The organism is Nonomuraea sp. NPDC046570, assembly GCF_040645915.1.
Classification (GTDB): Bacteria; Actinomycetota; Actinomycetes; order Streptosporangiales; family Streptosporangiaceae; genus Nonomuraea.
This window is the reverse complement of the sequence record NZ_JBEYZF010000031.1, coordinates 1-55,230: the sequence shown is the minus strand read 5'-3', so window position 1 is coordinate 55,230 and position 55,230 is coordinate 1. Positions and strand designations below refer to the sequence as shown.

Sequence of the window (55,230 nt, the reverse complement as noted above, 5' to 3'; positions counted from 1 at the left end):
ACCCGCTGCTCGCCCTCTCCAAGGCGACGATCTTCGCCTACAACACCGTTCTCTCGCCCGGCGGGTGCCCGGTCAAGAACATCTGGGACCTCACCGAGCCGGAGTGGAAGGGCAAGCTGGTCATGCAGGACCCGCTGGGCAAGCCCACGGTCCTGTCCTTCCTCACCCAGCTCGACGCGCACGGCAACCCCGGCCTCGAGCAGGCCTACCAGGCCAGGTACGGCAAGCCGCTCGAGACGAAGGAGAAGAGCGCCGCCTACGAGTGGATCAAGCGGCTGGCGGCCAACGAGCCGGTGCTGACCGGCTCGGACGAGGACATCTCCGGCGCCGTCGGCCCGGCCGCCACCAAGGACGTGAAGATCGGCTTCATGTCGATCTCCAAGTTCCGCAACAACGAGGAGAAGGGCTACAAGCAGGCCGCCTGCACCGGCATGCGGCCGTTCACCGGCTTCTCCTACCCGAAGTACGTGGCCCTCGCGACCAAGAGCAAGCACCCCAACGCGGCCAAGCTGTACGCCCACTTCATCATGACCGAGGAGGGCGTCAAGCACGAGATCGCCGAGGGCGGCGTGTCCGGCAACTCCACCGTCAAGCCCCTGGTCACCCCCGAAGGGCTCAACGACTGGGGCGCGGACCTGTTCCACACCGACTCCGCCAAGCTCCTCGGCGACTTCCAGAACCGGCAGGTCGTGTCGGACTTCTGGCGCGTCAACCACGGATGATGGGATGGACGATCGCCTTCGTCTCCGTGGCGGTGCTGTTCGTGCTGGTCTGCGGCGCGAACGACGGAGCGGCGCTGCTCGCGCTCGCGCTGCGCTTCCCCCGGGGCGGCACCGTGAGCGGCCTGCTCAGCATGCTCCTGCCGCCGCTGGCGCTGGTGACCGTCCCGCTCCTGCTCGGGTACGGCGTCGCCGAGGCGTTCACCACCCGCCTGGCGGTGCTGACGGGACCGCGCGGCCAGGCGGCCTTCCTGGCCGGCGTGGTCGTGGCACTGATCGTGGTCGGGGTGCTGAGCGCGCGGGGGCTGCCCACCAGCCTGACCCTCGCGGTGATCGGCGGGATCAGCGGGGCGGGGCTCGGCGCGGGCCTCGCCGTACCGTGGTGGGCGCTCGGGTCGGTGCTGGCCACCGGCCTGGCCGCGCCCGCCGTCGGCCTGGCGCTCGGCTACCTGCTGGGCGCCGGCTCGCGCCGGGTCCCGGGCACCGGCCGGATGCCCGCCCTGGTGTACGGCACGCACCTGCTGGCCTACACCGCCCAGTGCGTCGCCTACGCGGTCAACGACGGCCAGAAGATGTTCGCCGTCGTGAGCATGGCGACCGGCGTGGCGGGCCCGCCGGGCATCCCCGGCGGCTGGCTCGCCGCCGTGGCCGCGCTGTTCGCCCTGGGCGCTCTGACCAGCCTGACCGGCGTCGGCGAGCGGCTCGGCCGCGGCCTGGTCCTGGCCAGGCCGCTGCACATCGCGTCGGCTGAGACGGCCGCGGCGGCCGCGGTGCTGGGCAGCTCGGTGCTCGGCAGCCCGGTGAGCATGACCCAGTCGCTGTCGGCCGGTGTGGTCGGGGCGGCGGCCAGTGAGGGAGCGAGGAGGGTGCGGTGGCAGGGCGTGCTGAACCTGGGGGCGGCCTGGCTGGTGACGCTGCCCTCGGCCGCGTTGCTCGGCTTCGCGGCCGGGCTGGCCGTGCGCGCGCTGCCCGCCCTGTCCGCTCCGGTCGCGGCACCGTGATCGGCCGGATCCGGCGGGCCTGGGACGACCTGCGCGGCGGGTCGGCGCCCCGCATCGTCGGCCTGGTCGCCGCGCAGATCGCCGTCGCCAGGGCGGGCGCCGTCTTGGCGCTGGAGGCCGCGCTGGGGCGGCTGGACCACGCCACCGCCCGCGCCCGCATGGCCGGGGTCGAGCACGAGGGCGACGAGGCCAGGGCCGAACTCGTCCGCGCGCTGCGCAGGGCGCTGGCCACGCCCATCGACCGCGAGGACCTCTACCGGCTCTCCCGCTCCATCGACGACATCCTCGACCAGTTGCGCGACTACGTCCGGGAGAGCGACCTGTTCGGGCCGGGAGACCTGACCTTCGCCGCCGACCCGCTGCGCGCCGTCATCGACGGGCTCGGCGAGCTGGACGGCGCCGTGCGGAAGATGCTGGACGACCCCGGCGGGGTCACCCTGGCCGTGCTCTCCGCCCGCAAGGCGGGCAGCCGGGTCAGGCAGCTCTACCAGACGGGCCTGGCCGAGCTGTTCGGCGGCCCCTTCGAGATGGACCTGATGCGGCGGCGCGAACTGCTCGCCCGCCTGGACGCCGTGGGCCGCAGGCTCGGCGAAGCCGCCGACGCGCTGGCCGACGCGATGCTGAAACGGAGCCACTGAATGTCCCTGACGATCCAACGGCCGCCGGTGAAACCGCCACGGCGGCGCAGGCTGGTGTACCGGTTAAGGGTGCTGCGGCACGAGCCGACGGCGGCGCTCGGCCTGGTCCTCGCGCTGCTGCTGCTCTATCTGGTGGTCGCGCCGCTGGTGTCGGTGATCTCGGACTCCTTCCGCATCCAGTACGGCGACCAGGTGCACTCGGGCCAGCAGCCCGGCGAGTGGACCGGCTACTACCTGTGGCGGGTGTTCCGCTCCCAGATCAGCGAGCTGATCTTCTGGGAGCCGTTGGTCAACACGGTGGTCGTCTCGCTGGGCACGGTGCTGTTCGCGCTCGTCGTGGGCGGCGGCACGGCCCTGCTGGTGACCAGGACCAATGTGCCGGGGCGCAAGTTCCTGGCCGGGGCGCTGGTCGTGCCGTACATGCTGCCGTCCTGGACGTTCTCGCTGGCGTGGCTGACGTTGTTCAAGAACGAGCGGGCCGCCGGGCAGGAGGGGGTGCTGCAGGCCGGGGGCGTCCGCACGCCCGACTGGCTGGCCTACGGGCCGATCCCGATCATCGTGACGCTCGGCCTGCACTACTACCCGTTCGTGTTCCTGCTGGTCGGCAACGCGCTGCGGCGTATCGACGCGCAGTTGGAGGACTCCGCGCGGATCCTCGGCGCGGGCCGGGGGACCGTGCTGCGGCGCATCACCGGGCCGCTGATGATGCCCGCGCTGTCGTCGGCGGTGCTGCTGGTGCTGGGCCGGGTGCTCGGGACGTTCGGCACGCCGTACATCCTCGGCCTGCCCGCCGACTACCGGGTGCTGTCCACCGGCCTCTACCAGTCGATCCGGGACCGCAGCACCGGCGTCGCGTCGGTCATCGCCACCGTCATCGTGATCATCGGCGTGCTGATCGTGCTGGCCGACATGCGGCTGATGCGCGAGCACCGCAGGTTCGTCACCGTGGGCGGCAAAGGCGCGATGGACCGCCTCGGCGACCTGCGCCGCTGGCGCTGGCCCGCCGCCGGGTTGGCCGGGCTGGTGCTGATGGCCGGCGTGGTCGTGCCGGTGATGACGCTGATCCTGTCCACCGTGATGCGCACCCCCGGCGTGTGGCGGCTGGACAACTTCACCCTCGACTTCTGGCTGGCCGAGTCGCTGCCGGGCGCGGTCGGCTTCCCGCACGGGGTGCTGCGCGGCAACGAGCTGTGGGACGCGGCCGTGAACAGCCTCGTCATCGTCGGCAGCGCGGCGCTGATCTGCGGCGTCGTCGGGCTGCTGGTGGGGTACGTGGTGGTGCGCGGCGTCGCGCCCCGGCTGAGCGGCTTCCTGCGCCAGGTCTCCTTCCTGCCCTACCTGATCCCCGGCATCGCCTTCGCGGCCGCCTCACTGTCCCTGTTCGCGGTCGCCCGCGGCCCCATTCCCGCGCTGTACGGCACGACGCTGCTGCTGATCGTCGTCATGGCCGTGACACACCTGCCGTACTCCTCCCGCTCGGGCATCTCGGCGATGATGCAACTGGGCAGGGAACCCGAGGAGGCCGCGCAGATCTGCGGGGCCACCTGGTGGACCCGGATGCGCCTGATCATCTTCCCGATCCAGAAGGGGGCGCTGGTCACCGGAGTGGTGCTGCCGTTCATCTCGGGGTTGAAGGAGCTCAGCATCGTCATCATGCTCACCACGACGGGCACCCAGTTGCTCACCACGCTGTCGATCAACCTGGTCGACTACGGCTACACCCAGCTCGCCAACGCGGTCGTGCTGATGATCGCCCTGGTGTCGTTCACCATGACGTACCTGACCCAGCGGCTCACCAAGAGCAGCCTTGCATCCGGATTGGGAGGATAAATGCCGACGATTACCCTTTCGGGGATCGCCAAGAGCTACGGCTCGGGCGAATATGCGGTGAAAAATCTGGATTTAGTGGTTGAGGATGGGGCGTTCATGTGTCTGCTCGGCCCCTCGGGCTGCGGCAAGACCACGACGCTGCGCATGATCGCCGGACTGGAGCAGCCGACCGCGGGCACCATCGCCGTCGGCGACCGGGTGCTCGACTCCGTCGAACAGGGCCTGTACGTCCCGCCGGAGAAGCGCCAGATGGGGCTGGTCTTCCAGAACTACGCGCTGTGGCCGCACCTGACCGTGCGCGGCAACACCGAGTTCGGCCTGCGCATGCGCAAGGTCCCCGCCGCCGAGCGCCGCTCCCGCGCCGAGGCCGCGCTCGCCATGGTGCACGTCGACGACGCCATGGACCGCTACCCCTCCCAGCTGTCCGGCGGCCAGCAGCAGCGCGTGGCGCTGGCCCGCATGCTCGCGGTCAGCCCGTCGGTGCTGCTGCTGGACGAGCCGCTGTCCAACCTGGACGCGCGGCTGCGCCTGGAGATGCGCGCCGAGCTGAAGCGCATCCACGAGGAGACCGGGGCGACGATCGTGTTCGTCACCCACGACCAGATGGAGGCCATGACCATGGCCACCGACGTCGCGGTCATGGACCAGGGCCTGCTGCAGCAGATGGCCTCCCCGATGGAGATGTACCGCCGCCCGGCCAACAGGTTCGTCGCCGAGTTCGTCGGCAGCCCCCCGATGAACCTGGTCCCCGTGCCCGCCCAGGGCACCGCGGGCATGGCGGGCTCGCTGCTGCGGCACATCGGCGACCGGGCGGCCTGCGTGCCCGCCACCGTCGGCATGCGGCCCGAGGCCATCCGCTTCGGCCGCCCGCCCGCCGCGGCCTGGAGCGAGGAGGCGCAGGTCGAGGCCGTGCTGCCGGCCGGCTCGTCATGGACGCTGCGGCTGCGGATCCTCGACACCGAGCTGTTCGCGCTGACCTACACGCCGGTGGAGGTCGCGCCCGGGGGAAGCGTCACCTGCTGGATCGAGCCGGAGAACCTGCACCTGTTCGACGGCTCGGGAGCCAGGATGGCCGCCTGGGACATGGCGAGCGCCCGATGAGGGCCCCCGCCGCGCTGCTGCTCGACTTCGGCGGCGTGCTGGTGGAGACGACCAAGCGGCCCTCGTGGGCGGCCGAGCTGGCCGCCGACGTGCACGGCAGGCTCGTCGTCGCGGGCTGTGCCGTACTGACCCCGCAGGAGGTGGAGCTCGACATCAGGGCCGGGGTGGAGGCCGACCGGTGCTGGAAGGACGCCATGTCCCGGCCGTACGCGCCGGAGGAGATGACGCACCGGCGCTTCTGGGGCGACTTCGTGGCCGCCGACTGGGGCCCGGCCGCGCGCGAGCTGGTGCTGGCCGAGGCGACCGCGCTGTGCAAGCGGATGGGCGAGCTGCGCCAGGACCGCAAGATCCGCCCCGGCATCCCCGCGCTGCTGACCGCCTGCGCGGGCAGGGACGTGCCGGTCGCCGTGGTCAGCAACTCGCTGTCCGGCGCGGTCCACCGCGACTTCGTGGACGCCCACGGCCTGCGCTTCGCGCTGCAGGTCTACAGCGACGAGGTGCGGGTCAGGAAGCCGAACCCGGAGATGATCTGGATCGCCACCCGGGCGTTGGGCGTCGTTCCCGCGGATGTCTGGTACGTAGGGGACAACTACGACAGGGATGTCGTCTGCGGGGCACGCGCCGGGGCGGGCTCGACGATCCTGATGAGGTCGGACAGCACGGACAAGATCCCCTACGAGGTACGGCAGCGCCCGGCGGCTGTCGTGGACGACGCGCACGGGCTGCTGAGACTGCTGGAGGACACATGGACGAGCTGATGGACATCGCCTCGGAGGCCGCGCGCACCGTGGGGGAGCGGCTGCGCAAGGCGTTCCGCTCACGGCCGCAGGTCGACCACAAACGCGACTTCCACGACCCGGTGACCGAGCACGACAGGGCGGCCGAGGCGGCCATCCGCGAGGTCATCGGCGCCCGCTGCCCCGGCAGCGTCATCGTCGGCGAGGAGGGCGGCACCACCGGCGAGGGCTCCGTCCGCTGGTTCGTCGACCCGATCGACGGCACCGCCAACTTCGCCGCCGGGCTGCCGTTCTTCTGCGTCTCCATCGGCGCCGCCGTCGACGGGCGGCTCGTCGCCGGAGTGATCTACGACCCGATCCGCGACGACGAGTTCACCGCCTCCGACACCGGCGCCTGGTGCAACGGCGCGCCGCTGCGCAGCGTGGGCGCGGCCACCGACCGCGAGGCCATGCTGCTGTGCAGCTATCCGACACCGCGCGACTTCGCCACCGACGGCGACCTCGCCCTTCAGCGGTACGGCCGACTGATGTCCTCCTTCGCCGCCGTACGCCGCCCCGGCAGCGCCGCGCTCAAGCTCGCGCACGTCGCGGCGGGCTGGTCCGACGCCGCCTACGGCCGCAACGTCAGCCCGTGGGACGTAGCCGCCGGAGCCCTGCTGGTCGAGCGGGCCGGTGGCGTCTACCTCGGCGACCCGTTCGCCCCCGGCGACTACCTCGCCCATGTGGGCGGCTTCGACCTGGAGTCCTCCGCCCTGCGGGAGCTCCTCTCCGAGGTCGCGCGGTGATCCGGTGGATCGTCACCGACCTGGACGGGACGCTGGTCGGGCGGGACCTGCTCATGGTGGAGTCGAGCAGGAAGGCGCTGCTGCGGTACATGGCGGCGGGCGGGCGGGTCGTGCTGGCCACGGGGCGGAGCGAGCACTCGGCGCGCCGCTTCTACGACGAGCTGGATCTGTCCGGGGGCGCGATCCTGTACAACGGGGCGCGCACGGTGGATCTGCGCGACGACCGGGTGCTGGCCTCCAGCAGGCTGCCCGCCGCCGCGTGGCACGCCGTCACCCGCCTGTTCGGGGAACTGCCGGGCGGGGTCTACCCGGTGGTGTTCTCGGGTGGGCGGGCGCTGGCCTTGCACGAGGTGCCCGAACTGCGGGACTACGCCCGCCGTGACGGCCTCGACCTGCACCGCCCGCCCGGCGGATGGGGCGCGGTGCCCGCGGACGACGTCACCAAGTGCATGCTGATCGGCGCCGTCGACCTGCTGCCCGATCTTGGCATCGAGGGCACGACCACGATGCGCTCCGAGGCCGCCTACCTGGAGGTGCTGCCCGAAGGCGCCACCAAGGGGGCGGCGCTGCGGGCGTTCGCCGCCTCCGAGGGCGTGCCGCTGACGCAGGTGGCCGCCATCGGCGACAACCCCAACGACCTCGACATGATCGCGGCGGCCGGGCTGGGCGTGGCCGTGGGCGACGGCCACCCCGACGTCCGGGCGGGCGCCGACCTGGTCGTGGGCCCCTGCGCGGACGGCGCGGTCGCCGACCTGGTCGAACACGCCCTCAGCGGCTGGAAGGACCACGGTCAGGCGCCGTAGACGAGCTCGGCCTGCTCGCGACGGGTGTACAGGTCCCAGTAGGCGGCGGCGACGGCGTCCGGTTCGGCCTCGGGCGGGCTGGCGTTGATCGCCACGTACGCGGCGTAGACGCCCTTCTCGGTCGTGACCTGGTGCAGGTTGAGCACCCAGTTGCGCAACGCCGCGGCGGCGGCGTCGACGTTGGCCATCGCCGGGTGCGGGGTGATCGAGCCTCCGCCGGTGGTGAACAGCAGCGTGCCGGACCCGGCCGCGAGCATGCCGGGCAGCACCTGCCGGGCGGCGGTGACCGCGCCGTACAGGTAGTACTCGACCTGGGGCTGGAGGTTGTCCACGCTCACCTCCAGCGGCCCGGCCATCACCGGGTCCGGGGTGGGCGGGTGCGGCGCGGGGGAGTACTCGAGCACCTCGACGCCGCCGAAGCGCTCCTTGATCTGGTCGAACGCGGCCACCAGCGAGGGGCGGTCGGTCACGTCGGCGCCGAACCCGGCCGCGGTGATCCCCGCCTCGGCCAGTTCCGCGACGAGCGGGTCGAGCCTGCCGCGGTCGCGGGCGACCAGGGCGACGTCGAAGCCGTGGCCGCCGAAGACCTTGGCGAGCGAACGGCCCAGCCCGGGGCCGGCGCCGACGATGGCGATCGTGGACATGCGCTGCCTCCTCGCTCAGTTCAGGGCGACGGCGACGGCCCCCCACTCCCACCAGGGTAGGTGTAGGAGCTCCTCCACCTGCGTGCGGACCCTGTCCGCTAGGGAGGGCGCGTGCCGATCCGATGGCGGGCGGCGGCGTCGATATGGCCGGACATGAGGCGCTCGGCCGCCGGCCCGTCCCCGGCCTCCAGCGCCCGCAGGATCCCCTCGTGCGCGTCGAGCTGCCCCTGGGCCAGCACCGGATCCAGCCACAGTGAGTGCCCGGCGGGCACCGGAACCCCGGCCCGCACCCCTCTGGCGTGCTGCCCGAGGAACTCCGGCCCGCCGATGTCGGTGATCCGCAGGTGGAACTCCTCGCTCCGCTCGCCCAGCCCCTCGCACCTGCCCTCGGCGTGATCCCGGACCATCGACTCGTGCAGCACCCGCAGCTCCGCGAGCTGGGCGGGCGTGATCCTGGCCGCGGCCAGCCGCGCCCCCAGCCCTTCGAGGGCGGCCCGCACCCCGTAGAACTCCTGGAGCGCGCCGTCGCCCAGGTCCACGACGGTGGCCCCGTGGTGCGGCTCGTAGCTGATCAGCCGGTCGCGCTCCAGGCGGCGCAGCGCCTCGCGGACCGGGGTGATGGAGACGCCGAGCCGCTGCGCGATGGGCGCGGCGCGCAGCGCGGTGCCGCCGGGGAGGCGCGCGGTGCGGATCTCCTCCAGCAGGGCGCGGTAGACGTAGTCGGCCTTGCTCAACGGTGCGGACATTTCTTATAAGTTATACAACTATGAGCAGTCTGGGAAACCTCCGGGTGATCGACATCGCGACGCTGTTCGCCGGCCCCTCGGCCGCGATGATGCTCGGTGACTTCGGCGCCGACGTCATCAAGATCGAGCATCCGCGGCGCGGCGACCCCTCGCGCGGCCACGGCGCCTCCGTCGACGGGGTCGGGCTGTGGTGGAAGACGCTGTCGCGCAACAAGCGGACCGCCGCCGTCGACCTGTCGCACGAGGACGGCCAGCGGATCCTGCGCCGCCTGGTGGCGGAGGCCGACGTGCTCGTGGAGAACTTCCGCCCCGGCACGCTGGAGCGCTGGGGCCTCGCCCCCGAGGACCTGCGGAAGCTCAACCCCCGCCTGATCGTGGCCAGGATGACCGGGTTCGGGCAGCACGGCCCGATGGCCGGGCAGCCCGGCTTCGGCACGCTCGCCGAGGCGATGAGCGGCTTCGCCTCGATGACCGGCCAGCCCGACGGGCCGCCCACGCTGCCGCCGCTGGCCCTGGCCGACGGCATCGCCGGCCTCGCCATGGCCTACGCCCTCATGGTCGCCGTGCACGCCCGCGAGGCCACCGGCCAGGGCCAGGTCATCGACATGGCCATCATCGAGCCCATCCTCGGCCTGCTCGGCCCGCAGATGACCGCCTACAAGGCGCTCGGCGTGGTGGCCCAGCGCACCGGTAACCGCTCCGGCAGCAACGCGCCGCGCAACACCTACCGCACCCGGGACGGCCGCTGGCTGGCCGTCTCCACCAGCGCGCAGACGATCGCCAAGCGCGTCGTCACCCTGGTCGGCCGGGCCGACCTGGCCGAGCAGCCGTGGTTCGCCAGCGGGCGCGGCCGGGTCGAGCACGTCGACGAGCTGGACGCGGCCGTCGGCGGGTGGATCGCCGAGCGGGACGCCGCCGAGGTGGTGGCCCGCTTCGAGGAGGCCCAGGCGGCCATCGCGCCGATCTACGACGTCGCCGACATCGCCGAGGATCCGCAGTACCGGGCGCTCGGCACCTTCGTCGAACTGCCGGATGAGGAGCTGGGGCGGGTGACCGTACAGAACGTGATGTTCCGTCTGTCCGAGACGCCGGGTGAGGTCAGGTGGACCGGACGCGGCCTCGGCCGCGACACCGACGAGATCCTCGCCGAGCTCGGCTGCACCCCTGACGAGATCGCCGCTCTGCGCGCGGACGGGGTGGTCGCGTGACACTCCCGATCACCTGGCTCTACGTCCCCGGCGACCGCCCCGACCGGTACGGCAAGGCCGTCGCCTCGGGCGCCGACGTGGTGATCCTCGACCTCGAGGACGCCGTGGCCCCCGCGCGCAAGGACGACGCCCGGCGCGCCGTCGCCGAGTTCCTGGCCCGGCGCGGCCCCGAGGGCGGCCCCGCCCTGCACGTGCGGATCAACGACCTGGCCACCCGGCGCGGCCTCGACGACCTCGCCGAACTGGCCGCCGCGCCGGGCTTGGACGCGCTGCGGCTGCCGAAGGTGGAGTCGCCGCAGACCCTCGACCTGGCCGACGAGATCCTCGGCGACCGGCCGGTGGGAGCGTACGCGCTGCTGGAGTCGGCGCTGGGCGTGCTCGGCGCCGAGGCGATCGCGGCTCACCCGCGTGTCGCCGGGCTGGCCCTCGGCGAGCAGGACCTGGCCGCCGAGCTGTCCATCACCGCCGAGCACGCCTTCGATCACCTGCGGCTGCGGGTGGTGCTCGCCGCCGCGGCCGCGGGGCTGCCGCCGGTGCCGATGTCGGTGTACGCCGACCTGAAGGACACCGACGGGCTGATCGCCTCGTGCGTGCGGGGCCGCGCTCTCGGCATGCTCGGCCGCGCCGCCATCCACCCGCGCCAGCTCCCGGCCATCCGCCAGGGCTTCCGGCCCGCGTCCGGCGAGGTGGCCAAGGCCCGCGAGGTGGTCGAGGCGGCGGAGCGGGCGCGGGCGGCGGGGGTGGGCGCGGTCGCCCTGCCCGACGGCCGCTTCGTCGACGCCCCCGTCGTCACCCGCGCCCGCCGCACCCTCGCGCTGGCGGAGGAGGCTTAGGCGGGGATCCAGCGGGCCTCGATCTCCTCTTGGCTCGGGGGAGGGCCCGGCAGGGGAGTGGTGCCGGAGGGCAGGTGGAGGGCGTCCAGCAGGAGGGCGAGGTAGCGGTGGCGGAGCCGGGCCGTACGGGCTTCGTCGCCCAGGCGGATCGAGGCGAGCTGCTCGAAGAGCACGGAGATGTCCGCCATGGCGACGTCCGGCCTGATCACCCCCGCCGAGGAGGCGCGCGCGAACACCCGCTCGCCCAGTTCGCCGGCCAGCGCCGAGTCGCGGGACAGCTCCTCGGTCGGGTGGAAGGTGCCCGCCAAGGCCAGGGTCAGCGAGTGGGTGTCGGCGTCGACGATGTCCGCCATGAAGGAGCGGAACGCGGCCCACGGGTCGCCCTCGGCGCGCAGCGCCCGCTCCGCGGCGGCGATGTACAGCTGGAGGCCGTCGCCGCAGAGCTTCTGCAGCAACGCCTCCTTGCTGCCGTAGCGCCGGTAGAGCGCGCTGATCCCGACGCCCGCCCGATCGGCCACCGCGGCGATCGGCGCACCGGGGTCGGCGGTGAAGACCGCGCGGGCGGCCTGGAGGATCAGCTCGTCGTTGCGCGCGGCCTGCGCCTTGCGGCCGCTCATCGGTGCAGTGGTCATACGCATACTATACGCGGAACAAAGAATTCCGTTCTATAAAGGAAGAAGGGCCCGGCCGAAGCCGGGCCCCGAGCCCTCGCTAGTTCACGATGTCCAGGTCCAGTGGCTCGGCCACCTCCTCCCACGGGACGAACTTGAAGTTGGTGATCTCCCGGTCGCCGTCGGCGGGAGTGTTCACGCCGTCGTGCGCGACGAACAGGCCGTGCGGGAAGGCCGAACCGAGCGACTTGCCGGTCACCATCGAGCCGTCGCTGACCTCGACGCCGTCGACGCCGCCGGCCGAGCCCACCCGGAACTGGCCGAGGTAGTCGTTGTCACCCTCGCGCTCGTACACCGCGAAGGTGTTGTCGCCCTGGCTGGAGGCCAGCAGGTAGCCGTCGCCGTCGTCCTCGGAGTCGTAGATCGTCAGACCCTCGGCGTCGGCCGCCAGGTGCTCGCCGCCGTAACCGGGGTCGGGGCCGGGCAGGCACTCCTCGGTCGCAGGGTCGAAGGTGTCCTGCCTGCCATATTCCTTCGTCTTGTCCATCAGCACCGGCGTGCCGGTCAGGTCGGCGCGCATCCGCCAGATGCCGACGTCCTCCTGCGCGGCGTAGAGCACGTCGCGCTCGCCGTCCACGACCATGCCCTCGACCTGGGCCAGCTCGCCCGGGTCCTCGCACGGGTGCCAGGTGCTGCCGTTGGGCAGTACGAAGCTGGCGGGCAGGCTGAGCGTGCGGACGAGGGAGTAGCCGACCTTCCCGCCGGGCTTGGCGGCCAGCTTGACCAGGCCGACCGAGGTCATGTGCCGGCGGCTGACCAGGGCGTAGTCGCCGTGCCGGTCCTGCCAGGTGGCCAGGCCGTACGCGGTGGCGGCGTCGTTGACCTCGGCCTGCGTGCTGTTGAAGACGAACGGCACGTCCGGGTCGGTCACGTCGGTGAGCGGGGGCTGGCCCGCGGCCGCCTTGGTGGGGTTGACGGCGTAGAAGCGGACATGGTCGCGGCCCCGGTCGGAGACGACGGCCAGGTCCACCTCGGAGCCGTTGGACAGGCGGAAGCCCTCCACGAGGTCGACGTTGTTGAACCTGCCCACCTCGTCGTCCGGGCCGGGCGCGGCGGGTGCGGGGATGTGCTGGACCTGGGCTCCGGCCAGGTTGTAGACGTACAGGCCGCCTTCCTTGGCCGTGCCGATGACGATGCTCTTGCCGGGGCGCGAGGGGTGCACCCAGATGGCGGGGTCGTCGCCGTTGGCGTTGCCGCCGGCCTCGTCGTCGAACATGGCGGGCGTCTCGACCGAGGGTTCGGCTGTGGCTATGCCGTCGGCCACCGCGGCCGGCGCGGCGAGCACGGGTAACAGCAGGATCGCGAGAAGCAGGGGGCGCATGGCGGCTCCTGTGGTCGGGGGGTCTTGATGTCAACGTAGAGCCGAATTCATCAGAGGGCAATAGGACATCACTATGTCTTGACATACTGAGGAAACATGCACGGCAGAGCGTGGCATTAGTCTTAATGTCACGACAAACCATTGACACATGGGTGAGCGCCGGTTACAACCGGGGGCGAGCCCTTGGTCATGGAGGTGTCGGATGAAGCGGACCCCGGTCGTGCTCGGCCTGATGGCGGCGCTGGTGCTGAGCGGTTGCTCGCAGAGCTCCGGAGGAGGTCAGGAACAGGGCGGGGCGAGCGCTCCCGCTGCCGCCGCTCAGGGCACCTTCGCCGTGATCACGCACGCGGGCGCGGGCGACTCCTTCTGGGACGTGGTGAAGAACGGCGCGCAGGCCGCCGGCCAGAAGTACGGCGTGAGCGTCACCTACCAGGGCGACGGCGACGCCGGCAAGCAGTCGCAGCTCGTCGACCAGGCGGTCTCGCAGAAGGTCGACGGCATCGCGGTCTCGATGGCCAACCCCGACGCGCTGAAGGAGTCGATCGGCAAGGCGGTCGCCGCCGGCATCCCGGTGGTGACCATCAACTCCGGCCTGGAGTCCTCCAAGGAGTTCGGCGCGATCACCCACGTCGGCCAGTCGGAGGAGGTGGCCGGGCGCGGCGCGGGGGAGAAGCTCAAGGCCGAGGGCGTCACCAAGCTGCTGTGCGTGATCCACGAAGCCGGGAACGTCGGCCTCGACCAGCGCTGCAAGGGCGCCGAGGCGACCCTCGGCGGCACCGTCGAGCGGCTGCAGGTCGACGTCGGCAACCTGGCCGACGTCGGCTCGAAGATCACCGCGAAGGTCCAGGCGGACAAGTCGATCAACGGCGTGCTGGCGCTGAACCCGGCCGTCGCCATCGCCGCCCGCGACGCCCTGAAGGACGCGGGCTCGCCGGCCAAGCTCGGCACCTTCGACCTGTCGGGCGACGTGGTGACCGCCATCAAGGACGGCGAGGTGCTGTTCGCCGTGGACCAGCAGCAGTACCTCCAGGGCTGGCTGCCGATCACCTTCCTCTACCTGTACAAGAACAACCTCAACACCGTCGGCGGCGGCCTGCCGGTCAACACCGGCCCCGGCTTCGTCACCAAGGACAACGCCGAGCAGGTGGCCAAGCTGGCGGAGGGCGGCACGCGATGACGACCGCGGTGCCGGCGGCCGACGAACGCGTCTCCGACGTCGGCCGCCTGCGCAGGACGCTGATCAGGCCGGAACTGGGCGCGGTGGTCGGCGCGATCGCCGTCTTCACCTTCTTCGCCGTCCAGTCGGAGGTCTTCCGCTCGCCCGCCGGCGTCGCCAACTGGCTCGACCCCGCCGCCACGCTCGGCATCATGGCCGTGGCCATCGCGCTGCTGATGATCGGCGGCGAGTTCGACCTGTCGGCCGGCGTGCTCACCGGCACCACCGGGCTGGTGCTGGTCACGCTGGCCACCCGCTACGGCTTCGACGTGTGGAGCGCGATGCTCGTCGGCCTGGCCGTCGCGCTGGCCATCGGGTTCCTCAACGGCCTGCTCGTCACCCGGACCAGGCTGCCCAGCTTCATCGTCACCCTCGGCACCTTCCTCATGCTGCAGGGCGTCAACCTGGGCGTCACCAAGCTGATCACCGGCACCGTCCAGGTGAGCGGCCTGCGCCGGGCCGAGGGCTTCGAGACCGCCAACATGGTCTTCGCGGGCACGGTCACGATCGGCGGCGTCGGCTTCCGGGTGGCGATCCTGTGGTGGATCGCGGTGACCGTGCTGGCCACCTGGGTGCTGGCGCGCAGCCGCTTCGGCAACTGGATCTTCGCCGTCGGCGGCAACGAGCAGGCGGCCCGCGCGGTCGGCGTGCCCGCCGCGCGCACCAAGATCGCGCTGTTCATGACCACGGCCTTCGCCGCCTGGCTGGTCGGCTCGATCCTGGCGCTGCGCTTCACCTCGGTCCAGGCCAGCACGGGCGTGACCCAGGAGTTCATCTACATCATCGCGGCGGTCATCGGCGGCTGCCTGCTGACCGGCGGGTACGGCTCGGCGATCGGCGCCTCCATCGGCGCGGTCATCTTCGGCATGGCCGACAAGGGCATCGTCTTCCTCGGCTGGGACGCCGACTGGTTCAAGTTCTTCCTCGGCGCGATGCTGCTGCTGGCGACCCTCGCCAACCGGCTGGTGCGCCGCTACGCCGAAGAGGTGAGGCATTGATCCTCGAGACGAGGGCCATCGGCAAGACCTTCGGCAGCGTGCTGGCGCTCCGCGAGGTGTCGATGAGCGTCGAGGCCGGCCAGGTCACCTGCGTCCTGGGCGACAACGGCGCGGGCAAGTCCACCCTGATCAAGATCCTGGCCGGCGTGCACCGGCACGACACGGGCGAACTGCTGGTCGACGGCAGGCCGGTACGGCTGGCCGGCCCCCGCGAGGCGCTGGACCGCGGGATCGCCACCGTCTACCAGGACCTGGCGATGATCCCGCTGATGTCGGTCTGGCGGAACTTCTTCCTCGGCTCCGAACCGCGCAAGGGCCTCGGCTTCGACGTGGCCAAAGCCCGGCGGGTGGCGCGCGAGGAGCTGCGGGCGATGGGCATCGACATCCGCGACGTCGACCAGCCGGTCGGCACCCTGTCCGGGGGAGAGCGGCAGTCGGTCGCCATCGCGCGCGCCGTACACTTCGGCGCGCGCGTGCTGATCCTCGACGAGCCCACCTCCGCGCTCGGCGTCAAACAGGCGGGCGTGGTGCTGCGCTACATCGTCCGAGCCCGCGACCGGGGGCTCGGCGTCGTGTTCATCACCCACAACCCGCACCACGCCTACCCGGTCGGCGACCGCTTCCTGCTGCTGAACCGGGGCGCCAGCCTCGGCCAGTACGCCAAGGCCGACATCTCCCTGGACCGGCTGACCTCGCTGATGGCCGGCGGCGCCGAGCTCGACCAGCTCGCCCACGAGCTCAGCCGCGAGTGACCTACTCGGCGGAGAGCCGTACCGGCAGCGCCGCCAGCCGCCACGCGCTCGGATCGAACGCCCGCGCCAGCTCCCCCGGCGCGACCGCCGGCGACAGCCCGGGGAAGTGGCGCAGCATCGCCTCGAAGGCCACCTCGCCCTCCTGCCGGGCCAGCGCGGCGCCCAGGCAGTAGTGCAGCCCGTGCGAGAAGCCGACGTGCGTCTCACGACGGTGCTGGTGATCTACTTTGTAAAGGCGCTCGGCCGGTCCAGCGCCCCTAACGTGGGAGAACACACCTTCGACGAAGAGGAGCCCATCCGTGGCACGCGAGGCCGTCTGGGCGGTCATCACCGGGATGTACGACGCCTACGCCAGGGAGGACCGGGCCGGGATCGACCGGCTGCTGCACCCTGAGGCGACGATCTGGGACTCGGCCGACCCGACCCTGATCACCAGCAGGGAACAGCTGGAGAAGGTGCGCGACGCCCGCCCGGCCGACGGCCCGCCCGAGACCGGGGTGCGCGCCTACGACGAGGTCGTCGACATGTGGGGCGACACCGCGCTCGCCCGCTACCTGCTGCGCGTCGACTTCGCCGAAGGTGAGCCCGAGATCGTCCGCACCACCGCCGTGCTGCGCCGGATCGACGGCGAATGGGTCATCGTGCACATCCACGAGAACACTCTCTGACCTGCGGGTACCCTGAACCTCAGGGCGAGGTGCACACGCGGCCCCGGGGAGCTGGGCGGCGTGCACAGGGCCGGTCGAGAGGGGGCGGCTTATGGTGCGGCAGTACTTCGCGCCCCTCTTCCGAGGAGTTCCATGACCGCCATCGACACGCCGACCATGCCCATCGGCGCCGCCTTCGACCGCATGCCGTTCTCCAGGCGGCACGTGCTGATCGCACTCGCGCTGTTCATCGCGTTCGTCATCGAGTCCTGGGAGCAGCTCGCCCTGATCTACGTCGCGGCCGACCTGGGCGCCTCCTTCGGGCTGGACGAGGCCGGCATCGGCCTGGTGCTGTCGGCCGTGGCCTTCGGCATGATCCCCGGCGTGCTGATCTGGGGGCCCGTCGCGGACCGGATCGGCCGCAAGCCCGCCAGCTTCTGGTCCCTGCTGGCCTACGGGGTGATCGCGCTGGCCTCGGCGTTCGCGCCGAACGCGGCCACGCTCATCGGCCTGCGCGTCGCCTCCGGCCTCGCGCTCGCCGGCGTCTACACCATCACCTTCCCGTACTTCCTGGAGTTGCTGCCCACCAGGACCAGGGGCCGGGCGGCGGTCTACCTGTCGATCGGCTGGCCGATCGGCATGCTCGCGGCGATCGGCGCCTCGGTGGCCTTCGGCGACCTCGGCTGGCACGTCGTGGTCGTCGCCAGCGCGGCGGCCGGCCTGTGGGCGTTCGCGATCAAGGCGTGGGTGCCCGAGTCGCCGTACTGGCTGGCCGCCCGCGGCCGGCAGGCGGAGGCGCGCGCCGTCCTGCGCGAGCTGGGCAGCCCCGACGCCGACGCGACCTTCACCGTCGCCGGCACCCGGATGGGCAACCCGCTCGACCTGTTCCGCGGCCGGCTGCGCAAGATCACCGTGGTCATGCTGCTGCTGAACTTCGCCTTCAACTGGGGCTACTGGGGCCTGCAGACCTGGCTGCCGACGCTGCTCCAGAGCAAGGGGCTCAGCCTCGACGCCTCGCTGGGCTTCGCGGCGCTCAGCGCGCTGATGATGATCCCCGGCTACGTCAGCGCCTCGCTGCTGACCGGCCGGTTCGGCCGCAAGAAGGTCTTCCTCGTGTACGTCGTCGCGGCGGCGATCGGCGGCCTCTGGTTCGCCACCGCCTCCACGACCTGGGAGCTGTACGCCGGCAACTTCATCCTGTCGTTCTTCAGCCTGGGCGCCTGGGGCGTCTGGAACACCTGGAATGGCGAGTTCTACCCGACCGCGCTGCGCGGCACCGGCTACTCGTGGGCGACCGCGTCGCAGCTCATCGCGACGGCCCTGGCGCCGAGCGCGGTCGGCGCGATGCTGGCCGGCGCCACCGGGTTCACCGCGACGATGCTGGTCATCAACGCGTTCCTGCTGGTCACGGCACTGCTGGCGATGCCGCTGCCGGAGACGGAAGGACGCGAACTGGAGTGATCCTCGGCGTCGCGCTCGCCCAGCCCGCGACGACGACCGTGAGCGCGGTCGTGGCCGTCAGGGACGGCGCCCTGCTGGGGGTGGTCTCCGGCGCGGAGCCCTGGGAGGCGCGCGCCCCCTCCCCAGGGATGGCCGACTACCTCAGGCGGGCGCGCGCGGTCTGCGTGGCCGTGGACCTCGACACGGTACGGCCCGCGCCGGTCGCCGCCATCCGCGTCGCCGGAAGCTGCCCGCCCGCGCTGCGGCCCCTGGCCGGCTGGCCGAAAGGGTCGGGCCTGGCGACGATCGTGCGCGGCGGGCACACCCTCACCGGCCGTCAACTGGCCCGGCTGGACACCGCCGCGGTACGGCGGTTCGCGGCCGGGGCGGGGCTGACCGACTTCGCGGTGACGGCCTCGGGCTCGCCAGTCTTGGCCGACCACGAGCTGGCGGTGGCAGAGATCATCGCGGCCGAGGTGCCCGGGGCGCGGATCACGCTGTCGTACGAGTTCGGGCGGGCCGGGCTGCGGGAACGCGAGGATGACGCGATCATGAACGCGGCGCTGGGCCCCGAGGCGGGCCGGGTGGCGGACGAGGTGGCGCGGGCCTTTCCCGGGCTGCCGCTGTTCTTCGCCCGGTCGGGGGACGGGCTGGTGGCCTCCCACTACTTCCGGCGGTATCCGCTGGTGTGCTACGCGGGCGCCACGGCGAGCGAGGCCCGCGGCCTGGCGGCCATGGCCTCCCTGGTCCCGCTGCCCGCGCCTCCGGAGGCGGACACCGCCGAACGATCCCAGGGCGCCGGGCCGCTCCGGGGGCCCGCGGAGGACGCCGCCGCGCGGGTTCAGGGGCTCGTCGCGGACGCCGTCGGGTGGTCGCGGCAGGAGGCGGGGATCGCCGCCGAGGAGCGGCCCCTGGACGGGCTGGGCTTCGCGCGAGGGGCCGCCCGGCGGGGCGACGGCGCCCGGGGGGAACTCGTGGCGCCCGCCGCGGCGTTCGGGGCGGCGCTCGCCGGGCCCACCGCCGAGGTGGAGCGGATCGTGCAGGCCAGGGGGCGGGCCGAGCTCGACCGGGTGCTGGACAGCGCGCGGGACGAGGCCCTGGCCAGAGTGGTGAGCGCGGGCGCGGCCCCGGGCTCGGCGCGCATCGCCTCGACCACCGTGAACCCGCTGTCCTACCTGCCCGACGGCCTGTACCGGCTGCGGGTCACCGCGGAGGGGGCGACGCCGTGATCGACGAGACGTCTCTGGGCAGGTTCGCCGCGGGCTCCCGGCTGTTCGCCACCGGGGCCGCCGAGGCGTCCTTCGAGCTGGCTGTGGACTGGGCCAGGTCGGTGATCGGCGGCGGGGTGCCGGTGGTCCAGGCGGACGAGCTGGAGCCGCGGACGCTGTGCGTGGCGATCACCCTGGTGGGGTCGTCGACGGCGCTGGGCGAGCAGTTGCCCGCGGGCGACGAGCCGGCGCGGGCCGTACGGGCGCTGGAGCGGCGGCTCGGGGCGCGGGCCGGGGCGGTGGTCGCGCTCAACCTGGCCGCGGAGAACGCGCTGCTGCCGGTGATCGCGGCGGCCTCGCTCGGGCTGCCGCTGGTGGACGCCGACGGGACCGGGCGGGTCTTCCCGCTGGTCGAGCAGACCACGTACACGCTGGGCGGGATCAGCTCCACGCCGCTGGCGCTGGTCGGGCCCTCCGGGGAGCTGGTGCTGCTGGAGACCGCGCCGGACCGGGTGGAGGAGCTGGTCAGGCCGGTGGTGCTGTCGTTCGGCGGGTGGGGGATGGCGGCCTGCTACCCGACGAGCGCGGAACGGCTTGCCGAGTCGTGCGTCCCGGGGACGGTCAGGCGGCTGCTGGAGGCGGGCGCACCGGGCGCGCCGAGGGCCCTGGCGGCGCCGTACGGCCTGCGGACGCTCTGCGTGGGCCGCATCGCCGGTGTGGAGGGCAGCACCGGCCACGGCGCCGACCTGGCGTTGCCCTCACTGCCGTCGAGCATCGTGGTGGAGGAGTACGGCGGGCTCGAACGGCTGGTCCGGCTGGAGGCGCACAACGAGGTGGTGTTGGCGCTGGCCGACGGGGCGCCCGTGGCGATGGCGCCGGACCAGATCTGCATGATCTCCACGACCACCGGGGTGGTCGTCGACGTGGACAAGGCGGAACCCGGCATGGACGTGGAGATCCTGGTGCTGAACGCGGCCCCGGCCTGGCACACGGCCAGGGGCCGCCTGCTCGGCGGACTGCGGGCGTTCGGGGTGCCGCTGTGAGGGCCGGGGCCGCGTGGGAGGCGCCAGTGACGGTGGCCGAGCTGGTCAACGGCGGGCCGCTGGCGGGGGCGCGGATGTACGGCGACGGCGAGAATCCGGTGCACGAGGTACGGATCGTCGACCACCTGGAGGTCTTCGGGTCGGTGGCGCCGCACACGGCGGTGGTGCTGATCGGGGCGGCGGCCAGCGGGGGATGGGCCGTGGAGATGGCGATGCGGCGTGCGTGGGAGCAGGCGGCGGCGTGCGTGATCGCGCCGTCGGCGGCGGTGAGCGGCGGGTCCGGGGCGGTGCTGGCCGAGCGCCTGGGCGTGACACTGATCTTCGTGGACGAGGACCCGCTGGTGACGGCGGTCCAGGTGGCCTCGGCGGCGGCCCGGCCCGGGGCGGCCCGCACCCAGCTCGTGGCCAGGTGCGCGACCAGGCTGGCCGAGGTGGGCGGCTCGGCCCGCAGAGTCCTGGCCGTCCTGAACGCCGAACTCCCGGGCACCGCGGTCGCCTTCCTGGACCCGTACGGCACCCGGGTGGCGGGCCGCGCCGGCCGCCCGGAACCGGCGAGCCGCCGACCCGCCTCCCCGCCCGGACAGGACTCGCGAGCCGGGCAGGGGGAGCCGCTGGCCACGATGGAGGTGCTCGATCAGGAGGGTGGGCCGCTGGGGACGCTGGTGGCGAGAGGTTCGTCGCGGTCGCCCGGATGGCCCTGGGTGGTGAACGCGGTGCTGGCGCTGGCGGTGGCCCCGCTGGCGGCCTGGGCGGCGACCGAACGGCTGGCGGCCGACCGCGACCTGTCCAGGCGCACGGCCCTGGCCGAACGCCTGCTGTCCGACCCACCCCCCGAGCCGGTCCAGGCGCCGGGCGATGCGACTCCCGAAGCCGGTGGGCCGGGGGAGGAGGGCTGGGCGCGGGCGGCGGCGCTGGGATGGCCGGTCCGCGGCGAGCTCACCGGTTTCATGGTCCGGCCCGTACGCGATGCCGCCGTCGCCTCGCAGGTGATCACCGCGTGTCTGGGGCCCGGCCCGTTGATGCTCCGCGGAGACGGCTGGGCGGGCTGGTCGGCGGCAGGGCCGGACGAGGTCGCTGAGTGGCTGCGGGAGCGCCTGCCGGTGCTGCCCGTGCCCTGCTCGGCGGGCGTGGGAGCGCGGGCCGAAGGGCTCGCGGCGGTGAACGGCTCGCTGCTGGGCGCCGAGGCGGCCGCCCTGGTGGCGGGCGAGGGCGGCGTGGCGAGCGCCGACCGCATGGGACCGGGCGAACTGCTGGCCGCCCTGCCGGGCACCGTGCTGCGCGCTCCGTCACTGGTGCTGCTGCGCCCGCTCACCGACCTCGACCGGGACGGCGTGCTGCTGGAGACGCTGGCCGCGGTGCTGGACGAGGGCGGCGCGATCCGGGCGGCCGAGCGGCTGGGCGTACACCGCAACACGGTCACCGCCCGGCTGGAGCGGATCAGGGCGGCGGGCTTCGACCTGGACGACCCGGCGACGCGGCTCGCCCTGCACGTGGCCAGCCACGTCCTGCGGGTACGCGGCTGAGCCGCCCGGCGGGACGGGCGGCGGAGGGAGCTCGCAGTGCCGGTACGGCGGGAGGTTCTCAGGGGGCGGTCGTCATGCCCTGGGCGAGGTCCTCGGCGAGGGCCGAGGGGGCACGGAGGTCGGCGGGGCCGTAGCCGCCGCCTCCGCCCGACTCGCAGCGCAGCACGTCACCGGCCTTGACCGGCAGGGCGTTGACCTTGAGCATCGCCTGCTCGCCGGCCGTACCCGGGTTGAGCAGGACGCGGGGCGGTGCGCCCGCCTCGCCGCCCGCCAGGCCCCAGGCCGGGGTGACGGAGCGCTCGAACCACAGCGACAGGGAGGTGTCGCCGGAGAACTCGTACTCGCGCACCACGCCGTTGCCGCCGCGCCACTGCCCGGCGCCGCCGGTGTCGGGGCGGACCTCGTAGCGGGTGACGCGGACGGGGAAGAGCGTCTCCAGCACCTCGATGGGCATGTCGCGCAGCGACCCGTTGACGTTGTTGATCAGGCAGGTCTCGCCGTCGCCGCCGTCCCAGGCGCCCCAGCCGCCCACCGTGGCCTCCTGGGAGACGTACAGCTTGCCGCTGCGCGGGTCGGTGCCGGTGAACTGGACGATGAGGGAGTCGCCGTAGCTGGCGGCGGCGGCCTTGTCCGGGACGGCGGGGGCCAGCGCCTTGACCACGAGGTCGATGAGCAGGCCGAGGTGGGAGTAGTAGTACTGGCAGGCGGCGGGCGACTGCGCGGCCAGCATGGAGCCCGGCCTGGTCCGCACGCTGAGCGGCCGGAAGGAGCCGCCGTTCAGCGGCACCTCGCCGCTGACCAGGAGCTTGTAGGCGACGCGGACGGCAGCCACGGCCTGTGCGGCGCCGCAGTTGACCGGCCCGGTCGCCTGGTCGGCGCAGTCGGTGAGGTCGACCTCGACGCTCTCGCCGGAGACGGTCACGGTGAGGTTGACCGGCAGTGGGGTGGCGAGGTCGATGCCGTCGTTGTCGAGGAAGCCGGAGGCGCGGTAGACGCCGTCGGGGATGGCCGCGATGGCGGCGCGTTCCAGGCGCTCGGTCTGCGCGAAGATGGCGTCCCTGGCGGCGGTGACGGTGTCGAGGCCCCAGCGGTTGACGATCTCGGTGAGGCGGCGCCGGCCGGTCATGGCGCAGGCCACCTGGGCGCGCATGTCACCGAGGGTGGCGTGCGGGAACCGGACGTTGCGGGCGATGACCTGGTGCAGGTCGGCGCACGGCTCCCCGCCGGCGTAGATCTTCACCGGGCCGAGGCGCAGCCCCTCCTGGAAGATGGAGGTGGAGTCCATGGACCCGCCGGGGTCCTTGGAGCCGACGTCGAGCCAGTGGGCGCGGGAGGCGGCGAAGCCGGCCAGCTCGCCACCGGCGAAGATGGGCCCGTAGACGGTGACGTCGTTGAGGTGGGTGCCGCCGATGTAGGAGTCGTTGAGCACCCACACATCGCCCTCCCGCCAGATCTCCCGGCCGTACAGCCGCTCGGTCTCGCGGGTGCAGACCTCCAGGTTGCCCAGGAAGATCGGCAGGCCGGAGGACTGGCCGAGGACGTTGTGGTCGCGGTCGAGCAGGGCGACGGCGCAGTCCTTGGCCTCGTAGATCACCGGCGTGTACGAGGAGCGGATGAGGGTGGTGTTCATGTCCTCGGCCGCCTGCAGCAGCGCACAGCGGATGATCTCCGTGGTCACCGGGTCGATCACTTGTGGCCTCCCACCTTGATGATCAGGAATCCGTTGTCGTCGACGTGCGCGAGACAGCCGGGCGGGATGACGGTGGTCGCGGTCTCCTCGACCACGATCGCCGGCCCGGCCAGCTCACCGGCGAGACCGGCGCGCCGCAGCACGGGAGTGCGGTGCACCTCCCCGTCGAAGATCACATCCCGTACGGCCCGCGCCGCGTCCTCGGCCGGGGCGGGGGCTGCGGCCGCGCGGGGGAAGGTGCCGAAGCCGGTGCTGCGCAGCATGACGAACTCGACCGGCGCCTCGGGGGTGGCGTGGCCGTACCGGCTGGTGTGCGCCTCGGCGTAGCGGGCCGCGACGGTGGCCAGGAAGCCGGGCCGGCCGGGCTCGCCGGCCCCGTCGAGGGGGATGGTCAGGGTGTAGTCCTGGCCCTCATAGCGCATGTCGACCGCGTGCTCGACCCGGCGCCGCTCCTCGGGCACGCCCTGGCCGCGCAGCGCGTCGAGCGCCTCGGCCTCCAGGGCGGTCAGGCGGCCGGCCATGTCGGCGCCGTCCAGGTCGTCCTGCGGGGTGAAGTAGGGGTGCGTGAGGTCGCGCCTGACGTCGGCCTCCAGCATGCCCCAGGCGGAGAAGGCGCCGGGGAAGCGGGGGACGACGACTTCGGCGATGCCGAGTTCGCGGGCGATGAAGACCGCGTGCATGGCTCCGGCGCCGCCGAAGGCGACCAGGGCGAACTCGCGCGGCTCGACGCCGTGCTCGACGGTGAGCGTGCGGATGGCCTGCGCCATCTTGGCGTTGGCGACGTCGCAGATGCCCTCGGCGAGCTGGAGCGGGTCGAGGCCGAGGTCGTCGGCGAGGGTGGCCACGGCGGCACCGGCGGCCTCCTCGTCCAGCGCCATCAGGCCGCCGGCGAACCAAGTGGGGTCGACCCGGCCGAGCACGACGTTGGCGTCGGTGACGGTCGGCTCGGTGCCGCCGCGCCCGTAGCAGGCGGGCCCGGGTACGGCCCCGGCCGATTCCGGCCCGACGCGCAGCGCGCCTGCCTCGGAGTAGGCGATGGAGCCGCCGCCCGCGCCGATGGTGTGCAGGTTGACGATCGGCATCAGCACCGGGAAGCCCTCGATGCGGGCTTCGGCGCTGACGTCGGGGCGCCCGCCGACGACGAGGGAGACGTCGAAGGAGGTACCGCCCATGTCGACGCAGATGGCGTTGTCCAGGCCGAGCAGCCGGGCCGCGGCGACACCGCCCATGGTGCCGCCGACGGGCCCGGACAGCAGGGTCTGCAGCGGGCGGCGCATCGCGTACCCGGCGTTGACCAGCCCGCCGGAGGACTGCATGACGTGCACCGGTACGGCCAGGCCGCGCTCGGCGAAGCGCTGCTCGATCCTGGCCAGGTAGCGCCGCACGACGGGCCCGGTGTAGGCCTCCAGCACGGCGGAGGAGGTGCGCTCGTACTCGCGCCACTCGCGGGCCACCTCGTGCGAGAGCACGACGAGGACGTCGTCGCCCAGCTCCTCGGCGAGGATCTGCCCGGCGTGCGCCTCGTGGGCGGGGTTGACGTAGCTGAACAGCAGGCAGACGGCGACGGCGTCGTAGCCTTCGGCGCGGGCGCGCCCGGCGGCGTGCCGTACCGCCTCCTCGTCGAGGGGGGTCAGTTCCCGGCCGCGCCAGTCGAGCCGGCCGCCTGCCTCCATGGTGTCGCGCCGCTCCAGCAGCGGGGCCGGCTTGCGGTAGCGCAGGTCGAACATGCGGTCGCGGTTGCCGCGGGCGATCTGGTAGACGTCCCTGGCGCCCGCGCTGGTCAGCAGCAGGACCTTGGCCCCCTTGCGCTCCAGCAGCGCGTTGAGCCCCTGGGTGGTGCCGTGCACGAAGAAGGAGATGGCCGCGGGGTCGTCCACGACCCGGCCGAGGGCGGCGAAGACGCCTTCGGCGAGATCTCCCGGAGTCGAGGGCGCCTTCGAGGCCGTGACGGCGCCGGTGCGCTCGTCGTAGCAGACCACGTCGGTGAAGGTGCCGCCGATGTCCATGGCGACGCGATAAGTCATGCCTGGAACGCTATGCGGGACGGGGCGAGGGAGATGTGTGCGGGGTGCACGGAAGCGGGGTGCGGATTGGGCATGATGCTCATCCTCACGCTCGAGGTCGTACCGCGCCAGGCGACGGTCAGGCCTCGCCGAGGTCGGTGCAGTGTGCGATCGTCGCGTCGTCCGCCGCCACCGCGTGGCGCGCCTCCGCCTGCCGGACACGATGGATGATCTCGGCGGGTCCGCTCGACTCCAGGATGGCCAACACCCCAGGCCAGTCGGCGAGCCGGAACCGGTCCACGATGCGGCTGGCTCCATTACTGAGCAGAACCGCGCCGGTCAGCTCGGAGATCGGACAGCTTCCGGTGATCGCCTCGTCCGCCGCACGCGGGTCGTCCTTGGCCACCCAGAAGCCGCCCGGCTGGTTCCGGTTGGCGCGCAGGTCTCGGAGGATTCGGCGGTACTCGTCGCTCCCCTCGGCGGCGGCCTCGAGCGCGGAGCGGTACGGCCGGCTGATGATCACCTCCCGGGGATCGGAGAAGACGAGCGGCCCACCGTCTGCTCTGTCGAGCACGAGGACTGAGTCGCCGAGCACCAGGTGCTCGATGAGGCCGCCGGACAGGCGCAGCATGGCCACGGTCGCCGACGGACTGATGGGGTCGGCGACGTCGCAGGTGTCCCGATGATCGTCCGTCACCTGCTTGATGGCCTCGGCGAGCAGCTCCGAGAGGCTGCGGTCCCGCTCGAGCGACAAGAGGCTGAGGAGGCTGCCTCCCAGGCGGTTGGCGTACCAGGCCACGCCGTGCCGGCAGATCGATTCGATGCCGGGGATGCCGGCGCCGTCGATCAGCACCGCTGCCGTCGGCACGGCGCCGGTGAAGTCCTCGTTCACGCGGCCGGCCCGCGCCGCAGCGCTCGTCATCGTCACCCGCATGCCCCGCCGCCCTCCGTCGATCAAGGCCCTGACCCTAACAACCGCCTAGTGGATCTACTTTGTAAAGGCGATAACCTGGGACAATGGCTTCGCCGTACCTGACCCTGGCAAACCCCGTCGAGCACGAGAACGAGGTACGGCGCTCGCGGTTCATCTGCGCCATCGCGCCCGCGGGGAGCGTCGAGGAGGCGGTGGCGTTCATCGCCGAGCGGCGCGCACTGCATGCGGGCGCGTCGCACAACTGCACGGCCTATGTGATCGGCCAGCGGCTGCAGAAGGGGGACGACGACGGCGAGCCCGGCGGGACCGCGGGCACGCCGATGGTGCAGGCGCTGGTCGGGCGGGGGTTCAACGACGTGGTCGCGGTGGTGACGCGCTACTTCGGCGGGGTGCTGCTGGGCGCGGGTGGCCTGGTGCGCGCGTACGGCTCGGCGGTGACCGAGACGCTGGACCGGGTCGAGCCCGTCCGGATGGTGCCGGCCACGCTCATGCGCGTGCTGGCCGACCACGGGCAGGCCGGGCGGCTGGAGAACGACCTGCGCGCCTCGCCGTACACCGTGCGCGAGGTGACCTACGGCGCGGAGGTGGGTTTCGCGGTGGCGGTGGGCGAGGAGCGGGTGGACGGATTCGAGGACTGGGTGGCCACGCTGACGGCGGGCCGCGCCAAGGTGATCAGAGGCGAGGGGATCCACGTCCGCGAGGGCTGATCAGGGGTCAGCCCTCGAGGGCGTACTGCATGACGCGGAACTTCGCCTGGGCTTCGGCGAGTTCGGAGGCGGGGTCGGAGTCGCCCATGATGCCGCAGCCGGCGAACAGGCGGGCCTGGTTGCCGTCGACGATGCCGGAGCGCAGGGCGATTCCCCATTCGCCGTCGCCGTGGGCGTCGATCCAGCCGACAGGTCCGGCGTAGCCCGCGCGGTCCATGCCCTCGATCTCGCGGATGAGGTCGACGGCGGTGGCGGTGGGGGTGCCGCCGACGGCGGCGGTGGGATGCATGGCGGCGACGACGTCCAGCACGGTGGCGCCGTCGGCGAGGTGGCCGCTGACGGGGCTGGCCAGGTGCTGGACGTTGGGCAGGACGAGCAGTTCGGGTTCGTCGGGGGTGTGCAGGGTGGAGCAGAGCGGGGCGAGGGCCTGCCGGACGGAGGCGATCGCGCACTCGTGTTCGTGGCGGTCCTTGGCGGAGTTGAACAAGGCGATGCCGTTGGCGCGGTCGGCGGCGGGGTCGGCGCCGCGCGCGGTGGTGCCGGCCAGGACGAGGGACTCGATGTGCGGCCCGGTGCGGCGGATGAGGAGTTCGGGGGTGGCGCCGACGAGGCCGTCGACGGAGAAGGTGTAGCAGTCGGGGTAGCGGTCGGCGAGCCTGGTGAGCAGGACGCGGACGTCGATGGGGTGCTCGGCGGTGGCGGTGAGGTCGCGAGCGAGGACGACCTTCTCGAGTTCGCCGTCGCGGATGCGCTGGGCGGCGTGCGCGACGATGTGCTCCCATTCGGGGGCGGTGAGGCTGCCGTCGCCGTAGCTGATGCGGCCGGGGGCGCGGGCCGGGGTGAGGGGGCTCTCGTGCGGGGCGTCGCCGACGGTGGTGAGCCAGCTCCGCCCGTCGCGGCGGATGAGCGTGGCCTGGGGGACGACGAGGACGGAGCCGGTGGCGTTCTCGTCGAAGGTGAAGGTGCCGAAGGCGACGGGGCCTGTGCCGGGCTGGTCGTGGGCGTCGGCGAAGACGTCGGCGAGCCATCGGCGGGCCCAGGCGAAGCGGCCGGGGCCCGGTGGCACGGCCACGCGGGCCGCCTGGCCCCAGCCGACGAGCCCTTGACCGTGCCTGATCCAGGCGTAGGGCGCGGTGCTGGGCAGGTGGGAGAGCAGGTCTCCGGGGTCGCTTACCTGGGTGGTGCGAACCGGCAGTGGGCGGGTTATTCCGAGCGCGACACTCACCCGAGACACTCTATGCGGGAACTGAACACGTTCGACTCGGGGGCCTGGGTACGGCCATGGCTGGGATAGATCTTGGTATGCGGGTCATCCCGCTGGGGCCGGTTCTGTCAAGGGGGAATAGGAAGTGGGTTGCCGGAGCCGGGTCCGGCTGGTAGAGGGTGGCGTCGATCTCTACCTTTGGGGCCATGATCCGTGCTCTGGCGCCTGTGGTCGCCGCAGTTGTGGTCCTGTCGGGTTCGGGGGCGTCGGCGTCGGTCGCAGAGCCGCTACCTGCGGTGATGGCGGCGCTGGGTGATTCGATCAGTGCGGGTTTCAACGCCTGCGGGTGGTATGTGGCGTGTAGGTCGCGGTCGTGGTCGGCCGGGGACAACGCGCAGGTGAGCAGTCACTACGGGCGGCTGGCGGCCAGGGGCGGGGAGCTGTCGGGGCACAACCGCAACTTCGCGGTGCCGGGTGCGACGAGCGCGGATCTGCTCGGTCAGGTCCGTCAGGCGGTGTCGGTGAAGGCCGGATATGTGACGATTCTCATCGGCGCGCAGGACGCGTGCGTGAGCTCGGAGCGGGTGATGACGCCGGTGGAGGTGTACCGGCGGCGGGTGGAGGAGGCACTGGCGGAGTTGCGGGCAGGGCTGCCGGAGGCGCGGGTGTTCGTGGCGAGCATCCCGGACATGCGGCGGTTGTGGCGGGTGGGCAAGGACAACGCGATCGCGCGTTCGTTCTGGACGATCGGGCGGATCTGCCCGGCGATGCTGGCCGACCCGACATCGCGGGCGCGCAAGGACGTGAACCGGCGGGCGCGGGTGCGGGCTCGGCTGATGGACTACAACAGCGCGTTCGCCACGGCGTGCGCGGCGTACGGCTCGCTCTGCCGTACCGACGGCGGGGCGGTGTTCTCCTTCCCGTTCACGCTGGATCACATCAGCAAGTGGGACTTCTTCCATCCGAACGCGGAGGGCCAGCGGGTGCTGGCCCGTGAGACGTTCGCGCGCGGCTTCGACTGGGCCGATCAGCTGTGACGGCACTGGCTCAGCATGGCGCGCTTGTCGGCGCGGGTGACGGGCAGCGCGTACTTGAGGGCCACCTGGGCGAACCTGACGGCGTAGGCGCAGCGGATGCGGCGCTGGGGCGGCAGCCAGGAGGCAGGGCCCGAGCCGCCTTTGGCCTCGTTGGTGTCGCCGTCGACGGGGATGAGGTTGAGCGGGTCGTTGGCGAAGCGGACACGTTCGGCCTTGGTCCAGCGGGCGGCGCCCATGCGCCAGCCGTAGGACAGCGGGACGACATGGTCGACCTGGATCCGGTCGGCGTGGCGTTTGCTCCAGGTGATGCGTTTGCCGGAGTAGGGGTCGTGCAGCCGCAGGGCGGTGACGACGCAGTGCGAGCCGTGGCGGTAGGTGAGGCCCTGGCCGTCGCGGGCGAGCAGGTCGTCGCGGGTACGGCAGCCGTTGCGCGCGTAGGGGATGCCGCGTGCGGTGTCGGCCCAGTTGGCCCCGTACCTGCTGCGGCGGTAGCCGCTCTTGGGGCCCATCGCGCGGACGCGCAGGGCGCTGATGAGGTCGGTGGCGGCGGCCTTGTCGACGGTGGCGGTGATGGGGGCCAGTCCGGGGCGGGTGCCGTCGGGGTTGGCGAGGGGTTGTGCGGCTTTGGCGGGCGGTGGGTGGCCTTGGGAGCCGAACAGTGAGGCGATGAGGACGGCGCCTGCCAGCAAAGCGATGGTGTCCCGTGTGCTCAACCCGGCTCCTTCACGCCTTGTATGGGCACAGGTTGAGTAAATTCCCGCTGATTAGCGGTTTGACACTGCGGGCGCAGACGCCCACACCTGAACGGCACCTGGCGGTTCCGGTGGTCACCCGACCGCGCGGACGCCGGAGGACTTCACCGACCCCCGAGCCGTGGAGCGCGGAGACGCCGCGCCTCTACGAGCCCGCAGGTGGACCACGGCGGAACTGGACCGCGCCAGGCACCTGACCGACCTGCGGCCAGGTGACCTGGTGCACTTCAATCTGGACCTCGCCCAGCACGGGATCGGCTCGGCGTCCTGCGGTCCCGGCGTTCTGCCCGCCTACGAGCTGCGCGCCGGTGAGGCGGCGCTGACGCTGCGCTTCGGCGCCGCCTGAGCGCCCGTGGTCAGCTGGCCGGGAGCTCGGTCAACCGCCCTGGTTCGCCGTCTCCGGTGTCTCGGCGGGGACGGCGGGCTGGGGTTTGACGTACGTGCCCTCGCGGCGGGCCAGGAGTTCGGCCAGCAGGTCGTCCCACTTGGCGCCGATGGTGTCGACGTCGTAGGTGGTGGCGGTCTCCAGGGCGCCGGCGGCCAGGCTGTGGCGTAGCTGCTCGTCCTCGATGACGCGGATGATGGAGGCCGCCAGGTTGGCGTTGGTGCGGGGTTTGACCAGCAGGCCGTCCACCTCGTTGGTGATCATCTCCTTGGGGCCGTGCGGGCTGTTGAAGCTGACGATGGCCAGTCCCTTGCCCATGGCCTCCAGGATGGTCATGGGGAAGCCCTCGTGGCGGGAGCTGAGCACGAAGATGGAGGCCTTCTCCAGCTCGGCGGCGACGTCGGAGGTGGCGCCGGGCAGTTCGACCTTGCCGGTCAGCCCGGCCTCCTCGATCTGGGTGCGCAGGTTGTCCTCCTGCGGTCCGGCGCCGAAGATGCGCAGCGTCCAGTCGGGGTGGGCGGCGGCGACCTGTTCCCAGGCGGTGATGAGGCGGTGGAAGCCCTTGATGCGGGTGAGCCGGCCGACCGCGATGACCACCTTGGCGTCGAGTTTGGCCCGGTCGCCGTCCATGGGCGGGACGGCGTTGGGGATGCGGGTGAGCTTCTTGGGCTTGCGGGGCAGGGTGGCGCGGTAGTCGCGCAGGTCGGCCTTGGTGAGGGTGACCAGGGCGTCGAAGCGGCGGTAGCGGCGCTTGATGAGCTCCTGGACGGCCTCGGGCTGGGTCTGCAGGGCGACGTGCTCCTGCCCGATGGTGATCACGGTGGGCGGGGCGAGCTGCGCGACGGCCAGGTTGAGGCCGGGGCGGGTGCTGATGAGCACGCCGGAGTCGAGGGAGCGGAGGTAGGAGGCCAGCTTCATGTCGGTCCACATGTTGAACCGGTGGTAGGCCGACTCCTCCTCGGGGATGAGCCTGCTGGGTTGGGCCGACAGCAGGGCGCGCAGGCCGTGGCGGGGCTTGAGCCGGTCGTCGAGGAAGCGGAAGCGTACCCGCGGGTCGATCGGGAAGAAGGGCTCCTCGGCTTCCTTGAGAATGGAGACGATCTCCACGTCGTGCTCGCGGGCCAGGTATCCGGCCAGGTTGAACACGGTCCTGATGGTGCCGCCCATGCCGTTGGCGTGGAGCAGCAGGATGCGGATCTGGTGGGTGGAACGCGGTGGTGCCTTGCGCACCCGCCGCCGGTTGTCCGCCGCCATGAGCCGGAAGATAGCCGCCTTGCCCTTGCGTGCCAGTGCGCGCACCTGTGGGAGCCCCCTTCACCCGAATTGGCCGGTTCGTCCTGTGTAACCGGCCAGTGTAAGAACACGCGTGGCCGGTGGTGAGAAGTTCCTCACCACCGGCACCATTGTCCCGCCGGCGGGCAGGAGCCGAATCCCCGTGGCTCAATTGCCCGCCTATGACCTTTAGACGCTCGGTTGGCGTTCAAGGTTGCATGCGTTTTACCGGCGTGTGGGGCGGGTTTTGAGACAGCAGGTCAAGGGCCACGTCGATGGCCTTTTCCAGTTGCGCGTCGAATCCCGCGGCATAGTCCTGCGGGGTGATATCGACCTCGATGTCCGGATCGGTGCCGTAGTTCTCCACCTGCCAGCCGACGTCGTCGAAGGCGAAGGAGTATTCGGGCTGGGTGGTGAGGGTGCCGTCGGCCAGCCGGTGGCGCGGCCAGATGCCGGTGACGCCGCCCCAGGTGCGCTTGCCGATGAGCGGGCCGAGGTCGAGCAGCTTGAAGGTGTGGCTGAAGATGTCGCCGTCGGATCCGGCCCATTCGTTGGTGACGGCGACCAAGGGGCCACGCGGCGACTCGGCCGGGTAGGGCTCGGCGTCGCCCCTGCGCGGGTAGTCGTAGCCGAGGCGGCGGCGGGAGAGCTTCTCCAACAGCAGCGCCGAGACGTTGCCGCCGCCGTTGAAGCGCACGTCCACGATGAGCGCCTGGCGGTCGTACTCTGCCAGGAAACCGCGGTGGAACTCCCCGAAGCCGGCCGGGCCCATGTCGGGGACGTGCAGGTAGCCGACCCGGCCCGCCGAGCGCTGGTGGCAGCGGGCGCGGTTGAGGTTGACCCAGTCGCGGTAGCGTGCGGGTTGCTCGTCGGCCAGGGCGCGCACGGTGGCGGTGAAGCGGCGCTCGCCGCGGCGCAGGCTCAGCTCGACCTCCTGGCCGGCCTGGTTGACGAGCGGCTGGTTGGGCGGGGAGCCGGGGCCGATCGGCTGGCCGTTGATGGCCAGGACGGCGTCGCCGGCCCGGACGTCGACGCCGAGACGGTTGAGCGGCGAGGTGGCCTCGGGGTCCCAGGGGTCGCCCTGGACGATGTGGCCGACATGGTAGGTGTCGTCGTGGTAGTCCCAGTCGACGCCGAGCTTGCCCTGGGCGTAGTCGGGGCCCGGCCGGTACTCCCCGCCGCTCTCGTAGGCGTGGCTGGTGCCGAGCTCGCCGTGCAGCTCCCACAGCAGGTCGGAGAACTCCCCGCGGGTCGTGACGCGGTCGACCAGCGGCAGGTAGCGGTCGTAGACGGCGTCCCAGTCCACGCCCGCCATGGTCTCGGACCAGAAGTTCTCCCGCTGCAGCCGCCAGGCCTCGCGGAACATCTGCCGCCATTCGCTCTCGGGACACACCGAGACCTTCACCCGCGACAGGTCGATCCAGCCGCTCTCGCGGGTGGTGTCGTCGTCGTGCTCGGGCGCCTCGGTGGCCTTGACCAGGCGCAGCCGGTTGCCGGAGCGGTAGAGCAGGGTCTTGGCGTCCGGGCTGAGCGCGAAGTCGGTGACGCCGTCGGCGAAGTGCTCGTTGGCCTGCTTGGTCAGGTCGTACAGGTGCAGGGTGCCGTCCTCGGCCTCCAGCGGGCTGGTGAGGACGAGGACCTTGCCCTTGAGCCCGCCCAGCCGTTCGTAGCGCCCCTCGGGCAGTGGAAAGACGGCGATGCGGTACGGCAGGCCCTCGACGTCGATCCGCAGCGGCTCCCCCTCCTCCGGCCCGTCGGCCTCGTCGTCGTCCTTGGCGCTCAGGGGGCGGGGCGCGGGCACGAAAGGGGAGGGCAGGTCGGCGCGCAGGGCGATGGCGTAGGGCAGGGTGCCCAGGGGGAAGCCGAGGTCGAACTGGAGCGCGTCGTAGACGGGGTTGAAGACCCGCTGGCCGATGAAGTACAGGTAGCGGCCCTCGGGGTCGAAGGCCGGGCGGGAGTCCTTCAGCAGCGGGTGGGTGGCGAGGACGGTCTGGCCGCTCGGGACGTGGTGCAGCTTGATGGCGGTGAGCTGGGCGCTGAGCGGGCTGGCGTAGGCGAGCCAGTGGCCGTCGGGCGACCAGGCGGGATCCTCGATCGCGGCGTGCGGATTGGCCTCGACGAGGGTGGTGGTGTGCTGGACGGTGTCGACGACGTGCAGTTCGTGGCGGTGGTTGGTCAGGGCGAGGCGGTCGTGGGCGGGGGCGGCGACCAGCTCGGTGACGCGGCCGGTGTCGAGATGGTCCAGGCGGGTCTCGTGCTCGCCGTCGAACACGACCAGCACCTCGCGGTCGCCGTCGTCGCTGGCGGCGGCGACCAGCCGGTTCTCCCGCAGCCAGGTCAGGAAGCGGTAGCGGGCGCCGTCGGCCGCGCCGTGGCGGCGCACCGGTCCCTCCCAGCCGGCCAGGGAGTAGGCCTTGCCGCGGGTGGTGATGGCCAGGGAACTGCCGTCCGGGCTGGGGACGGCGCTGTCGAGGTAGGCGCCGGCCTCGACGAAGCGGCGGTTGCGCTGGGTGCGGGAGCTGGCCAGCCGTACCTGCAGTTTGCGGGGCTCGCCTTCGGGTTCCAGTAGCCACAGCTCGGCTCCGGCGTGGTAGACGAGGTTCCGGCCGTCGCTGGACAGGTTGCGGGCGTAGTAGTCGTGGTGGTGGGTGTGCCGGCGCAGGCCGGTGCCGTCGGGGGCGCAGGAGTAGACGTTGCCGACGCCTTCGTGGTCGGACAGGAAGAACACCCGCTCGCCACTCCAGCAGGGGGAGGCGAGATTGCCGGGCAGGCGGATGAGGCGCCGGAAGTCGCCGCCGCCGTCGGGGTCGATCCACAGGTCGCCGACCGTGCCGCCGCGGTAGCGCTTCCAGCGGGCGGGGTCGGCGGTGTTGCGGCCCAGCACGATCATGTCCCGGGGGCCGTGGCTGATGGAGGTGGCCGCGCCGTACGGCAGGCGTTCGGGGACCTCGCCGGGGCGTACCCGGTGCAGCCACTTGCGGCCCTCGAAGGGCTGCCGCTCGTCGCTGGCGTACAGGATGCGGCCCTGGGGGTCCCAGCCGCTGACGGTGCAGCGGGCGCCGTGGAAGGTGGCCCGCCGGGCGGCGCCGCCGTCGGCCGGCATGACGTACACCTCTTCGGGGCCTTCCTCGCGGCCGACGAAGGCGAGCTGGTCGCCGCGCGGGGAGAAGCGGGGGTAGCCGGCCTCGGCGAGTCCCGTGGTCAGCCGGAAGGCCCGGCCGCCCTGGGCGGGGACCATCCACAGGTCGTCCTCGGCGGCGAAGACGATGACGTCCTTGAAGATGGCGGGGAAGCGGAGGTAGGCGGGCATGGGCGGCTCCATGATCAGGCGGCCGGGTTTCGCCCGGCCGCCTGATCATTTCATCAGAGTTGTTCCGCTTCCGGCTTCGTGGCCTGTTGCTTCTTCGCGGACTTGGTGGCTCTGGTGGTCTTGATCGCGGCTTTCTTGGCCTTGCCGGACTTGGCGGCAGGTTTCTTCTTGGCCTCGGCCATGGTGCTTCTCCCCTCTGGATTGACACCCGCATATCGGGCATCAATGCCCTAAATACCCATTTGTCTCCGAAACCCGACATGGGGGGTTGGCGGGTTTCGGGTGACCGGTGAGCGGCCGAAAGGAGAACGGGCATGTCCGCCGCCGCGCCGCCCCGGGGAGCGGTCGGCTTCGCCTCGTCGTTCGTCACTGCTCCCGTGAAGAATCACAGTCGTGATTTGAATGAGCATTCGACACCTATCGCGACCGGAAAGAGCCGGTAATTGCTTACCCTGGAGAAGGCTAATGATCTTCACGGTTGGGCAGAACGTCCGCACAGAGCTTGCGTTCCGGAGGTGCACCATGGCCTGGTCGCAGGACGAGGAGCGACTGCTGGCCGAGATCGAGCGCCACCTCGTCGACGAGGACCCACGACTCGTTTCGCGGCTGGAGTCGTTCAACGAGCGAGTGCGCCGCAGCGAGGAGTCAGAACAACGGCGCGAGGCCAGGGCCCGCGGCGAGACCACGCCGAAGGCCGGGCCCCGCCGCTCCACGGTCATCATCGTGGTCAGCTGGCTCCTGATCGCGACCTTGGTCGCCACGCTGCTCATCATGCTCCTGCGGCACGAGGCGGCCGCCATCACCTTCTGATCTCCGGACCTGAAGGAGAGGGCCTAGCGGCCCGAGTCAAGACGAGACGTTGCGACTCGTCAAAGGGTATATTCTTCGCATGACACCACGAGCACCCGATCCCGCGCGCCGTAATGAGCGCTCGCGCCAGGCCATTCTCTCCGCCGCGCTCGACCTGATAGGCGAGCTGACCTACCCGAAGGTCACCATCGAGGCGATCGCCTCCAGGGCGGGCGTCGGCAAGCAGACGATCTACCGGTGGTGGCCCTCGAAGGCGGCGGTCGTGTTCGACGCCTTCATGATGCTCAACAAGGGCGGGAGCAGCGAGGTGGTGCTGCCCGACACCGGTGACTTCGCCGCCGACATGCGCGTGGTCCTGCACGCCACGGTCGCCGAGTTCGCCGACCCCCGCTACGCCTCGGCCTACCGGGCGCTCAACACCGACGTGCAGGACGACCCGGCGCTGGCCGAGCAGATGCTGGCGCGAGTGCTGCGCCCCACCCTGGAGGCAGTCAAGGAGCGCCTGCGCGCCGCCCAGCGCGCCGGTCAGATCGACACCGGCATCGACCTGGACGTCGCCATCGAGCTGATCTACGCCCCGCTCTACCACCGCTGGCTCCTGCGCACCGGCCCGATGACCACGGCCTACGCCGACCAGGTGCTGGACCTCGCCCTCAGAGCCCTACGCCCGCAGTGATCGAACCGCGCGCCGATCAAGCCGTGCTGAGCGTGTCGTGCTAGAGGCCGCGTAGGAAGGTGGCCGCGACCGGGGCGGCGACCTTGCCGCCGCCGCCTCCGCCCTCCACGACCACGGCGAACGCCAGGTCGTCCTTGACGCCGATGAACCAGGCGTGGGAGTCGAGGACCTCGCCCGTGCCGTACTCCGCCGTGCCGGTCTTGCCGATGGTTCCGGCCGGTAGGCCGGCGGCCTTGGCGGTGCCCTTGGTGACGACGGCGGACATCATCGACCGCAACTGGCTCGCCGCCCGCTCGGGCAGTTCGCTCTCGCGCGCCTTCTGCTTGAGGCCCTCGACGAGGGTGGGCGGGCGCCAGGTGCCGTCGGCGATGGCGGCCGCGACCGCGGCCATGGACAGTGGGCTGGCGGTGATCCTGGCCTGGCCGAAGGACTCGGCGGCCAGTTCGGCGTCGGACTCGGCCTTGGGGAAGCTGGGCTTGGTGGCCGGCACGCCGATGTTCAGCGGGTGGTTGAAGCCGACCCGCTGGGCGGTCTGCAGCAGCTTGGCCGCGCCGAGCCGCTCCTGGGCCATGGGCGCGAAGGTGGTGTTGCAGGAGTAGGCGAAGGAGTCGGAGAAGGTGAGCGAGCCGTACTCGGCGTGCTCGGAGTTGCGCACCTTCAGGCCGCCGATGACGGCGTTCTTGGGGCAGGTGACCTGGTCTCCGGGGGTGACGCCCTCGGCGAGCAGGCCCAGGGCGGTGACCGCCTTGAAGGTGGAGCCGGGCGGGTAGCGGCCGTCCAGCGCGCGGTTGAAGCCGCCCTTGTTGTTGACGACGGCCGCGATCTGGCCGGTGGCGTGCCTGATGGCCACCAGGGAGGCCGGTTTGTCCAGGTCGCGGACGGCGTTGGCGGCGGCGGCCTGCACGCGGAGGTCGAGCGTGGTCTGCAGGTCCTCGCCCTTGCCGCCCTCCATCTCCTCCAGCGTCTTGTCGCCGAGTCTGATGTCGGTCGTGGGGGTGCCCGCCAGGCGTTTCTGGAAGGTCTCCTGCAGGCCGCCGCGGCCGACGCCGTCGCCGGTCTTGTAGGAGGGGCCGAGTGCGGCGACGTCCTTCTTGGTGGCCTTGTCGAGGAAGCCGACCAGTTGCTGCACCGAGCCGCCGGAGGTGCCCTCGTCGATGCGGGCGCCCCCGGAGTCGGTGATCTTGGCGCGGGCCGGCCAGCGGGTCTTGAGGGAGAAGGCGCCGGTGCCGGTGTAGGAGGGGTGCAGGGTGGCGGGCTTCCAGTCGACCTTCCAGGCGCGTTCGGCGACCTTCAGGTCGATGGTGCCGGTGTAGGTCCACGCGCCGACGTTCTTGATGGTGAGGGTGGCGGTGTACGGCGCCGCGGCCGTGTCGTCGCCCTTGTCGGCGACCGCGCCGAGCTTCACGGCGACCGACTCGACGGCCAGCCCCTCGCGCATCTGGTCGTAGGCGGCCAGCGAGGCGGGCGCCGCCATCAGGGCGCTCATCGCGGCGGTGTCGCCGGACTGCCAGGCCGCGGCGAAGCGCTCGGCGCTCTCGGCGGGGGTGCCGCGGGTGTGCAGCAGGTAGTAGGCGCCGCCTCCCGCGGCGGCCACCACCAGCGCGCTCGCGCCCGCCACGATCGCTATGGTCCGGCCACGCGCCACGTCTGAGCCCCCGATCTTCGACAGATTCCTGAGCCTAGTCCTGACATTTCATGACACGCCACCGTTTGACGCTTTCACGCTGGCGGCGTAGGAGGGCACGTACTCCTGGCCCGACAGCTCCTGGATCGCCGCCATGATCTCGTCGGTGACCCGCCTGCGGTCGCGGGCGTCGGTGTGCAGGCCCTTGAAGGTCATCGGAGCGCCGATCTTGATGCCGATGCGCGCCATGCGCGGCACCTTGGCGCCCACCGGGAGCACCTTCTCGGTGCCGGTGAGCGCGACCGGCAGCACCGGCGCGCCGGTCTTGAGCGCCAGCCAGGCCACCCCGATCTTGCCCCGGTACAGGCGGCCGTCGGGGGAGCGGGTGCCCTCGGGGTGGATGCCGAACAGCTCGCCCCGCTCCAGCAGCTCGGCGGCGCTGTCCAGCATCGCCTGCGCGGCGCCGGCGCTCTCGCGGTCGGTCGGCAGGCTGCCGCCCAGCCGCATGAACCACTGCGACAGCGGGCTGCCGCTGAAGTACTCCGCCTTGGCGGCGAAGGTGACGTGGCGCGGCAGCAGGGCCGGCAGCAGGAAGGAGTCGACCACCGACAGGTGGTTGGCGGCCAGGATGGCACCGCCTCTGGACGGCACGTTGGCCGCGCCGGAGATGTGGGGACGCCACATCGTGTGCGCGATCGGCATCGCGGCGAACTTCACCATCTGGTACAGCAACGGCTCTCCTGGGTCGTCGGTGGGCGATGCCAACCCTAAAGCAGAACGCCCCGCTCGATGAGCGGGGCGCTGTGCCGCAGCCTTTAGGCCGATGTGGCGGTCGCCTCCTCGGCGAGGTGCACAACACGGCTCCAGCCGAACGGTATTCCGTGAAGGCGGTAATTTGCGGCCCGGGGGACACAGACCACATCGGCCACTCGACTCTAACGGACATCCGGGAGCAGGTATTCCATCGCGCCCAAAGAATCGGTCAGGTTCTGGGCGCAGGACCAGCTCACCGCCCGGACGAAGGTCGCAAAATCTCTCAGATCAGGTGTTCATGCCCGGCCTCCGCCCGGCGGCCGAGCAGGAACTCCCGCTCGGGTACGGTGGCCACCAGCTCCAGCGCCCGATCGTACGCGGCCACGGCCTCCTCCAGTCGGCCCAGGCGGCGCAGCAGCTCGGCGCGGGCGGCGGGCAGCAGATGGTGGCGCGGCAACTCGGCCTCCAGCCCGGCGAGCAGGTCCAGCCCGCCCTGCGGGCGTGGTGCAGCAGCATCAGTGCCAGCAGCGCGCGGACCTCGTGGTCGGCGGGCATCAGCCCGGCCAGCATGCGTGCCAGCGCGATCGCCTCGTCGGCCGGGGCGTCCCGGATGAGGGCGTCGCCCTCGGCGGCGGCGTAGCCTTCGGTGAAGATCAGGTAGATGACGGCCAGCACGCCGTCGCGGCGCTCGGCCAGCTCCGGCCCCGACGGCACCCGGTAGGGGATGCCCGCCTGGCTGATCTTCTTCTTGGCCCGGGTGATGCGCGCCGCCATGGTGGCCTCGCCCACCAGGAAGAGCCTGGCGATCTGCCGGGTGGTCAGGCCGGCCACGCAGCGCAGCGTCAGCGCCACCCGGGCCTCGGGCGCCAGCGCCGGATGGCAGCAGGTGAAGATGAGCCGCAGCAGGTCGTCGGGCACCTCGTGCCGGTCGGGCTCCTCCACGATCAGCAGCGGCGCCTTGCGGGCCGCCACCGCCGTACGGCGCAGCCGGTCGAAGGCGCGGCGGCGGGCGGTGGTGAGCAGCCAGGCGGGCGGGTTGTCCGGGACGGGCGGCCAGGCCGACACCGCGGCGGTGAAGGCGTCCTGCAGGGACTCCTCGGCCAGGTCCAGGTCGCGCAGTTCGGAGGTGAGCAGGGCGAGCAGGCGCGCCCAGTGCCGCCGGTAGGCCTGCTCGACCCTGTCAGCCTCGCTCATTCCTGGTATTCCACCACGGGCCGGACCTCGATGATGGGTTCGGGGCAGGCCTTGGCCAGCTCGATCGCCTCGTCCAGGTCGCGGGCCTCGATGAGGTAGAAGCCGCCCAGGTGCTCGACGGTCTCCGCGAACGGGCCGTCGGTGCGCACCACCGGGCCTTCGCCCTTGCGCAGGCTGACCGCGGCGGAGGGGCCCTCCAGGGCCTCGCCGGTGAGGTAGGCGCCGCGCTCGGTGAGCATCCGGGTGTAGGCGGTGTGCAGGGCGAAGGACTCCTCCTGCTGCTCGGGGGTGGCCTCCTGCCACTGCTTGGCGTCGCCGTAGAGCAACAGCGCGTATTTCATGACGTCTCCAGTTCAGTGATGGGCCTGATCTCCACGTCGGAGGGCAACGGCGTGGCCAGTTCGACGGCCTCGTCCAGGTCGGCGGCCTCGATGACGAGGTAGCCGCTGATCTGCTCGACGGTCTCGGCGTAGGGGCCGTCGGTGACCAGGATCCGGTCGCCGTCCTTCCTGATGGTGGTGGCGGTGGAGGAGGGGGCCAGTTCGTGGCCGCCCCGGCCGGCTCCGCGCTCGGTGAGGAAGCGGTCGTAGGCGCCCCACCTGTCGTAGACGGCCTTGCGTTCCTCGGGCCCGGCCTCGGCCCACGGCCGCTCGTCTCCGACGACCAGTAGCACGTATCTCATGGTGTCCCTCCTAGGCGATGGGTTCACTCTCCTGACGTGCGGCCTGCGCCTGGATCGACAACTCGCGGACAAAACTTTTCGCGTCGTCGGCCTTGAGGCGGATGACGGAGGCCCGCCCGGTGCCGCCCAGCGCCTTGGTGACGGTGACGGGCTCGGTCAGCTCGACGGTGACGTTGGTCTGGGCGGCGACGATGATGTCGGCCCGGTCCTCGCCCAGCCGCACCATGCCGCCGTCGTGGATGCGGTTCTCGGTGCGGGCCCTCGCCACCAGGCGCAGCGGCACGCGCAGGTCGAAGGCGGCGCCATGGCGGACGCGCAGCTCGCCGGCGCCGATGACGTGCGGCCGGGTGTGCGCGGCGGCGATCATGCCGAGGATGAGCAGCACGCTGTAGACGTGCAGCACGATCATGATCTTGTGCAGGGCGGGCCACGGGATGAGGTAGGCCAGCGCGACGCCTTCGAGGACGGTGACGAACAGGAAGATCAGCATCATCGAGTTCTGGTCGCGGGAGTAACCGAAGCCCAGGCGGCCGGGGCCGACGCCGTGCCGCCTGCGGACCGCCCACAGACCCAGGCTGGCCAGCGCGCGTATCTCGTGGGCCAGCAGTCCGCGCACCGGGGCCGGGACGGCCTGCCGTACCGCGTCGTGCAGGGCGGCGCGGCGGGGCAGGCCGCTCGCGCGGGCCGTGCGGAACAGCGTGGCCAGCACGTACGCCTCGGCCAGCAGGACGGCGGCGACGGCCGCCTCGGCGGCCAGCAGCAGCGGGGTGGGGATCCGCACCCCGGCGGCCAGGCAGGTCAGCAGGACCAGCTCGGCGGGCAGCAGGAGGTAGGCGGCCAGGCGGACGGCGCGGATCATCCGGGGGTCCTCTCGACGAGCAGCTTCAGGGCGTGGCGGGCGACCGCTTCCTGGGCGGGGGACAGGTCGGCGAGGACGACCCGGGCGAACGAGCCGTCGGTCAGGTCGGCGGCGGCCAAATCGGTGCCCGGGACGCCGGGCGGGACCAGTCCGACGAGGGCGCGGGCCAGCTCGGGCACGCGCGGGTCGGCGGGGTCGTCGAGCTCGTCGATGCGCCCGTAGACCTCCTGGACGCGGGCCACGAAGGCCGGGTCGTCGGCCATGGGGCCGAGCAGGTCGAGGATCTGGCGGCGGTCGGTCTCGGTGGCGGTGGTGTCGAGCAGCGCCAGCCATTCGCGTTCCTTGGCCATCAGGCCCGCCGGGGCGGCCGGGATCTTGCCGAACAGGGCGGCCATGTCCTCGGAGACCGGATCGTCGGGGTGCAGCCGCTCCTGGGCGAGCAGGGCGGCCAGCCGGGTACGCCTGAGGTGGATCTCGCGTTCCTGGCGGGCCAGGTCGGCGTCGAGTTCGGCCAGCACCTCGCGCAGGTCCCTGCCCTGGTCGTCGGCCAGGACGTCGCGCACCTCCTCCAGGCTCAGGCCCAGCTCGCACAGGCGCCGGATCCTGGCCAGCTCGACCGCGTCGCGCAGGCCGTAGATCCGGTAGCCGTTGGTCAGCCGGGCGGGTTCGGGCAGCAGCCCCAGATGGTGGTAGTGGCGCACGGCCCTGGTCGACACCCCGGCCAGCGCGGCGAGTTCTCCGATCCGCATGCCCCCAGTAGAAACGTTGACGCTGCGGCAAGGTCAAGTCAGGGGTCTGGGCGCGGGCAGGCGCAGCCGGTCGACGGCCTCGCGGCGGGTGCTGTCGGGGCGGCGGTCGTAGCGGGCGGTGGTGGCCGGGGAGGAGTGGCCGACCAGCGCCTGCGCGGTGGCCAGGTCGACGCCGGCGTCGAGCAGCTCGCCGATGAAGGTGCGGCGGAAGTCGTGGGCGGTGCGCCGGGCCGCGCCCGCCTCGCCCATCCGGCGGGTCAGGATGTCGGCGATGCCCTGCCCGGTAAGCGGGACGGGCCGCCGGTCGCGCACCCGCAGCCGGCCCGAGCGGCTGATCGGGCAGAACAGCGCGCCCTCGGCCAGACCGCGCGTCGCCAGCCAGCGCTCTACCAGGGCGATGGCGTCGGTGGTCAGGTAGACCAGGCGTTCCTTGTCGCGTTTGCCGCGCACCCGCAGCGAGCGGGCGGCCGGGTCGTAGTCGGACAGGACCAGGCCGGCGATCTCGGCGCGGCGGCAGCCGGTGGTGTACAGGGCGGCGATGAGGGCGGCGTCGCGGCGGCCGGCCGGGGTGTCGTCGCAGGCCGACAGGGCGGCGCCGACGACCTCGGGCGGCACGTGGCGGCCGGCGGGCAGCCGGGTGTGGGTGACGGGGGCCAGGTCGGCGGCGCGGGCGTAGTCCTCGGCGGTGCACTGGCCCAGCCGCCAGGCCTCCTTCAGCACCCGGCGCAGCGCCACCAGGTGCTTGTTGACGTAGGCGGGCGACCAGCCCTGGCCGGCCAGGATCGTCCGGATGCGCATGGTGTGCTCGTAGCGCAGCAGGTGCCAGGGCTGGCCCGCGCCGACGGCGTCGTCCTGCCCGGTCAGGATGCGGGCGATCCTGTCCAGGCAGCCCTTCATCGTCCGCCTCGACTCCGCTCCGGCGAGGGAGTCGAGGTAGACGTGGTAGGGGTCGCGGACCGGTTCGGCGGGTAGGGCTGGAAGGCTCATCACCGCCGATCCTAGGACGCTAGTCGGCCACCATGCCGCCGGTGAGGTTGACCAGGGTGGCGGTCATGCCGCCGTTGCGGTCGGAGGCCAGGAAGGCGGCCAGGTCGGCCACCTGGGCCAGGGTGGTGGTCTTCTTCAGCATGGTGGCGTCGGCCATGGTCTGCAGGATGCCGCTCATGTCCATGCCACCGTGCTCGCTGTCGAAGACGTCGGTGTGCATCTCCTGCACGCCCCAGGAGTCGGGCACCCCCGCGATGCGCACGCCCAGCACGCGCACGCCGTGCGGCCCGACCTCGGTGGCCAGGTAGCGCACGAACGACTCGATCGCGGCGGCGGCCACGCCGGTGCTGCCCATCAGCGGCGGGCCGGACCTGCCGCCCGCGTTGGCCAGGGTCAGGATGACGCCCGAGCCCTGCCTCACCATCTGCCGGGCGGCGGCCTGGGCGGTGATGAAGTTGGTCAGCACCGCCGTGGTGACCGGCCCGGCGAAGGTCTGGGCGGGCAGGTCCACCATGGGCACGCCCTGGACGTAGCCGCCGGCGCCCTCGTCGCCGTGCGAGACGGCGTTGAAGGTGACGTCCACGCCGCCGGCCTCGGCGACCACGGCCGCGAGGTGCTCGGCCACCGCCCGCTCGTCCAGGACGTCGACTTCGGCGACCTCGGCGCGCCCGCCGGCGGCGGTGATGCCGTCGGCGACCGCCTCGAGCTTCTTGAGGGTACGGCCGGCCAGGAAGACCCTGGCCCCCTCGCGGGCGAAGGTCCTGGCCACGCCCGCGCCGATGCCGCCGGCCGCGCCGTACACGATGGCGGTCTTGTTCTCGAGCAACATGTTCGTTCTCCTTGTTCCGGTCAGATGGTGCGCTCGTTGAGACGGCCGGGCGGCGGGAAACTCATCGGCTCACAGGGTGAGGGGGAGGCCGAAGGCGGGGAACAGGTGGGGCTCGAAGGCGGTGATCTCGGTGATCAGGCCGTTCTCGATCCGCAGGACGTTGAGCACCTGGGCGCGGTAGACGGAGGTGCCGGGGCGGCGTACGTACCCGGCGGTGGCGGGCTGGCGGTTGGCGCTGGTCAGGACGTGTTCCCAGGCGCCGAAGTACTGCGGCGAGGACGGGTCCATGGTGGCCGACAGGCCGGCCAGGATGGCCTCGCGGCCGACGAACCACAGCGGGTCGGGCGGCATGGTCAGCTTGATGTCCTCGGCGTACAACTCGGCCACGGCGGCGGCGTCGAAGTCGCGCGAGGCCTCGATGTAGCGGTGCAGCACGTCCCGTTCCTGCTCGCTGACCTCGGCCGGAGCCGTCCAGTCGGCGCGGCGCTCCGGCAACTGCCTCCTGACGGCGGGCCTGGCGCGCTGCAGGGCGCTGTTGACCGAGGCCAGGCTCATGTCGAGCAGCGCGGCGGTGTCCTTGGCGGGCCAGCCGAGCACGTCGCGCAGGATCAGCACCGCCCGCTGCAGCGGCGGCAGGTGCTGGATGGCGGCCAGGAACACCAGCTCGATGGTCTCCCTGGTGACGGCCGCGGACTCCGGCGTCTGCTCCAGCAGCAGGTCGGGGTACGGCTGCAGCCAGGCGATCGAGGTGGGCGCGGGCTCCGGCCCGGCTCCGGGCATGGGCGGGTACGGCTCGGGGGTGCGCTTGTGGCGGTCGAGGTGGTCCAGGCAGGCGTTGGTGGCGATGCGATAGAGCCAGGCGCGGAGACTGGCCCGTCCCTGGTAGGTCTCGCGCCCGCGCCAGGCCCGCAGGAAGGTCTCCTGGACCAGGTCCTCGGCCTCGTCGAAGGAGCCGAGCATGCGGTAGCAGTGCACCCGCAGCTCGTGCTGGTGCGCCTCGGCCAGCGCGGCGAAGTCCTCCTCTTGCGTCACGCCCTCGCGCGTGACGTTTTCCACGGGCGCGTCCAGCGTGACGGCGTCCTGAGTGACGGCGTCCTGCGTGATGGCGTCCTGCGTGATGGCGTCGCGGGCCAGGCCGCGCAGGCGGCGTACCAGGGAGGCCAGGACTCGGGCGTCGGTGTCGAGTTGCAGCGGCGGCGTGGGCGCCAGCCCGCCGGCCCGCGCGCGGATCCCGGCGATCAGCCGCTCGACCGTCTCGCCCTCGGCCGGGTTCTGCCGTACCCGGTAGGCCTTCTGCCGGCAGGCGGCCGAGCAGTACAGCGAGACCCTGCCCCGGCCACCCGCCTTGCCGGGCAGGGGATCACCGCACTGGCGGCACACATCTGCTCCCATGAAGTCACCCTTATCTACGTAACGCGCGATCGTGTTACGGAATAAGGTACGCGGCCAGAGGATCTTGGTGAAGGTCCTGCGCTCTCGGCCATTGCGGAAGCGGGCTTGCCGCGATGTCTCCTAGCGTCTGGGGCATGACGACCCAGGTGCTCACCCGTAGGACGCTCAACCGCACGACCCTGCACCGCCAGTTCCTGCTGGCCCGCACCACGACCTCGCCGCTGCGGGTGATCGAACGGCTGGTCGCCGTGCAGGGCCAGGAGACCAACGCCCCGTACATCGGCCTCTGGACGCGCCTGGCGAGCTTCACCCACGACGACCTGAGCGACCTGCTGTACGGCAGGCAGGTCGTCCGCGGCTCGCTGCTGCGCGGCACCCAGCACCTGGCCGCCGCCGCCGACTACGCGTGGCTGCGCCCGATGATCCAGGTCGTGCTGAACCGCCAGCGGCAGGCCGGATTCGGCCGCGACACCAAGGACGTCGACCTGGCCGAACTGGCCACGCTGGTCCGCGCCCACCTGGCCGGGCGCACACTGACCCGGCCACGGCTGCGCGACCTGCTGGCCGAACGCTGGCCCGAGGTCGCGCCACTGGCGCTCGGCTGGTCGGCGCAGGCGCTGGTGCCGGTCGTGCACACCCCGCCCAACGGCATCTGGGGCACGGGCGGCGCGACCCCGTTCACCCTCGCCGAGGAATGGCTCGGCAGGCCGCTGGAGCCCGGCTCGCCCGAACGGCTGGTCGAGCGCTACCTGGCCGCCTTCGGCCCCGCCTCCGCCATGGACGTCCAGGCCTGGTCGGGGCTGACCAGGCTGCGCGAGGTCGTCGCCCGGATGGACCTGCGCCGCTACCGCGACGAGAACGGCCGTGAACTGGTCGACCTGCCCGACGCCGCCCTCGTGGACGGCGACGAGCCCGCGCCCGTACGGTTCCTGCCCTGGTTCGACAACCTGGTGCTGTCCTACGCCGACCGCACCAGGGTCATGTCCGACGAGCACCGCAAGATCGTCTGTGTCGGCGCGGTCACCTACCCGACCATCCTGGTCGACGGGTTCGTGGCCGGCATCTGGACCCTGGACAAGGGGGTGCTGGCCATCACCGCCTTCCGGCCGCTGCCCGCGGAGGTCATGCGGGAGGCGGCCGGGCTGCTCGCCTTCGCCGGGCAGCCCGACGCGCGGATCACGGTCACCGAGGGGAGCGGGTCCTGACCGGCGACGGCCCCGGCCTGCCGTACCGGACCGGAGGCGAGACGACGCGCGTACGCGCCTTCGCGGGCGGCTTGGGATGGGGCCGGGCCGGGTAGCTTGGTGAAGTGGCCCGCCTGGTCTCATCCCCCGGAGCGAGGAGTGCGTCATGTCCGAAGCAGCTCAGGTGCTCGATCTAGACGATGTCCGGGTCGCCTCGCGCGACTCGGTGAAGGACTACCTCAAACAGATCGGTAAGGTCCCCCTGCTGACCGCCGAGCAGGAGATCGAGCTGGCCAAGCGGATCGAGGCCGGACTGTTCGCCGCGGAACGGCTGGAGACGGCCCGCGACCTGCCCGAGGAACTGCGCGCGGACCTGGAGTGGATCGCCGAGGACGGCAGGCGCGCCAAGCAGCGCATGCTGGAGGCCAACCTTCGCCTGGTGGTGTCGATCGCCAAACGCTACACCGGGCGCGGCATGCTCTTCCTGGACCTGATCCAGGAGGGCAACCTCGGCCTGATCCGCACGATCGAGAAGTACGACTACACCCTCGGCTTCAAGTTCTCCACCTACGCCACCTGGTGGATCAAGCAGGCGATCAGCCGGGCGCTGGCCGACCAGGCGCGCACCATCCGCATCCCGGTGCACATGGTCGAGCAGATCAACCGGGTGACCAGGGCGCAGCGTGAGCTGGTCGGCGCGCTGGGCCGCGAGCCCACCGCCGAGGAGTTGGCCGAGGAGGTGCAACTGCCGGCCGAGCGGGTGGTGGAGGTGCTCGGCCACGGCCGCGAGCCGATCTCGCTGGACATCCCCCTCGGCGAGGAGGGCGACAGCCACTTCGGCGACCTCATCGAGGACGCCGAGGCGATCTCCCCGGCCGAGGCGGTCAGCTTCACCCTCCTGCAGGCACAGCTCCGCTCCATCCTGGGCGGCCTGTCCGAGCGCGAGGCGGGCGTCATCTCGATGCGGTACGGCCTGACCGACGGCAGGCCGATGACCCTCGACCAGATCGGCAAGGTCTACGGCGTCACCCGCGAGCGGATCCGGCAGATAGAGTCCAAGACCATGTCCAAACTGCGCCACCCGGCCCGCGCCCAGGCGTTGCGCGACTACCTGAACTGAGCCCGTGCGAGATCTCACCCTGCTGCCCAAGGCCCACCTGCACGTCCACCTGGAGAGCACGGTCCGCTGGGAGACCCTCCAGCAGATCGGCCGGGCCAACGGCGTGCGCGTCCCGGACCGGCGCGGCGGCCCCTTCACCGGGTTCCGGCAGTTCGCCGACCACAACGCGCTGGTGCGCGACTGCCTGCGCACCCCGGACGACTTCCGGCGCGTCGCCAGGGAGTTCTGCCAGGACGAGGCCGCCCAGGGCACCGGCTACGCCGAGGTCACCTTCACCGCCGCCTCCCACGGAGAGCGGCTGGGAGCGCCGGAGATGCCGCTGGAGGCGGTCCTGGAGGGGCTGGCCGAGGGGCAGGCCGCGCACGGCATCGAGGTGCGGGTGCTGCTCGACCACTCCAGGCGCCGCCCGGCCGAGCGGGCCTGGCGCACGCTGAAGCTGACCGCCCGCCACGACGAGGTGATCGGCATGGGGCTGGCCGGCGACGAGAGCCATCCGCTGGCGCCGTTCGCCGAGGTGCTCGACGCCGCCAGGGACGCCGGCCTGCGCCTGGTGCACCACGCGGGCGAGACGGCCGGAGCCGCCAGCGTGCGCGAGGCGATCGAGACCGGCCACGCCGAGCGGCTGGGCCACGGCTTCCGCGTGCTCGACGACCCCGCTCTGGTGGCCGAGGTGCGCGAGCGGGGCATCGCGCTGGAGGTGTGCCCCTACTCCAACGTCCTGCTCGGCCTGGTCCCCTCCTATGCCGAGCACCCGCTGCCGCGCCTGATCGAGGCGGGGCTGGCCGTCACGCTCAACACCGACGGCGAGACCTCCCTGGCCGGGGAGTACACCTCGGTCAGGGACACCTTCGGCCTGGACGACGCGACCCTGGCCGTCCTGGCCCGCGCCTCGGTCGAGGCCTCCTTCGCTCCCGAGCCGGTCAAGGCCCGCCTGCGCGCGGGGATCGAGGACTGGCTGCTCAGCTGAGCATCGCGCGCACCAGGGGGATGACCTCCCCGGCCAGCCGCTCGGCCTGCCGCGTCCGCGCGTCGGCTCCTTCGGGTCCCTCGGGGTCTTCGGGGGCCAGGCTGAGTGTGCGGAAGCCGAGGCGGGCGAAGCCGGCCAGCCGCTCGGCCACCGCCTCCGGAGGCCCGGCCACGCCGCCGGGCCCGAGGTCGTGGCCCTCGCCGACATACACCCGCAGGTGGTAGGCGCAGGTCAGCTCGGCCGGGTCGCGCCCGGCCGCCTCGGCGGAGGCCAGCACCCGCTCGCGCATGCCCGCCGCCCGCTCCGGCGGCGCGAAGCCCAGCGACGGGATCCACCCGTCGGCCAGGCGGCCGGTCAGCTCCAGCGCCCTCGGCCCGAACGTGCCCATCCAGATGGGGATCGGCCGGACCGGCTTGGGCTCCAGGTCGGCGGCCTCCACCTGGTACAGCTCGCCCTGGAAGGTGAACGAGCGCTGCGACCACAGGCCGCGCGCGATGCGCACCGCCTCCTCCAGCCCGTCGACCTTCTCCCGCGCGCTGGGCACCGGCAGGCCGAACGCCCGGAACTCGGCGTCGGAGTAGCCGCCGCCGAGCCCGAGGATCAGCCGCCCGCCGGAGAGCCGATGCAGGCTCTCGGCCATCTTGGCCACCATGGCCGGCGGCCGATAGGGCACGCCGAGCACCCGGGTGGCGATGGAGATCCTGGAGGTGGCGGCGGCGATCCAGGTCAGCAGCGTCCAGGTCTCGAAGGTGGGGTCGGTGCCGCACGGATGGTCGCTGGTGGAGACGAAGTCGAAGCCGAGCCGCTCGGCCCGCACCGCCTCGGCCACCGGATCGTCGTGCGGCCCGGCCGAGGCCGGAATGCTCAGCCCAAATGTCGTGTACATGTCAACAACCTAGAACCCGTATTGTTGATGTGTCAACTTACTGTGTGAGGTGCGCCACAGTGGGGAACGGCTTGACACATGTCATTTTCCCCAGCCGAGGCGGAGCGCGTCCCACTCAAGCGCGCGATCGGCCCCAAACTTCTCATCCTGTTCGTCGTCGGTGACATCCTCGGCACCGGCGTCTACGCCCTGACCGGGAAGGTCGCCGGCAAGGTGGGCGGCGCGCTGTGGATGCCGTTCCTGTTCGGGTTCATCATCGCGGCGCTCACCGCCATGTCCTACGTCGAACTGGTCACCAAGTACCCCAGGGCGGCGGGCGCCGCCCTCTACACCCAGCGCGCCTTCAAGGTGCCGTTCCTGACGTTCATGGTCGCCTTCGCCGTCATGTGCTCCGGGCTCACCTCGGCCAGCGCCGCCGCCCGCGCCATCGGCGGCGACTACCTCAAGGCGTTCGTCACCCTCCCCGGCGTCGTCGTCGGCATCATCTTCATCGTCGGCGTCGCCCTGCTCAACTACCGGGGCGTCTCCGAGTCGGTGAAGACCAACATCGTCTTCACCCTCATCGAACTGAGCGGCCTGATCGTCATCATCATCATCGGCGTCTACGCCGTCACCACCGGCGCGGGCGAGCCCTCCAGACTCACCGAGATCCGCGCCGACGAGGCGGGCGGGCTCATGCTGGCCCTGCTCGGCAGCACCGCGCTGGCCTTCTTCGCCTTCGTCGGCTTCGAGGACTCGGTCAACATGGCCGAGGAGACCACCGACCCCTCGCGCAGCTTCCCCCGCGCCATCTTCCTCGGCGTCGCCATCACCAGCACCGTCTACATCCTGGTCGCCATCACCTCATCCCTGCTGGTCGACTACCGCGTCCTGGAGAAGTCCTCGGGACCGCTGCTCGAAGTGGTCAAGGCCGGCGGCATCAGCTTCCCGCCCCAGCTGTTCGCCGCGATCGCCATGGTCGCCGTCGCCAACTCCGCGCTGATCAACATGATGATGGCCTCCCGCCTGGTGTACGGCCTGGCCAACGAACGCGTCGTGCCGCGCCCGCTGGCCTGGGTCGACCCGCGCAGGCAGACCCCCGTCATCGGCATCCTGTTCACCACCGCGCTGGCCATCGCGCTGATCTCCACCGGCGAGATCGCCGGCCTCGGCGACACCACCGCGTTCCTGCTGCTGTGCGTGTTCACCGTGGTCAACATCGCCGTCCTGGTGCTGCGCAAGGACACCGTCGAGCACGCCCACTACCGGGCGCCGACGGTCATGCCCGTGCTCGGCGCCATCCTGGCCTTCGTCCTGGCCAGCCCGCTGACCGGCCGCCCGGCCGAGGTCTACATCAGGGCCGGCGTCCTGCTGGGCGTCGGCCTGCTGCTGTGGGTCGTCAACTGGCTCGTCATGCGCCGCCACCAGCACGCCGCCCCCTGACCGCCGCGCCCAGCCCTTCCCGGGTACGGCGCGGCCGCCGCGGCGTCAGGCGTGCGCGCCCACGGTGACCGTGCCGACGGTCAGCCTCGCCGTACCCTCGAGGATCTCCCCCACGCGCGCGACCTGCTCCTCCAGCTCGCCCAGGCTCTCCCCGGACAGCTCCCGCAGCGGCTCGACCGTCACCTCGATCCGGCAGCCCGAGCGGCGCTGGTGCCACACCCCGGCGACTGTGCCGTCGATCAGCAGGACGGGGTAGTTGCCCGCCTGGTTGCCGGACAGGGCCCGCTCGGCCGCCCTGCCGGGAAACAACCGCTCCCGCGGATGACACCCGACCCCGAAGGCGTCGAAGTACGGCAGCAGCCGCACCCCGGCCGGGGCCTCGGACGGCATGGCGGTGTCGCCCGCCACCACCCACGCCGCCGTGCCCTCGACCTCGACCCGCTCCAGCTCCCCGGCCAGCGACTCGAACACCCTGCCCGCCCACCCGTCCGGCGCCGCGAACCAGCGCGCGAACGCCTTCGGCGTGGCCGGGCCGTAGGAGTGCAGGTAGGCCTTGACCACCCCGGCCAGCGCCGCCCGGGGCTCCTGCGGCTCGAACCCGGGCGACCAGCGCCGCGGGTTGGTGTAGGTGACCTTGCGCCCCCGGTTGGGGCCGAAGCACAGCACGCCCCGGAAGGCGGCCAGGTGCATGGCCTGCCGCCAGCGTGGCCACATCCCCTGGAAGGCGGGCACGACCGGATCGCCCGCCCAGGTACCCGCCAGCTCGACGACCGCCTCGCTCAGCTCGTCCACGGTCAGCTCGGCTTCACCGAGCGCGGTCGCGATCGCCGCGATCACCTGCTCGCTCTGCTCGGGCGTCAGCCGGACGCCGTCGGGCTGCAGGCCGCGCGCCGGTACCTCCGCCAGCGCCCCGGTCCACATCGGCAGGTCCCGGGTGGGCAGCAGGTGGACGGTGCCGCGCGGTCCGAGCGTCTTGACCAGGCTGCGCTCCTGCCACAGCGCCTCGCGTACCCCGGCCCTGGTGAGGCCGCGCAGGCGTAACGCGACCGACAGCTCGGCCGCCGACATCACCTGGGCGTGCGCCCCGCACATCGCGGCCACCACCTCGGTCGCCGCCGCGTCCTCGGCCGGCCGGATCAGGTGGTGCCGCGCGAGTCTGCGGGCGGAAACCTCGCTCCACTTCATTCCCCGAGCCTAGGGCCCGACCAGGTACCCTTCCACGGTCGTGAAGGGGGGCTTGCCGCCGACGCCCCGATCGGTGTCTCGCGAAAGTTCTCGCCGACCATGTCGAGAGCGGCCCTCCGGCTCCGACCTGAGGGCGAAAGGAGTGATCACATGAAGTACATGCTGATGATCTACAACAACCCGGCGACCTGGGAGACCCTGACCCAGGACGAGCGCCAGGCGGTGATCGGCGAGGCCCAGTCCATCATGAAGGAGCTCATGGACAGCGGCGAGTGGGTCGGCGGCGAGGGCCTGGCCGACCCCTCGATGAGCAAGACCATCCGGGTTCGCGACGGCGTGCCGGCCACCACCGACGGGCCGTTCGCCGAGGCCAAGGAGCAACTGGCCGGCTACTGCCTCATCGAGTGCGAGACCCAGGAGCGCGCGCTCGACATCGCCGTACGCTGGCCCGACGCCAAGCTGTGCGCGGTGGAGCTGCGCCCGCTCATGGGCGGCGGCGGCCTGGAGATGTGACCCCCGCCCCGTACTCCGCCGGCCCGGCCCGGCGGAGTACGGGTTGCCCTGGCTGAGCTCGGCCGGCTCCTCCTTCCACAGGGTGGTGACCGAGTCGGAGCACGGCTCGCTGGTACGGTGACCAGCGGCCACCTGGTGAACGGGCGCGGCGGAGGTGGGATCCAGAAGATGCCGCGCTCTTCCCGCACACGGCCACGCCATGGTGCCCGCTCTGCATCGGGCTGGTCATCGTCGGGGTCGGAGTGACGCCCGCACGTTGAGTGGTAGTGATCGCCGGCCCCGGATGCCCGGGGGTTTCCGATTTGCCGTCCGGGTGGCCTCCGTGATTTAGTAAATGCACGAGCATTTACTAATAGCCCTGGCGATCAGCAGTTCCGCGACCTCGCTCTGAACCTCCAGCAGGCACAAGCCCGCTCGGTCACGCCGTGGACGGGGGAGAGCTGTGCGACACCACGGCTCTGGCCGCGAAGGTGCGGGCTAAAGCCTGCGGGCGGGACCGATGTGCACATCGCTTCCTACCGCACGCGCCCCCGGCCGTCCCGTACGACAAGGAACGAGAAGATCATGACCTCTGCATCCGTCCCGCGTAAGCGGTCCTTCCGCGCCCTCGTCCAGATCGGCACCAGCTTGGACGGGTTCATCGCCCGCCTCGACGGTGACATCGACTGGCTCACCGAGCGCGGCGCGCAGGCCGGTGACACCGGTTACGAGGCGTTCATGGCCGGTATCGACACGCTGGCGATGGGCCGCAAGACCTACGAGAAGGTCCTCACCTTCGGCTTCTGGCCGTTCGAGGGCAAGCGGGTGGCCGTCCTGAGCACCCGGCTGACCACCGACGACCCGAACGTCACCGTCCACCGCAGCCTGGACGAACTCCTGGCGGGCCTGGACGCGGCGGGGGCGGAGAACGTCTACGTGGACGGCGGGCAACTGGTGCAGACCTTCCTGCGCGAGGGCCTCCTCGACCAGCTCACCATCACCACCGTCCCGGTCCTGCTGGGCTCCGGCATCCCGCTGTTCGGCCCCCTCGACCACGACATCGACCTCACCCTGCGCGAGACCAGAACCCTGGGCGCAGGCTTCGTCCAGACCACCTACACCCTCGGCTGACCCGCGCATCCACACCCGGCTGACGAGGCCGCGCTCACCCGGTTGTCCGGGCCGCTACGCGCAGGCTTGCCACGAGGGCGGTCGAGGCGATCGTGATCTTCATGCTCAGGTGAGTCCCCCGGGGTCAGGACAGGCGCCGGCGGATCCACCAGAAGCAGAACCCTGTGAGGGCGAGGGTGAGGGCGAGGTAGATGCCGGTCTCGTACCACTGGAAGGTCCAGAAGCGGCTGGAGGGGTGGTAGGTCGCGTCCTGCCGGTAGCCGAGCCGGTTGATTTCGGCGACGCACGCTTCCATGCCCTGCTTGTCGCGCTCCTGTCCCGAGGGCGGGGCGCAGGGGCCTGAGGAGGTGGACACGGGGAGGGTGGCGCCGCCGGCGTCGTCGACCGGGCGTCCGGATGGATCGGTGAGGTGGCTGGAGAAGGCCCAGGCGCCCGGGTCGCCCGGCACCCGCGCCTCCAGGAGCACATGCACCGAATCCTCGTCGCGCGGCACGAGGAACTGGTCCACGTTCGAGCGGCTGAGCTCGAAGGCCGTGTGGACCGGAGGGAGCAGGTACGGCCGGACCAGCAGCGGCATGGCGATCTGGAGGGCGGTGAAGACGGCCAGGGTGAGGGCCATGGCGGGCAGGGTGCGATGGATGAGCATGCCCACGGTCACGCCGAGCATGAAGGCGAAGGCCGCGTACCCGAGGGGGACGATGCCACGTGCGGCGAACACCAGGGGATTCAGCTGGGCGAAGCCCCCGACCGCGGACTTGTCCAGGGGGCCGGACCACCAGGTCACCGCGAGGCCGCACAGTCCGGCGGCGGCCGTGGCGGTCAGGCCGGTGAGTGCGAGTTTGACGGCGAGCCAGCGGGTGCGGGTGATGCTCTGGTTCCAGACCAGCAGGTGGGTGTCGGCCTCTAGTTCGCGGGTGATCAGCGGTGCCCCCCAGAAGATCCCGATGAGGGCGGGCAGGAGTAGCACGACGAGGGTGACGGCCAGGAAGGGAGTCTGGTATTCGTCGAAGAACTGGTCGAAGAAGCGGTCGCAGTTGTTGTCCTGGGTGCAGGCGGTGATCCCCCTCGAGTACTGGCCGGCCAGGTCGGGGCCGGTCAGGGCGAGGGTGGTGGCGAGTGCGATGAGCGCG

At 72.1% G+C, this 55,230-nt stretch carries 53 protein-coding genes and 2 pseudogenes (1 of these 55 only partly in view); 29 read left to right on the top strand and 26 right to left on the bottom strand.

Annotated elements, in window-relative coordinates; all coding sequences use genetic code 11:
- The 8 genes in view from ABZ911_RS34150 to ABZ911_RS34115 are tightly spaced (each overlapping or abutting the next) and all read left to right on the top strand, a layout consistent with a single transcriptional unit that may run on beyond the window.
- Positions 1–722, top strand: partial view of an ABC transporter substrate-binding protein gene (locus ABZ911_RS34150; protein ID WP_358065565.1) — the 3' portion only. Its footprint begins 448 nt before the window's first position; 722 of the gene's 1,170 nt are visible here — the last part of the coding sequence; the start codon falls outside the window, past its left edge; it ends in the stop codon at positions 720–722.
- A complete protein-coding gene (locus tag ABZ911_RS34145; protein WP_358065562.1) occupies positions 722–1,720 on the top strand; it encodes an inorganic phosphate transporter in 999 nt (332 codons plus the stop codon). Before ABZ911_RS34150 ends, ABZ911_RS34145 begins: the two co-directional genes overlap by 1 nt.
- On the top strand, positions 1,717–2,358 hold the full coding sequence (locus ABZ911_RS34140; RefSeq protein WP_358065560.1) for a DUF47 family protein: 642 nt from the start codon (positions 1,717–1,719) through the stop codon (positions 2,356–2,358). The genes ABZ911_RS34145 and ABZ911_RS34140 overlap by 4 nt, the downstream gene beginning before the upstream one ends.
- A complete protein-coding gene (locus ABZ911_RS34135) occupies positions 2,359–4,188 on the top strand; it encodes an iron ABC transporter permease (RefSeq protein ID WP_358065557.1) in 1,830 nt (609 codons plus the stop codon).
- The gene (locus tag ABZ911_RS34130; protein WP_358065554.1) at positions 4,189–5,289 is read left to right on the top strand and encodes an ABC transporter ATP-binding protein; all 1,101 of its coding nucleotides are present in this window, start codon (positions 4,189–4,191) and stop codon (positions 5,287–5,289) included.
- Entirely contained in the window at positions 5,286–6,047 is a 762-nt protein-coding gene (locus ABZ911_RS34125) for an HAD family hydrolase (protein ID WP_358065551.1), read from the top strand. The genes ABZ911_RS34130 and ABZ911_RS34125 overlap by 4 nt, the downstream gene beginning before the upstream one ends.
- Complete coding sequence (locus ABZ911_RS34120; protein ID WP_358065548.1) at positions 6,035–6,811, top strand: inositol monophosphatase family protein; 777 nt, start codon at positions 6,035–6,037, stop codon at positions 6,809–6,811. Before ABZ911_RS34125 ends, ABZ911_RS34120 begins: the two co-directional genes overlap by 13 nt.
- Positions 6,808–7,614: an HAD hydrolase family protein gene (locus ABZ911_RS34115; RefSeq protein WP_358065545.1), complete on the top strand. Its 807-nt coding sequence runs from the start codon at positions 6,808–6,810 to the stop codon at positions 7,612–7,614. Before ABZ911_RS34120 ends, ABZ911_RS34115 begins: the two co-directional genes overlap by 4 nt.
- Here the strand turns inward: ABZ911_RS34115 and ABZ911_RS34110 are convergent.
- Both ABZ911_RS34110 and ABZ911_RS34105 read right to left on the bottom strand, forming a co-directional pair.
- Complete coding sequence (locus ABZ911_RS34110) at positions 7,602–8,258, bottom strand: SDR family NAD(P)-dependent oxidoreductase (protein ID WP_358065542.1); 657 nt, start codon at positions 8,256–8,258, stop codon at positions 7,602–7,604. The genes ABZ911_RS34115 and ABZ911_RS34110 overlap by 13 nt on opposite strands.
- A gap of 98 nt (positions 8,259–8,356) precedes the next feature.
- The gene (locus ABZ911_RS34105) at positions 8,357–9,004 is read right to left on the bottom strand and encodes a GntR family transcriptional regulator (RefSeq protein ID WP_358065539.1); all 648 of its coding nucleotides are present in this window, start codon (positions 9,002–9,004) and stop codon (positions 8,357–8,359) included.
- A gap of 20 nt (positions 9,005–9,024) precedes the next feature.
- On the opposite strand from ABZ911_RS34105, the gene ABZ911_RS34100 reads away from it, so the two are divergent.
- Together ABZ911_RS34100 and ABZ911_RS34095 are read left to right on the top strand one after the other, a co-directional pair.
- On the top strand, positions 9,025–10,212 hold the full coding sequence (locus ABZ911_RS34100; protein ID WP_358065536.1) for a CoA transferase: 1,188 nt from the start codon (positions 9,025–9,027) through the stop codon (positions 10,210–10,212).
- Entirely contained in the window at positions 10,209–11,045 is an 837-nt protein-coding gene (locus tag ABZ911_RS34095; RefSeq protein ID WP_358065533.1) for a CoA ester lyase, read from the top strand. The genes ABZ911_RS34100 and ABZ911_RS34095 overlap by 4 nt, the downstream gene beginning before the upstream one ends.
- On the opposite strand, the gene ABZ911_RS34090 is transcribed toward ABZ911_RS34095, so the two are convergent.
- Positions 11,042–11,677 (bottom strand): helix-turn-helix domain-containing protein, encoded by a 636-nt coding sequence (locus tag ABZ911_RS34090; RefSeq protein WP_358065530.1) that lies wholly within the window; start codon positions 11,675–11,677, stop codon positions 11,042–11,044. The genes ABZ911_RS34095 and ABZ911_RS34090 overlap by 4 nt on opposite strands.
- Before the next feature lie 79 nt (positions 11,678–11,756).
- Positions 11,757–13,037 (bottom strand): phytase, encoded by a 1,281-nt coding sequence (locus ABZ911_RS34085; RefSeq protein WP_358065527.1) that lies wholly within the window; start codon positions 13,035–13,037, stop codon positions 11,757–11,759.
- 202 nt (positions 13,038–13,239) lie between these two features.
- On the opposite strand from ABZ911_RS34085, the gene ABZ911_RS34080 reads away from it, so the two are divergent.
- Genes ABZ911_RS34080 through ABZ911_RS34070 form a run of 3 tightly spaced genes read left to right on the top strand, consistent with a single transcriptional unit; the run spans position 13,240 to position 16,003 of the window.
- Positions 13,240–14,214, top strand: coding sequence for a sugar ABC transporter substrate-binding protein (locus ABZ911_RS34080; protein WP_358065524.1), 975 nt, complete (start codon positions 13,240–13,242; stop codon positions 14,212–14,214).
- Positions 14,211–15,251, top strand: a complete 1,041-nt coding sequence (locus tag ABZ911_RS34075; protein ID WP_358065521.1) for an ABC transporter permease — start codon at positions 14,211–14,213, stop codon at positions 15,249–15,251. The genes ABZ911_RS34080 and ABZ911_RS34075 overlap by 4 nt, the downstream gene beginning before the upstream one ends.
- Entirely contained in the window at positions 15,248–16,003 is a 756-nt protein-coding gene (locus ABZ911_RS34070; RefSeq protein WP_358065518.1) for an ATP-binding cassette domain-containing protein, read from the top strand. Before ABZ911_RS34075 ends, ABZ911_RS34070 begins: the two co-directional genes overlap by 4 nt.
- A 1-nt stretch (position 16,004) precedes the next feature.
- Here the strand turns inward: ABZ911_RS34070 and ABZ911_RS34065 are convergent.
- Positions 16,005–16,214 (bottom strand): annotated as a pseudogene (locus ABZ911_RS34065) (cytochrome P450); the annotation flags it as partial.
- An 88-nt stretch (positions 16,215–16,302) separates the two neighbouring features.
- Between ABZ911_RS34065 and ABZ911_RS34060 the strand changes: the two are divergent.
- The 5 genes from ABZ911_RS34060 (at position 16,303) to ABZ911_RS34040 (ending at position 21,864) form a co-directional block, all read left to right on the top strand.
- Positions 16,303–16,671 carry a nuclear transport factor 2 family protein gene (locus ABZ911_RS34060; protein ID WP_358065515.1) on the top strand — a complete coding sequence of 123 codons (369 nt, stop codon included), beginning with the start codon at positions 16,303–16,305 and terminating at the stop codon, positions 16,669–16,671.
- A gap of 132 nt (positions 16,672–16,803) precedes the next feature.
- Positions 16,804–18,111 (top strand): MFS transporter, encoded by a 1,308-nt coding sequence (locus ABZ911_RS34055; RefSeq protein WP_358065512.1) that lies wholly within the window; start codon positions 16,804–16,806, stop codon positions 18,109–18,111.
- Complete coding sequence (locus tag ABZ911_RS34050) at positions 18,108–19,319, top strand: hypothetical protein (protein ID WP_358065509.1); 1,212 nt, start codon at positions 18,108–18,110, stop codon at positions 19,317–19,319. Before ABZ911_RS34055 ends, ABZ911_RS34050 begins: the two co-directional genes overlap by 4 nt.
- On the top strand, positions 19,316–20,341 hold the full coding sequence (locus ABZ911_RS34045; protein ID WP_358065506.1) for a DUF917 domain-containing protein: 1,026 nt from the start codon (positions 19,316–19,318) through the stop codon (positions 20,339–20,341). The genes ABZ911_RS34050 and ABZ911_RS34045 overlap by 4 nt, the downstream gene beginning before the upstream one ends.
- Positions 20,342–20,367: 26 nt before the next feature.
- A complete protein-coding gene (locus ABZ911_RS34040; protein WP_358065503.1) occupies positions 20,368–21,864 on the top strand; it encodes a helix-turn-helix domain-containing protein in 1,497 nt (498 codons plus the stop codon).
- A gap of 58 nt (positions 21,865–21,922) precedes the next feature.
- Here ABZ911_RS34040 and ABZ911_RS34035 read toward each other — a convergent pair whose 3' ends face one another.
- From ABZ911_RS34035 to ABZ911_RS34025, 3 genes are all read right to left on the bottom strand, one after another.
- Entirely contained in the window at positions 21,923–23,554 is a 1,632-nt protein-coding gene (locus tag ABZ911_RS34035; protein WP_358065500.1) for a hydantoinase B/oxoprolinase family protein, read from the bottom strand.
- Entirely contained in the window at positions 23,551–25,578 is a 2,028-nt protein-coding gene (locus ABZ911_RS34030; protein ID WP_358065497.1) for a hydantoinase/oxoprolinase family protein, read from the bottom strand. Before ABZ911_RS34030 ends, ABZ911_RS34035 begins: the two co-directional genes overlap by 4 nt.
- Before the next feature lie 118 nt (positions 25,579–25,696).
- The gene (locus ABZ911_RS34025) at positions 25,697–26,515 is read right to left on the bottom strand and encodes an integrase (protein WP_358065494.1); all 819 of its coding nucleotides are present in this window, start codon (positions 26,513–26,515) and stop codon (positions 25,697–25,699) included.
- 59 nt (positions 26,516–26,574) lie between these two features.
- On the opposite strand from ABZ911_RS34025, the gene ABZ911_RS34020 reads away from it, so the two are divergent.
- Entirely contained in the window at positions 26,575–27,198 is a 624-nt protein-coding gene (locus tag ABZ911_RS34020) for a YigZ family protein (protein WP_358065491.1), read from the top strand.
- Between the two features lie 7 nt (positions 27,199–27,205).
- On the opposite strand, the gene ABZ911_RS34015 is transcribed toward ABZ911_RS34020, so the two are convergent.
- Positions 27,206–28,423: an isochorismate synthase gene (locus tag ABZ911_RS34015; protein WP_358065488.1), complete on the bottom strand. Its 1,218-nt coding sequence runs from the start codon at positions 28,421–28,423 to the stop codon at positions 27,206–27,208.
- Positions 28,424–28,608: 185 nt separating this feature from the next.
- Here ABZ911_RS34015 and ABZ911_RS34010 point away from each other — a divergent pair, with 185 nt between their 5' ends.
- Positions 28,609–29,439: a GDSL-type esterase/lipase family protein gene (locus ABZ911_RS34010; RefSeq protein WP_358065485.1), complete on the top strand. Its 831-nt coding sequence runs from the start codon at positions 28,609–28,611 to the stop codon at positions 29,437–29,439.
- Here ABZ911_RS34010 and ABZ911_RS34005 read toward each other — a convergent pair.
- Positions 29,430–30,152 (bottom strand): HNH endonuclease family protein, encoded by a 723-nt coding sequence (locus ABZ911_RS34005; protein WP_358065482.1) that lies wholly within the window; start codon positions 30,150–30,152, stop codon positions 29,430–29,432. The genes ABZ911_RS34010 and ABZ911_RS34005 overlap by 10 nt on opposite strands.
- 160 nt (positions 30,153–30,312) lie before the next feature.
- On the opposite strand from ABZ911_RS34005, the gene ABZ911_RS34000 reads away from it, so the two are divergent.
- Positions 30,313–30,537 (top strand): hypothetical protein, encoded by a 225-nt coding sequence (locus ABZ911_RS34000; protein WP_358065479.1) that lies wholly within the window; start codon positions 30,313–30,315, stop codon positions 30,535–30,537.
- Between the two features lie 30 nt (positions 30,538–30,567).
- On the opposite strand, the gene ABZ911_RS33995 is transcribed toward ABZ911_RS34000, so the two are convergent.
- The 3 genes from ABZ911_RS33995 to ABZ911_RS33985 form a co-directional block, all read right to left on the bottom strand.
- A complete protein-coding gene (locus ABZ911_RS33995) occupies positions 30,568–31,875 on the bottom strand; it encodes a glycosyltransferase family 4 protein (protein ID WP_358065476.1) in 1,308 nt (435 codons plus the stop codon).
- Positions 31,876–32,056: 181 nt separating this feature from the next.
- Entirely contained in the window at positions 32,057–35,158 is a 3,102-nt protein-coding gene (locus ABZ911_RS33990) for a PDZ domain-containing protein (RefSeq protein WP_358065473.1), read from the bottom strand.
- A 53-nt stretch (positions 35,159–35,211) separates the two neighbouring features.
- Positions 35,212–35,340, bottom strand: coding sequence for a hypothetical protein (locus ABZ911_RS33985; protein WP_358065470.1), 129 nt, complete (start codon positions 35,338–35,340; stop codon positions 35,212–35,214).
- A gap of 340 nt (positions 35,341–35,680) precedes the next feature.
- On the opposite strand from ABZ911_RS33985, the gene ABZ911_RS33980 reads away from it, so the two are divergent.
- A complete protein-coding gene (locus tag ABZ911_RS33980; RefSeq protein ID WP_358065467.1) occupies positions 35,681–35,968 on the top strand; it encodes a DUF3040 domain-containing protein in 288 nt (95 codons plus the stop codon).
- Positions 35,969–36,047: 79 nt separating this feature from the next.
- Positions 36,048–36,644 carry a TetR/AcrR family transcriptional regulator gene (locus ABZ911_RS33975; RefSeq protein WP_358065464.1) on the top strand — a complete coding sequence of 199 codons (597 nt, stop codon included), beginning with the start codon at positions 36,048–36,050 and terminating at the stop codon, positions 36,642–36,644.
- Between the two features lie 40 nt (positions 36,645–36,684).
- Here the strand turns inward: ABZ911_RS33975 and ABZ911_RS33970 are convergent, their stop codons facing one another.
- The 10 genes from ABZ911_RS33970 to ABZ911_RS33925 form a co-directional block, all read right to left on the bottom strand.
- Positions 36,685–38,262 carry a penicillin-binding transpeptidase domain-containing protein gene (locus ABZ911_RS33970; RefSeq protein ID WP_358065461.1) on the bottom strand — a complete coding sequence of 526 codons (1,578 nt, stop codon included), beginning with the start codon at positions 38,260–38,262 and terminating at the stop codon, positions 36,685–36,687.
- Positions 38,263–38,337: 75 nt separating this feature from the next.
- Positions 38,338–39,000, bottom strand: a complete 663-nt coding sequence (locus ABZ911_RS33965) for a lysophospholipid acyltransferase family protein (protein WP_358065458.1) — start codon at positions 38,998–39,000, stop codon at positions 38,338–38,340.
- Positions 39,001–39,309: 309 nt separating this feature from the next.
- Entirely contained in the window at positions 39,310–40,215 is a 906-nt protein-coding gene (locus ABZ911_RS33960) for a sigma-70 family RNA polymerase sigma factor (protein WP_358065455.1), read from the bottom strand.
- Positions 40,212–40,556: a YciI family protein gene (locus ABZ911_RS33955; RefSeq protein ID WP_358065452.1), complete on the bottom strand. Its 345-nt coding sequence runs from the start codon at positions 40,554–40,556 to the stop codon at positions 40,212–40,214. Before ABZ911_RS33955 ends, ABZ911_RS33960 begins: the two co-directional genes overlap by 4 nt.
- Complete coding sequence (locus tag ABZ911_RS33950) at positions 40,553–40,897, bottom strand: YciI family protein (RefSeq protein WP_358065449.1); 345 nt, start codon at positions 40,895–40,897, stop codon at positions 40,553–40,555. The genes ABZ911_RS33955 and ABZ911_RS33950 overlap by 4 nt, the downstream gene beginning before the upstream one ends.
- A gap of 10 nt (positions 40,898–40,907) precedes the next feature.
- Positions 40,908–41,756 (bottom strand): hypothetical protein, encoded by an 849-nt coding sequence (locus tag ABZ911_RS33945; protein ID WP_358065446.1) that lies wholly within the window; start codon positions 41,754–41,756, stop codon positions 40,908–40,910.
- Entirely contained in the window at positions 41,753–42,505 is a 753-nt protein-coding gene (locus ABZ911_RS33940) for a MerR family transcriptional regulator (RefSeq protein WP_358065443.1), read from the bottom strand. The genes ABZ911_RS33945 and ABZ911_RS33940 overlap by 4 nt, the downstream gene beginning before the upstream one ends.
- 33 nt (positions 42,506–42,538) lie before the next feature.
- Positions 42,539–43,492: a tyrosine-type recombinase/integrase gene (locus tag ABZ911_RS33935; RefSeq protein ID WP_358065440.1), complete on the bottom strand. Its 954-nt coding sequence runs from the start codon at positions 43,490–43,492 to the stop codon at positions 42,539–42,541.
- Positions 43,493–43,511: 19 nt separating this feature from the next.
- Entirely contained in the window at positions 43,512–44,321 is an 810-nt protein-coding gene (locus ABZ911_RS33930) for an SDR family oxidoreductase (protein WP_358065437.1), read from the bottom strand.
- Positions 44,322–44,390: 69 nt separating this feature from the next.
- Complete coding sequence (locus ABZ911_RS33925; protein WP_358065434.1) at positions 44,391–45,713, bottom strand: RNA polymerase subunit sigma-70; 1,323 nt, start codon at positions 45,711–45,713, stop codon at positions 44,391–44,393.
- 134 nt (positions 45,714–45,847) lie between these two features.
- Here ABZ911_RS33925 and ABZ911_RS33920 point away from each other — a divergent pair, with 134 nt between their 5' ends.
- The 3 genes and pseudogenes from ABZ911_RS33920 (at position 45,848) to add (ending at position 48,984) form a co-directional block, all read left to right on the top strand.
- Positions 45,848–46,918, top strand: coding sequence for a winged helix DNA-binding domain-containing protein (locus ABZ911_RS33920; RefSeq protein ID WP_358065431.1), 1,071 nt, complete (start codon positions 45,848–45,850; stop codon positions 46,916–46,918).
- A gap of 190 nt (positions 46,919–47,108) precedes the next feature.
- Positions 47,109–48,017 (top strand): annotated as a pseudogene (locus ABZ911_RS33915) (RNA polymerase sigma factor); the annotation flags it as partial.
- Between the two features lie 4 nt (positions 48,018–48,021).
- Positions 48,022–48,984: an adenosine deaminase gene (add, locus tag ABZ911_RS33910; RefSeq protein WP_358065429.1), complete on the top strand. Its 963-nt coding sequence runs from the start codon at positions 48,022–48,024 to the stop codon at positions 48,982–48,984.
- On the opposite strand, the gene ABZ911_RS33905 is transcribed toward add, so the two are convergent.
- Positions 48,977–49,870, bottom strand: coding sequence for an LLM class flavin-dependent oxidoreductase (locus tag ABZ911_RS33905; protein ID WP_358065426.1), 894 nt, complete (start codon positions 49,868–49,870; stop codon positions 48,977–48,979). The genes add and ABZ911_RS33905 overlap by 8 nt on opposite strands.
- A 78-nt stretch (positions 49,871–49,948) precedes the next feature.
- Here ABZ911_RS33905 and ABZ911_RS33900 point away from each other — a divergent pair, with 78 nt between their 5' ends.
- Entirely contained in the window at positions 49,949–51,292 is a 1,344-nt protein-coding gene (locus tag ABZ911_RS33900) for an APC family permease (RefSeq protein ID WP_358065423.1), read from the top strand.
- Between the two features lie 45 nt (positions 51,293–51,337).
- Here ABZ911_RS33900 and ABZ911_RS33895 read toward each other — a convergent pair whose 3' ends face one another.
- Positions 51,338–52,477 carry a winged helix DNA-binding domain-containing protein gene (locus ABZ911_RS33895; protein ID WP_358065420.1) on the bottom strand — a complete coding sequence of 380 codons (1,140 nt, stop codon included), beginning with the start codon at positions 52,475–52,477 and terminating at the stop codon, positions 51,338–51,340.
- 150 nt (positions 52,478–52,627) lie between these two features.
- Here ABZ911_RS33895 and ABZ911_RS33890 point away from each other — a divergent pair, with 150 nt between their 5' ends.
- Positions 52,628–52,990, top strand: coding sequence for a YciI family protein (locus ABZ911_RS33890; RefSeq protein WP_358065417.1), 363 nt, complete (start codon positions 52,628–52,630; stop codon positions 52,988–52,990).
- Positions 52,991–53,554: 564 nt separating this feature from the next.
- The gene (locus tag ABZ911_RS33885) at positions 53,555–54,100 is read left to right on the top strand and encodes a dihydrofolate reductase family protein (protein WP_358065414.1); all 546 of its coding nucleotides are present in this window, start codon (positions 53,555–53,557) and stop codon (positions 54,098–54,100) included.
- A 124-nt stretch (positions 54,101–54,224) separates the two neighbouring features.
- On the opposite strand, the gene ABZ911_RS33880 is transcribed toward ABZ911_RS33885, so the two are convergent.
- The coding region (locus ABZ911_RS33880) for an ABC transporter permease (RefSeq protein WP_358065411.1) at positions 54,225–55,230 on the bottom strand (1,006 nt) is incomplete at its 5' end.

What these genes read in the sequence shown, in the direction of transcription:
- ABZ911_RS34020 (WP_358065491.1), top strand. Translation starts at nt 26,575, where the DNA reads ATGGCTTCGCCGTACCTGACCCTGGCAAACCCCGTCGAGCACGAGAAC.
- ABZ911_RS33895 (WP_358065420.1), bottom strand. Translation starts at nt 52,477, where the DNA reads ATGAAGTGGAGCGAGGTTTCCGCCCGCAGACTCGCGCGGCACCACCTG.
- ABZ911_RS33890 (WP_358065417.1), top strand. Translation starts at nt 52,628, where the DNA reads ATGAAGTACATGCTGATGATCTACAACAACCCGGCGACCTGGGAGACC.
- ABZ911_RS34100 (WP_358065536.1), top strand. Translation starts at nt 9,025, where the DNA reads ATGAGCAGTCTGGGAAACCTCCGGGTGATCGACATCGCGACGCTGTTC.
- ABZ911_RS33950 (WP_358065449.1), bottom strand. Translation starts at nt 40,897, where the DNA reads ATGAGATACGTGCTACTGGTCGTCGGAGACGAGCGGCCGTGGGCCGAG.
- ABZ911_RS34120 (WP_358065548.1), top strand. Translation starts at nt 6,035, where the DNA reads ATGGACGAGCTGATGGACATCGCCTCGGAGGCCGCGCGCACCGTGGGG.
- ABZ911_RS33960 (WP_358065455.1), bottom strand. Translation starts at nt 40,215, where the DNA reads ATGAGCGAGGCTGACAGGGTCGAGCAGGCCTACCGGCGGCACTGGGCG.
- ABZ911_RS33985 (WP_358065470.1), bottom strand. Translation starts at nt 35,340, where the DNA reads ATGGCCGAGGCCAAGAAGAAACCTGCCGCCAAGTCCGGCAAGGCCAAG.
- ABZ911_RS34055 (WP_358065512.1), top strand. Translation starts at nt 16,804, where the DNA reads ATGACCGCCATCGACACGCCGACCATGCCCATCGGCGCCGCCTTCGAC.
- ABZ911_RS33980 (WP_358065467.1), top strand. Translation starts at nt 35,681, where the DNA reads ATGGCCTGGTCGCAGGACGAGGAGCGACTGCTGGCCGAGATCGAGCGC.
- ABZ911_RS33975 (WP_358065464.1), top strand. Translation starts at nt 36,048, where the DNA reads ATGACACCACGAGCACCCGATCCCGCGCGCCGTAATGAGCGCTCGCGC.
- ABZ911_RS33935 (WP_358065440.1), bottom strand. Translation starts at nt 43,492, where the DNA reads ATGAGCCTTCCAGCCCTACCCGCCGAACCGGTCCGCGACCCCTACCAC.
- ABZ911_RS34145 (WP_358065562.1), top strand. Translation starts at nt 722, where the DNA reads ATGGGATGGACGATCGCCTTCGTCTCCGTGGCGGTGCTGTTCGTGCTG.
- ABZ911_RS33900 (WP_358065423.1), top strand. Translation starts at nt 49,949, where the DNA reads ATGTCATTTTCCCCAGCCGAGGCGGAGCGCGTCCCACTCAAGCGCGCG.
- ABZ911_RS33885 (WP_358065414.1), top strand. Translation starts at nt 53,555, where the DNA reads ATGACCTCTGCATCCGTCCCGCGTAAGCGGTCCTTCCGCGCCCTCGTC.
- ABZ911_RS33990 (WP_358065473.1), bottom strand. Translation starts at nt 35,158, where the DNA reads ATGCCCGCCTACCTCCGCTTCCCCGCCATCTTCAAGGACGTCATCGTC.
- ABZ911_RS33955 (WP_358065452.1), bottom strand. Translation starts at nt 40,556, where the DNA reads ATGAAATACGCGCTGTTGCTCTACGGCGACGCCAAGCAGTGGCAGGAG.
- ABZ911_RS34085 (WP_358065527.1), bottom strand. Translation starts at nt 13,037, where the DNA reads ATGCGCCCCCTGCTTCTCGCGATCCTGCTGTTACCCGTGCTCGCCGCG.
- ABZ911_RS34090 (WP_358065530.1), bottom strand. Translation starts at nt 11,677, where the DNA reads ATGACCACTGCACCGATGAGCGGCCGCAAGGCGCAGGCCGCGCGCAAC.
- ABZ911_RS33905 (WP_358065426.1), bottom strand. Translation starts at nt 49,870, where the DNA reads ATGTACACGACATTTGGGCTGAGCATTCCGGCCTCGGCCGGGCCGCAC.
- ABZ911_RS34135 (WP_358065557.1), top strand. Translation starts at nt 2,359, where the DNA reads ATGTCCCTGACGATCCAACGGCCGCCGGTGAAACCGCCACGGCGGCGC.
- ABZ911_RS33940 (WP_358065443.1), bottom strand. Translation starts at nt 42,505, where the DNA reads ATGCGGATCGGAGAACTCGCCGCGCTGGCCGGGGTGTCGACCAGGGCC.
- ABZ911_RS34080 (WP_358065524.1), top strand. Translation starts at nt 13,240, where the DNA reads ATGAAGCGGACCCCGGTCGTGCTCGGCCTGATGGCGGCGCTGGTGCTG.
- ABZ911_RS34075 (WP_358065521.1), top strand. Translation starts at nt 14,211, where the DNA reads ATGACGACCGCGGTGCCGGCGGCCGACGAACGCGTCTCCGACGTCGGC.
- ABZ911_RS34130 (WP_358065554.1), top strand. Translation starts at nt 4,189, where the DNA reads ATGCCGACGATTACCCTTTCGGGGATCGCCAAGAGCTACGGCTCGGGC.
- ABZ911_RS34125 (WP_358065551.1), top strand. Translation starts at nt 5,286, where the DNA reads ATGAGGGCCCCCGCCGCGCTGCTGCTCGACTTCGGCGGCGTGCTGGTG.
- ABZ911_RS33945 (WP_358065446.1), bottom strand. Translation starts at nt 41,756, where the DNA reads ATGATCCGCGCCGTCCGCCTGGCCGCCTACCTCCTGCTGCCCGCCGAG.
- ABZ911_RS34030 (WP_358065497.1), bottom strand. Translation starts at nt 25,578, where the DNA reads ATGACTTATCGCGTCGCCATGGACATCGGCGGCACCTTCACCGACGTG.
- ABZ911_RS34110 (WP_358065542.1), bottom strand. Translation starts at nt 8,258, where the DNA reads ATGTCCACGATCGCCATCGTCGGCGCCGGCCCCGGGCTGGGCCGTTCG.
- ABZ911_RS34010 (WP_358065485.1), top strand. Translation starts at nt 28,609, where the DNA reads ATGATCCGTGCTCTGGCGCCTGTGGTCGCCGCAGTTGTGGTCCTGTCG.
- ABZ911_RS34105 (WP_358065539.1), bottom strand. Translation starts at nt 9,004, where the DNA reads ATGTCCGCACCGTTGAGCAAGGCCGACTACGTCTACCGCGCCCTGCTG.
- ABZ911_RS33920 (WP_358065431.1), top strand. Translation starts at nt 45,848, where the DNA reads ATGACGACCCAGGTGCTCACCCGTAGGACGCTCAACCGCACGACCCTG.
- ABZ911_RS33925 (WP_358065434.1), bottom strand. Translation starts at nt 45,713, where the DNA reads ATGGGAGCAGATGTGTGCCGCCAGTGCGGTGATCCCCTGCCCGGCAAG.
- ABZ911_RS33930 (WP_358065437.1), bottom strand. Translation starts at nt 44,321, where the DNA reads ATGTTGCTCGAGAACAAGACCGCCATCGTGTACGGCGCGGCCGGCGGC.